General features: G+C 34.5%; 53 protein-coding genes. 10 read left to right on the top strand and 43 right to left on the bottom strand.

The window, feature by feature from the left end; translation table 11 throughout:
- Positions 1 to 529: 529 nt before the first annotated feature.
- The 3 genes from SPD53_RS11030 (at position 530) to SPD53_RS11020 (ending at position 2,743) form a co-directional block, all read left to right on the top strand.
- Complete coding sequence (locus SPD53_RS11030; RefSeq protein ID WP_336252577.1) at positions 530 to 784, top strand: helix-turn-helix domain-containing protein; 255 nt, start codon at positions 530 to 532, stop codon at positions 782 to 784.
- Positions 785 to 1,301: 517 nt separating this feature from the next.
- Complete coding sequence (locus SPD53_RS11025) at positions 1,302 to 1,487, top strand: DUF3173 domain-containing protein (RefSeq protein WP_017795842.1); 186 nt, start codon at positions 1,302 to 1,304, stop codon at positions 1,485 to 1,487.
- A 38-nt stretch (positions 1,488 to 1,525) separates the two neighbouring features.
- Positions 1,526 to 2,743, top strand: a complete 1,218-nt coding sequence (locus tag SPD53_RS11020) for a tyrosine-type recombinase/integrase (RefSeq protein ID WP_336252576.1) — start codon at positions 1,526 to 1,528, stop codon at positions 2,741 to 2,743.
- Positions 2,744 to 2,888: 145 nt separating this feature from the next.
- Here SPD53_RS11020 and SPD53_RS11015 read toward each other — a convergent pair whose 3' ends face one another.
- From SPD53_RS11015 to SPD53_RS10995, 5 genes are all read right to left on the bottom strand, one after another.
- Positions 2,889 to 4,097, bottom strand: a complete 1,209-nt coding sequence (locus SPD53_RS11015; RefSeq protein ID WP_336252575.1) for a tyrosine-type recombinase/integrase — start codon at positions 4,095 to 4,097, stop codon at positions 2,889 to 2,891.
- On the bottom strand, positions 4,090 to 4,296 hold the full coding sequence (locus SPD53_RS11010; RefSeq protein WP_336252574.1) for a DUF3173 domain-containing protein: 207 nt from the start codon (positions 4,294 to 4,296) through the stop codon (positions 4,090 to 4,092). The genes SPD53_RS11015 and SPD53_RS11010 overlap by 8 nt, the downstream gene beginning before the upstream one ends.
- A 422-nt stretch (positions 4,297 to 4,718) precedes the next feature.
- A complete protein-coding gene (locus SPD53_RS11005; protein ID WP_336252573.1) occupies positions 4,719 to 4,973 on the bottom strand; it encodes a helix-turn-helix domain-containing protein in 255 nt (84 codons plus the stop codon).
- Positions 4,957 to 5,394, bottom strand: coding sequence for an RNA polymerase sigma factor (locus tag SPD53_RS11000; protein ID WP_336252572.1), 438 nt, complete (start codon positions 5,392 to 5,394; stop codon positions 4,957 to 4,959). Before SPD53_RS11000 ends, SPD53_RS11005 begins: the two co-directional genes overlap by 17 nt.
- A 388-nt stretch (positions 5,395 to 5,782) precedes the next feature.
- Entirely contained in the window at positions 5,783 to 6,358 is a 576-nt protein-coding gene (locus SPD53_RS10995) for a sensor domain-containing protein (RefSeq protein WP_336252571.1), read from the bottom strand.
- A gap of 190 nt (positions 6,359 to 6,548) precedes the next feature.
- On the opposite strand from SPD53_RS10995, the gene SPD53_RS10990 reads away from it, so the two are divergent.
- On the top strand, positions 6,549 to 8,357 hold the full coding sequence (locus tag SPD53_RS10990; RefSeq protein WP_336252570.1) for a hybrid sensor histidine kinase/response regulator transcription factor: 1,809 nt from the start codon (positions 6,549 to 6,551) through the stop codon (positions 8,355 to 8,357).
- Between the two features lie 541 nt (positions 8,358 to 8,898).
- On the opposite strand, the gene SPD53_RS10985 is transcribed toward SPD53_RS10990, so the two are convergent.
- The 17 genes from SPD53_RS10985 to SPD53_RS10905 form a co-directional block, all read right to left on the bottom strand.
- Positions 8,899 to 9,525, bottom strand: a complete 627-nt coding sequence (locus SPD53_RS10985; RefSeq protein WP_077604222.1) for a LysE family translocator — start codon at positions 9,523 to 9,525, stop codon at positions 8,899 to 8,901.
- Between the two features lie 138 nt (positions 9,526 to 9,663).
- A complete protein-coding gene (locus tag SPD53_RS10980; RefSeq protein ID WP_336252569.1) occupies positions 9,664 to 10,149 on the bottom strand; it encodes an anthrone oxygenase family protein in 486 nt (161 codons plus the stop codon).
- The gene (locus SPD53_RS10975; protein WP_336252568.1) at positions 10,146 to 10,538 is read right to left on the bottom strand and encodes a hypothetical protein; all 393 of its coding nucleotides are present in this window, start codon (positions 10,536 to 10,538) and stop codon (positions 10,146 to 10,148) included. Before SPD53_RS10975 ends, SPD53_RS10980 begins: the two co-directional genes overlap by 4 nt.
- 68 nt (positions 10,539 to 10,606) lie before the next feature.
- Entirely contained in the window at positions 10,607 to 11,392 is a 786-nt protein-coding gene (locus SPD53_RS10970; RefSeq protein WP_213020713.1) for an ABC transporter permease, read from the bottom strand.
- A complete protein-coding gene (locus SPD53_RS10965; RefSeq protein ID WP_336252567.1) occupies positions 11,389 to 12,294 on the bottom strand; it encodes an ABC transporter ATP-binding protein in 906 nt (301 codons plus the stop codon). The genes SPD53_RS10970 and SPD53_RS10965 overlap by 4 nt, the downstream gene beginning before the upstream one ends.
- On the bottom strand, positions 12,245 to 12,517 hold the full coding sequence (locus SPD53_RS10960) for a PLD nuclease N-terminal domain-containing protein (protein WP_244707341.1): 273 nt from the start codon (positions 12,515 to 12,517) through the stop codon (positions 12,245 to 12,247). The genes SPD53_RS10965 and SPD53_RS10960 overlap by 50 nt, the downstream gene beginning before the upstream one ends.
- 12 nt (positions 12,518 to 12,529) lie before the next feature.
- On the bottom strand, positions 12,530 to 13,072 hold the full coding sequence (locus tag SPD53_RS10955; RefSeq protein WP_212967448.1) for a helix-turn-helix domain-containing protein: 543 nt from the start codon (positions 13,070 to 13,072) through the stop codon (positions 12,530 to 12,532).
- A 252-nt stretch (positions 13,073 to 13,324) separates the two neighbouring features.
- The gene (locus SPD53_RS10950) at positions 13,325 to 13,852 is read right to left on the bottom strand and encodes an AAA family ATPase (protein WP_442946239.1); all 528 of its coding nucleotides are present in this window, start codon (positions 13,850 to 13,852) and stop codon (positions 13,325 to 13,327) included.
- Between the two features lie 214 nt (positions 13,853 to 14,066).
- Positions 14,067 to 15,266 carry an MFS transporter gene (locus SPD53_RS10945; RefSeq protein WP_336252566.1) on the bottom strand — a complete coding sequence of 400 codons (1,200 nt, stop codon included), beginning with the start codon at positions 15,264 to 15,266 and terminating at the stop codon, positions 14,067 to 14,069.
- Positions 15,267 to 15,377: 111 nt separating this feature from the next.
- The gene (locus SPD53_RS10940; protein ID WP_336252565.1) at positions 15,378 to 15,881 is read right to left on the bottom strand and encodes a GNAT family N-acetyltransferase; all 504 of its coding nucleotides are present in this window, start codon (positions 15,879 to 15,881) and stop codon (positions 15,378 to 15,380) included.
- Between the two features lie 475 nt (positions 15,882 to 16,356).
- Positions 16,357 to 16,932 carry a peptide deformylase gene (def, locus tag SPD53_RS10935; RefSeq protein ID WP_336252564.1) on the bottom strand — a complete coding sequence of 192 codons (576 nt, stop codon included), beginning with the start codon at positions 16,930 to 16,932 and terminating at the stop codon, positions 16,357 to 16,359.
- Positions 16,925 to 17,116 carry a helix-turn-helix transcriptional regulator gene (locus SPD53_RS10930; RefSeq protein WP_216484438.1) on the bottom strand — a complete coding sequence of 64 codons (192 nt, stop codon included), beginning with the start codon at positions 17,114 to 17,116 and terminating at the stop codon, positions 16,925 to 16,927. The genes def and SPD53_RS10930 overlap by 8 nt, the downstream gene beginning before the upstream one ends.
- Before the next feature lie 456 nt (positions 17,117 to 17,572).
- Positions 17,573 to 18,511: a hypothetical protein gene (locus SPD53_RS10925; RefSeq protein ID WP_336252563.1), complete on the bottom strand. Its 939-nt coding sequence runs from the start codon at positions 18,509 to 18,511 to the stop codon at positions 17,573 to 17,575.
- Positions 18,504 to 20,141 (bottom strand): hypothetical protein, encoded by a 1,638-nt coding sequence (locus SPD53_RS10920; protein WP_336252562.1) that lies wholly within the window; start codon positions 20,139 to 20,141, stop codon positions 18,504 to 18,506. Before SPD53_RS10920 ends, SPD53_RS10925 begins: the two co-directional genes overlap by 8 nt.
- A gap of 330 nt (positions 20,142 to 20,471) precedes the next feature.
- A complete protein-coding gene (locus tag SPD53_RS10915; RefSeq protein ID WP_336252561.1) occupies positions 20,472 to 26,195 on the bottom strand; it encodes an ATP-binding protein in 5,724 nt (1,907 codons plus the stop codon).
- A gap of 36 nt (positions 26,196 to 26,231) precedes the next feature.
- Complete coding sequence (locus tag SPD53_RS10910; protein ID WP_336252560.1) at positions 26,232 to 26,366, bottom strand: hypothetical protein; 135 nt, start codon at positions 26,364 to 26,366, stop codon at positions 26,232 to 26,234.
- Positions 26,367 to 26,786: 420 nt separating this feature from the next.
- On the bottom strand, positions 26,787 to 27,698 hold the full coding sequence (locus SPD53_RS10905; RefSeq protein ID WP_336252559.1) for a conjugal transfer protein: 912 nt from the start codon (positions 27,696 to 27,698) through the stop codon (positions 26,787 to 26,789).
- 612 nt (positions 27,699 to 28,310) lie between these two features.
- On the opposite strand from SPD53_RS10905, the gene SPD53_RS10900 reads away from it, so the two are divergent.
- Positions 28,311 to 29,540 carry an IS110 family transposase gene (locus SPD53_RS10900; RefSeq protein WP_123316898.1) on the top strand — a complete coding sequence of 410 codons (1,230 nt, stop codon included), beginning with the start codon at positions 28,311 to 28,313 and terminating at the stop codon, positions 29,538 to 29,540.
- A 148-nt stretch (positions 29,541 to 29,688) separates the two neighbouring features.
- Here SPD53_RS10900 and SPD53_RS10895 read toward each other — a convergent pair whose 3' ends face one another.
- The 17 genes from SPD53_RS10895 to SPD53_RS10815 form a co-directional block, all read right to left on the bottom strand.
- Complete coding sequence (locus SPD53_RS10895) at positions 29,689 to 30,705, bottom strand: bifunctional lytic transglycosylase/C40 family peptidase (protein WP_336252579.1); 1,017 nt, start codon at positions 30,703 to 30,705, stop codon at positions 29,689 to 29,691.
- 5 nt (positions 30,706 to 30,710) lie between these two features.
- Positions 30,711 to 32,855: a CD3337/EF1877 family mobilome membrane protein gene (locus SPD53_RS10890; RefSeq protein ID WP_336252558.1), complete on the bottom strand. Its 2,145-nt coding sequence runs from the start codon at positions 32,853 to 32,855 to the stop codon at positions 30,711 to 30,713.
- Positions 32,836 to 35,145, bottom strand: a complete 2,310-nt coding sequence (locus SPD53_RS10885) for an ATP-binding protein (RefSeq protein ID WP_442946215.1) — start codon at positions 35,143 to 35,145, stop codon at positions 32,836 to 32,838. The genes SPD53_RS10890 and SPD53_RS10885 overlap by 20 nt, the downstream gene beginning before the upstream one ends.
- 170 nt (positions 35,146 to 35,315) lie before the next feature.
- On the bottom strand, positions 35,316 to 37,136 hold the full coding sequence (ltrA, locus tag SPD53_RS10880; protein ID WP_336252557.1) for a group II intron reverse transcriptase/maturase: 1,821 nt from the start codon (positions 37,134 to 37,136) through the stop codon (positions 35,316 to 35,318).
- Positions 37,137 to 37,934: 798 nt separating this feature from the next.
- Complete coding sequence (locus SPD53_RS10875) at positions 37,935 to 38,327, bottom strand: conjugal transfer protein (RefSeq protein ID WP_336252556.1); 393 nt, start codon at positions 38,325 to 38,327, stop codon at positions 37,935 to 37,937.
- 71 nt (positions 38,328 to 38,398) lie between these two features.
- On the bottom strand, positions 38,399 to 38,899 hold the full coding sequence (locus tag SPD53_RS10870; RefSeq protein WP_336252555.1) for an antirestriction protein ArdA: 501 nt from the start codon (positions 38,897 to 38,899) through the stop codon (positions 38,399 to 38,401).
- Positions 38,859 to 39,056, bottom strand: a complete 198-nt coding sequence (locus tag SPD53_RS10865; protein ID WP_336252554.1) for a hypothetical protein — start codon at positions 39,054 to 39,056, stop codon at positions 38,859 to 38,861. The genes SPD53_RS10870 and SPD53_RS10865 overlap by 41 nt, the downstream gene beginning before the upstream one ends.
- A gap of 9 nt (positions 39,057 to 39,065) precedes the next feature.
- Positions 39,066 to 39,287: a hypothetical protein gene (locus SPD53_RS10860; protein ID WP_010097509.1), complete on the bottom strand. Its 222-nt coding sequence runs from the start codon at positions 39,285 to 39,287 to the stop codon at positions 39,066 to 39,068.
- A gap of 25 nt (positions 39,288 to 39,312) precedes the next feature.
- Positions 39,313 to 40,530 carry a MobT family relaxase gene (mobT, locus tag SPD53_RS10855; protein WP_336252578.1) on the bottom strand — a complete coding sequence of 406 codons (1,218 nt, stop codon included), beginning with the start codon at positions 40,528 to 40,530 and terminating at the stop codon, positions 39,313 to 39,315.
- Between the two features lie 211 nt (positions 40,531 to 40,741).
- Positions 40,742 to 42,082, bottom strand: a complete 1,341-nt coding sequence (locus SPD53_RS10850; protein ID WP_336252553.1) for an FtsK/SpoIIIE domain-containing protein — start codon at positions 42,080 to 42,082, stop codon at positions 40,742 to 40,744.
- Entirely contained in the window at positions 42,082 to 42,462 is a 381-nt protein-coding gene (locus SPD53_RS10845) for a YdcP family protein (protein ID WP_336252552.1), read from the bottom strand. Before SPD53_RS10845 ends, SPD53_RS10850 begins: the two co-directional genes overlap by 1 nt.
- Positions 42,463 to 42,473: 11 nt before the next feature.
- Complete coding sequence (locus SPD53_RS10840) at positions 42,474 to 42,788, bottom strand: YdcP family protein (protein WP_336252551.1); 315 nt, start codon at positions 42,786 to 42,788, stop codon at positions 42,474 to 42,476.
- Positions 42,789 to 42,894: 106 nt separating this feature from the next.
- The gene (locus tag SPD53_RS10835; RefSeq protein ID WP_336252550.1) at positions 42,895 to 43,080 is read right to left on the bottom strand and encodes a hypothetical protein; all 186 of its coding nucleotides are present in this window, start codon (positions 43,078 to 43,080) and stop codon (positions 42,895 to 42,897) included.
- 294 nt (positions 43,081 to 43,374) lie between these two features.
- Positions 43,375 to 43,794, bottom strand: coding sequence for an arsenate reductase (thioredoxin) (gene arsC / locus SPD53_RS10830; protein ID WP_336252549.1), 420 nt, complete (start codon positions 43,792 to 43,794; stop codon positions 43,375 to 43,377).
- Positions 43,795 to 43,809: 15 nt separating this feature from the next.
- Positions 43,810 to 45,108 (bottom strand): arsenic transporter, encoded by a 1,299-nt coding sequence (locus tag SPD53_RS10825; RefSeq protein ID WP_336252548.1) that lies wholly within the window; start codon positions 45,106 to 45,108, stop codon positions 43,810 to 43,812.
- A gap of 16 nt (positions 45,109 to 45,124) precedes the next feature.
- The gene (locus tag SPD53_RS10820; RefSeq protein ID WP_442946217.1) at positions 45,125 to 45,448 is read right to left on the bottom strand and encodes an ArsR/SmtB family transcription factor; all 324 of its coding nucleotides are present in this window, start codon (positions 45,446 to 45,448) and stop codon (positions 45,125 to 45,127) included.
- Positions 45,449 to 45,913: 465 nt separating this feature from the next.
- On the bottom strand, positions 45,914 to 47,011 hold the full coding sequence (locus tag SPD53_RS10815) for a DNA cytosine methyltransferase (RefSeq protein ID WP_336252546.1): 1,098 nt from the start codon (positions 47,009 to 47,011) through the stop codon (positions 45,914 to 45,916).
- A gap of 1,019 nt (positions 47,012 to 48,030) precedes the next feature.
- On the opposite strand from SPD53_RS10815, the gene SPD53_RS19830 reads away from it, so the two are divergent.
- A complete protein-coding gene (locus tag SPD53_RS19830) occupies positions 48,031 to 48,186 on the top strand; it encodes a helix-turn-helix domain-containing protein (protein WP_442946270.1) in 156 nt (51 codons plus the stop codon).
- A gap of 175 nt (positions 48,187 to 48,361) precedes the next feature.
- On the opposite strand, the gene SPD53_RS10810 is transcribed toward SPD53_RS19830, so the two are convergent.
- From SPD53_RS10810 to SPD53_RS10800, 4 genes are all read right to left on the bottom strand, one after another.
- Positions 48,362 to 49,518, bottom strand: a protein-coding gene (locus SPD53_RS10810; protein WP_336252545.1) for an IS3 family transposase whose coding sequence is annotated in 2 segments (ribosomal slippage) — positions 48,362 to 49,278 and positions 49,278 to 49,518 — 1,158 coding nt in all. Because the reading frame shifts where the segments join, the coding sequence is not laid out codon by codon here.
- Between the two features lie 533 nt (positions 49,519 to 50,051).
- The gene (locus SPD53_RS10805) at positions 50,052 to 50,597 is read right to left on the bottom strand and encodes a GNAT family N-acetyltransferase (RefSeq protein WP_336252544.1); all 546 of its coding nucleotides are present in this window, start codon (positions 50,595 to 50,597) and stop codon (positions 50,052 to 50,054) included.
- Positions 50,598 to 50,689: 92 nt separating this feature from the next.
- A complete protein-coding gene (locus SPD53_RS19825; protein WP_442946245.1) occupies positions 50,690 to 50,944 on the bottom strand; it encodes a TrmO family methyltransferase domain-containing protein in 255 nt (84 codons plus the stop codon).
- A gap of 279 nt (positions 50,945 to 51,223) precedes the next feature.
- Positions 51,224 to 51,880, bottom strand: a complete 657-nt coding sequence (locus tag SPD53_RS10800; protein WP_336252542.1) for a DUF4097 family beta strand repeat-containing protein — start codon at positions 51,878 to 51,880, stop codon at positions 51,224 to 51,226.
- Positions 51,881 to 53,065: 1,185 nt separating this feature from the next.
- On the opposite strand from SPD53_RS10800, the gene SPD53_RS10795 reads away from it, so the two are divergent.
- The 4 genes from SPD53_RS10795 (at position 53,066) to SPD53_RS10780 (ending at position 55,917) form a co-directional block, all read left to right on the top strand.
- Positions 53,066 to 53,608, top strand: a complete 543-nt coding sequence (locus tag SPD53_RS10795) for a hypothetical protein (protein WP_336252541.1) — start codon at positions 53,066 to 53,068, stop codon at positions 53,606 to 53,608.
- Between the two features lie 26 nt (positions 53,609 to 53,634).
- Entirely contained in the window at positions 53,635 to 54,399 is a 765-nt protein-coding gene (locus tag SPD53_RS10790; RefSeq protein WP_336252540.1) for a MerR family transcriptional regulator, read from the top strand.
- A gap of 842 nt (positions 54,400 to 55,241) precedes the next feature.
- The gene (locus SPD53_RS10785) at positions 55,242 to 55,679 is read left to right on the top strand and encodes an RNA polymerase sigma factor (protein ID WP_336252539.1); all 438 of its coding nucleotides are present in this window, start codon (positions 55,242 to 55,244) and stop codon (positions 55,677 to 55,679) included.
- Positions 55,663 to 55,917 carry a helix-turn-helix domain-containing protein gene (locus SPD53_RS10780; protein WP_336252538.1) on the top strand — a complete coding sequence of 85 codons (255 nt, stop codon included), beginning with the start codon at positions 55,663 to 55,665 and terminating at the stop codon, positions 55,915 to 55,917. The genes SPD53_RS10785 and SPD53_RS10780 overlap by 17 nt, the downstream gene beginning before the upstream one ends.
- Positions 55,918 to 56,347: the final 430 nt, after the last annotated feature.

Here is a 56,347-nt window from a genome sequence, read left to right as displayed (position 1 = left end):
CGGGAAATATACGAAGGTCATCATCCACTTTCCAAAAATCAGAAATTATTATCATTTATAAGTATAATGGTGGGGTTAAAGAAATTGGTTAATCGGAAAATAGTATCAAATTAAAGGTGTTCAAGTAGAATAATGTTTATCGTAAGGCTTAAGAAATATTAAATAATATAGCCAATAGTAAGTGCATTAATTGAAAATAGCTAAAACCAGGTTTTTATTATATTTTGATCGATTTTTTCAAAAATTGTTCTATTAATACCACGATTTAAAAAACTTTATTTTGTATTATTCATTATTATGTTCGATCAGTTTTTATGTGAATTGTAATAAAATAGAGTTTGACATTTAAAGTATTTCTTGTTTTGGTCCTTAATATTAAATATTAAAAATGATTCTACCTAACTGTTAATATTCAGTTGGGTTATTGTTTTTTAAAAACTTTTTCTCTGATTTTTGGCATTTTACAAAAAAACTTGTTGAAGGTAATGAAAGGGGAAATCATCAAGACGTTTTTTGGAGGAGCATGCAGATGAATGGGATGATTAATACTAATACGGAAATCAATGAGCGTGGCTTTTTGCCGTATCCAATCATTTTAGCTGCAAATAAGGGTGAGCTAGAAGCAATGAAAGTAGTTGTTCTACATTATGGAAGCTATATGACAAGCCTATCCATGCGTAAGCTCCGTAATGAACAAGGAAACACTTATTGGGGCATCGACGAAGATACACGCGAACGCTTACGAGCGAAGCTTATGCAATCTGTTTTAACTTTCAAAATTTGAATACAGAATGGTTAGGTTTTCCCTTTCATTCATCATATATTTGTTCTTTGACAAAGAAAGCACGGAAGATTACGCCGTGCAGTATAAGCAAAAAATCAGATACGTTCTACTGATGATGAGCCAATTGATTCATACGCCATGACTTTCGTTAGAAACGAGCGATAATCTATGAATCTAATGTAATCGTGGTGGATTGCTAGCGATAACTCATTAGTTAGGATAATGATACTCCCCTATCGTCATGGTTCGAGCGTTTGAACCGTCGCAAGCTATGAGTAGGGCTGGAAGAAATACTTGCAGGGGTGAAATTCCCGTGGAGCTGCACCAGCAGCCGTCTGATTTTTTATATTCAATTTAGCAAGATAGGTTAAAGTAACTATCAAGTTATGACATTAAATCCTTTTTATTTTAGTGCAAGAGCCAAATTCACGCAACATATTAGAATTAGTTTTATAGAAGCGATATAATAATAGACAGATATCAAATAGCATATCCTAGTCTATGGAAAGGAGTTCATATGGTCACAGTCACTAAAAAAGACTTAATAGCACTAGGTTATGGTCCCTCTTTTTCAGCTGATATCATTAGAGAATGTAAAAAACTAATGATTTCAAAAGGACATGCGTATTATCAATCTAAAAAGTTAGATCGTGTTCCTAAAGAAGCTGTTGAAGAAGTATTAGGGATAACTTTAGATGTGTGATTTGTACTTCTTGCACTAATTGCGTAAGGAGTGAAATCATGACTAAAGATATCGTAAAAAAGGCAAAGAACGGAACTTATTATTTTAGGGCAAATTTAGGATATCACCCCATCACTGGCAAGCAAATTCAGAAGTACCGCAGTGGTTTTAAGACAAAAAAAGAAGCAAGGGAAGAATATTCGAGGTTACTGCTTACAAAGTCAGACGCATTAGAAGAAAAGCAAGATGACGTTTTATTCCAACATTTTATTGAAGATATTTTCTTACCTTGGTATAAAACACAAGTAAAAGGAAGAACGTACGATAATCGATTACCAACTGTAAGAAAACATTTCACTTTTTTTAATAACTTAATCACAACAGAAATTACCCCGATTCATGTTCAAAAATTGCAATTAGCGTTATCTAAAAAGAAGTATCGTTCTTCTTATATTAGAAATGTTCAAGGGTTGTTTTCTATGGCAATGGATCGAGCTGTTGTTTTAGGGTTAGCTGAAAATAATCCATCAAAAATTGTAGGTAATGTGAAGAAAACAAAGACAAAAATAGACTTTTGGACAAAAGAGGAATTTGAAAAAGTCATCTCTCTTTTCTATAAAGAAGATTATTATCAACATTTTTTATTTATTTCATTGTGGTTTTTATTTATGACAGGCATGCGAATTGGAGAAGCCACTGCGGTTCAATGGGAAGATATTGACTTTGACAAAGGTCTGTTATATATCGATAAAACACTTTACTATAAGAATTTGGATAATTATTCTTTTGTAGAACCAAAAACAAAGGCTAGTGTTCGTCATATTGCATTAGATGGAGATACATTAACGTTACTCCGCGAATGGAAGGACGTGCAGCAATCTGTCGTTCAAACCAATTTTGTAATGAGCTATAATGGTATCCCCACACAAAAGCATACGTTAGCGAATGCCATTACACGTTTTTCAAAAAAAGCTGGGGTTCATCGAATTAGATTACATGCTTTAAGACATTCTCACGCTTCTTTGCTTATTAGTATGGGCGAAAACCCATTAATCATTAAAGACCGCCTAGGGCATGAAGATATTGAAACGACACTCGGCACTTACGGACATTTGTATCCAAACAGTAACTTTGAAGTAGCCTATAAATTAGAAGGTATTATGTCTTACCAAACAGCAACAGAAAATGAAGATACTTCACCCAAGAATCAATTCACTGCTCGTTACCTACGTAAAGGTTTAAAAACAAATAATGCAATAACAATGCAACGAAAATAGAGTAAAGAGCCGAAACCCTTATAAACAAAGGGGTTTCAGCTCTCCTTCTACTACTCCCACTCCAAGTTTGCAGGTGACGTCAAAACATTGTTAAATCAACGTTTATCGCACCTTTAAATTGTTTTGGCGGGGATTCTGGCGGAACTTATTTTTTTACTGCTTGATTACCATTAAATGATATACCTGATTTTTCTGCTGTTCGTATATTAATGTTACCTGTCATCTCTTCCGCAATCAGTTCATCTACTCCAGACCACATATGTGAATAATGCTTTAACGTAATTTCTGGACTCGAATGTCCCATACGCTTTGATAAAATCAAAACAGAAACGTTAAATTCATTAATGAGATAAGACGCATGCGAATGTCGGAGCCCTTTAGCTTGAATACGATGAACATTTGCCAGTTTTGCATACCGTTGAATAATTCTAGCAAGCGTCGATTTAATCATTGGCATTCCATCATAACTAAAAACGAAATCGTCAATCCCTATTTTTGACTGTCGCCGTTTCCATTCTTGCAACACTTGTATTGTATCTTCATCCAAAGAGATGATCCGTTTGCCATCCTCTGTTTTAGTATAATTTTTTCGTGTCCAATTACTTTTATTTCGTAAATACAAGGAATGGTGAACGCGAAGCCGTTTATTTTTAAAATCTACATCATCCCACCATAAGGCCGTTCCCTCACTAACTCGTATTCCTGTCATGAAATACGTCCACAACATCACAAAACATAAGTGTTCATAAAAATCATCCAGACAAATAGTAGAAATAACCTTCTCAAATTCCGTTTTTGTCCAATAAGGAACAACTGCTTTTCCTTTAGGAATGGCTTTCACCTTTTTAGATACATTTACTTCTAGATATTGCATATCAACTGCCATATCTAGACTTTTACGAAACATACCAAATACCAAACTTGCATATGCCTGAGAATATCCGGCTCCTTTATCAGAAAGTAACCAGGTTCGATACCGTTGGACATCTTCTACTGCTAAGGAACGAAGCTCAATGTTTGAAAAGCGATCTCTCATACTTTCTAACGTTCGTTTACGAACATAAAAAGTACTTTCTTCCACTTCTGTTTCATAAGCTGGAATGTACACAGTGTCCATGAATTGACCATACGTCATATGATAATTTCCATAACCATTTGCTTGATGGTATTCGTTTTTCACCCGTACCAATTCTTTATAAGCTTGTAAAGCAGAAGTAAACTTTCTTCCTTGTTGATTTGTACGTCCCTTTTTACGAAGTCGCTTTCCAGTAATGCGATCTGTTCCTAATTCCGTTTCATAGAAGTATTGTCCATTGTTATCAATATAGACCCCTGCATATTTGGTTTTAGCCATGACCGTCTTCCTCCAATTCTAGTTCACACCCTAGAATCGATTCGACTGTCATTTTTGGTACACGCCCTAAGCGCTTATTATTATAAAATGGATACCCTTTTTGTACCATGATTTGTTTGGCTTGTCTAATAATTCGTATCGAAGTATATTTAGGATACCCAAGTTGAATTAAATCATCTTTTGTAATCAGTTCCTTCATTAACATATACCTCCCTTTTCTCTAACAGAGGAATACATACTAGAAACAACGATTCTCTAATTTACTTCACTATTTTTAAAAAATCAGACGACTGTTGGTACAGCTCCACGGGAATTTCACCCCTGCAAGTATTTCTTCCAGCCCTACTCATAGCTTGCGACGCTTCAAACGCTCGAACCATGACGATAGGGGAGTATCATTATCCATACTGATGAGTTATCGCCAGCAATCCACCACGATTGCGTTAGATTCATGGATTATCGCTCGTCCCTATTGGGAGTCATGGCGTGTGAATCAAGTGGCTCGTCATCAGTAAAACGTATCTGATTTTTTTGTTTATACTGCACAGCGTTATCTTCCGTGCTTTCTTTGTCAAAGAACAAATTATGATTATTGAAAGGGAAAACCTAACCATTCTGTACTCAAATTTTGAAAGCTAAAACAGATTGCATAAGCTTCGCTCGTAAGCTTTCGCGTGTATCTTCATCGATGCCCCAATAAGTATTTCCTTGCTCATCATGAAGCTTACGCATGGATAGGCTTGTCATATAGCTTCCATAATGCAAAACAACTACTTTCATTGCTTCTGGCTCACCCTTATTTGCAGCTATAATAATTGGATATGGTAATAAGCCACGTTCGTTATTTTTAGTATTAGAATTAATCATCCCATTCATCTGCATGTTCCTCCAAAAACCGTTTTAACCGTTCAAAAGAGCTTGTCCGTCTATACTGAACTGTACTGCGTGGAATATCGAGCAGTTGACCAATTTCCACATCAGACAGTTGAAAAAAATAGTATAATAGGACAGTGATACGCTTTTCATTTGGCAAGGTACGCATTGCTTCAGAAAGTAACTTCGGAGTGATTTTCTTTCCAACCACTTGAAAACTTTGCTCATCTTCTCCTTCATATTGCTTATCTAAGGTAAAGAGTTGGTTTTCTTCTTGTGGTGTGAGGTCAGAAAATGTCATCTCCTTTGCTTGTTGTTGTCGTCTCTCGTTGTAAATATTGATTGCTTCATTCTTCAACACACGTTTACAAAAAGCGTTAAATGCACAGCAAACCTGCCACTCGGTTCGATTTGGTTCTATCATGCATTTCCTCTCCCTTCGCAACTGCAAAGGTGGGTGATGATTTCCCCTTTCATAACCTTCAACAAAATTTTTTATAAAATGCCAAAAATATCAGTAACTTTATTTTTTAAAAAACATATAAGGCCCAACTGATAATCAACCAGTTGGGCATAAAAATTGATATTTTGCTAGATGCTGTTTGTTGTGACATTACTGCTATAATGATTTCATAATTATCCAAGATGTTTTTGATATATCGTAGCTTAAAAAAAAGCAAAATTAATGTCCCCTTATAAAATCCTTTTTTAAAGGGAGAAACGGAGGTTTAGATTTTTTTAATCTCCATTTGATAAATTCACTACCTATAGTAAAGCCTTGTCCTCCTTTATTACATACGATCATAAAACGCTTATCGCCAGCTTCGAATCGTTTCCAATATATTCTCTGTATAACTCCCTGCCCACTTTACAATTCTTTCCGCCAAACGGGGTAACAATAACAATAAAATGATTCCTGCTATGCAAGCTACTATAGCACGTGGTAATGTATTAATCGCAATCATCATCACGGTCATATCAAATAATCTATACAAATAAGGAGATAAAATCATAGCGATTGGCAGTAAATAACAGACAAAAGCAGCAATAAAAGTGAAGAAACCTAGAATAAATCTTGGAAAAATCATGATCCCCACAGCAAACCATTTTCTTTTGTCTGAAATTTCCTTTGTCACTTTATCTTGTGGATCCCATTTTAAGCTAGGGATATTTATATGCGCATATTTTTCTGCTATTTTTCGATCCAAATCCAGAAAAAAAGGAATCGTCCGAAAAACTCCTGCTAAAATCGGAATACCAACAACTGTAAAACTTACTCCAACGGAAAATGTTACGCTTATTAAATAAAAAGCAAAATATAAGAAGCCAATGAAAAACCAAAGGAGCAAATACACAAAATTTTTAAAATTTGAGATAAGCATTTTCATACAGAAAACCACCTTTTCTTTTAATAATGAAGTAGCATTAGATTCCTCACTGTCCAATACTTATTTCATTATCCGTATTTCACGTCATAAGGCATAGTGACATTTTGTCATTTGTTTTTCATGACTGATATTCATAATACCTTGTAGTAAAATAGTGATAGTCACATCATTAAATAAGCGGGGTTCTATTATGTATGACATCATCAAAAAGTGGTACTGGTATGACTGGATGGTATTTGCTGTTCGCTCCATTTGGTTACTCTCTGTCCTAATCGGCTTGTGGGAATTTCATAGTATTTTATCATTTCCGTTTTGGATTCTGTTTGGATTGCCTTTCATTGTCTTTTCAATTCCATTTTTAATTCAGCAATTTTTTAGAAAATACTTCATACTTACGGAGATCATCATTTCTGGAAGCTATTGCATTTTTTTGACATTCCTTCTTCATGATGCATTATGGCAGTTTATCCCGATTGCTTTTGTGATAGGGTTTTACAGTATCCTAAGAGTCTATATTTGGTCCGGACCTTTAACTATTGTGGTCATTCCTTTTATCATCGGAATGGTAACCGATCAATCTTTGACTGACACTTTTCTTCGTTTAATATCGAATTATGGTGTAGCATTTGGACTTGGTTATGCTTTTCAATTACTTGTGACCAACCATAAGCAAAGCTTGATCATCCATAAGCAAAACAGTGTGCTTGAACAATATGTATACGAGGTGGAACAACTTACTCTGCAGGAGGAGCGTAATCGTTTATCGCGGGAGTTGCATGATACGGTCGGTCATACGTTTACCACGATGATCATGGGTATGGAGACAATCCATTCTTCGTTGGCGGATGAAAAGGTTGGACATAAACTGAACGTTTTACTGAACACGGCACGTGACGGTTTACAAGACATGCGAAAGCTTGTACATCAGTTGGAACCATCCGCAATGAATTTATCACTTGTTCAATATGTAAAACAGTTAATTGACAAATTTATGGAAAGTACGGATACGTCTGTTAAATTTCGATATTTTGGAGATGAATACAACTTATCAAAGGAAGTTAAATTAACGATTATTCGTTGCATTCAGGAAACATTAACGAACGCTGTTAGACATGGGCAAGCAAGTGAAATTAAAGTATCTTTATACTTCGACAGCTTGGAGCTACGCTTGCAAGTTGAAGACAATGGTGTATTGGAACAAGCGAAAAAAATTGAACTCGGCTTTGGCTTACGTGCGATGAAAGAAAGATTGCAGGCTTTGCAAGGAAATTTATCCATACATACAGACAATATGGAAGAAACGGTGATTATCTGTACTATTCCAAGAAACAGCGAAGCTAATACCGAGACGCTCAAGGTAATCTTAGTAGATGATCAACCTGGCATTTTGGATGGGTTGAAGACAACTTTGGAGAGTCACAATCAACTGCAAATTGTCGGTATTGCTGAATCTGGAGAAGATGCCTTATCATTAAGTAGCCTAAACCAGCCCGATATCGTGCTTATGGATGTAAATATGCCAAATATGAATGGAATAGAAGCCATGGAAGCGATAAAGGAGAAGAATCCCATGATCAAGATTGTGATTCTTTCATCTTTTGAGAATATCGATCAAGCGGTAGAGGCTCTGCAAAAAGGAGCAAATGGCTATTTACTTAAGTCTATTCAAGCAAAAGAGCTCATTGATACCCTTCGTTTCATTCACCGTGGAGATACCATTATCTACCATGAAATTGCTAATCAGGTGTTTGAAAAATTGAAGGAGCAAAATATTTCAGCTGGTAAACATGACAAAAATGATTATGGACTGACATCTCGAGAAATTGAAATTATTCACTATTTAGCCAAAGGTATGCGTTACAAGACCATTGCCGCTAGACTTTTTCTATCTGAAGGTACAGTTAGGAATTATGCTTCCGAAATGTACGCCAAACTTGGTGTAAACAATCGTGACCAAGCTGTAGAAAAGTGTATAGAAAATGGATTGATATCTCATTGATCTCTTTCAGGAATTTGGGTTCAGGCCGGGAGGAATATGGGAGTTATGTTCATGATCAATACGGTGGTAAATTTCCCCGAAAAGCATTAGCGCTAAACATAATGAAAGAAGATACTCAATTCACAGTATATGCACCAGTGAGAAACGGAGCACGTAATGGAAAATGGACGGACCCAAGCACTAGCCAGAACAACCGGCAAGACAATTGATAGGCTGTAGGTGCAGACTACAAGCTTCCTTACTCTAAGATAGATGAGCAAAGCTACGTACAAAGTGAGTCGTACTTTAGAACACCGTGGCGTCAAGACTTCGATCGCTTGAAAATAACGAACTATTCGTCGGTTATCGATCAGTGGTTTGAGTACCTCCCAATCATGCCACATTTGAATCACATGAAGTCAAGCAAGTTCCTTTATGATTAAAGTAGTGCTTTTGATCATTCATACTTCTGCAGATTGATTTCTAGAAAAAGTGAAAAAATTATTATAACATTTAAAAATCCGTATGCGAAATGCAGTTTGCATTATCACATACGGATTTTTTATCGCTGTTGAAAAGCTACTTTTACACCAAGCCAAATATAAATCAAACCTGCAAATTTTCCACTCCATTGTCCAAGTTTGGCAGTTCTCTTCATCAAACGGCCAATGAGTCGAACACTGATAGCAATCAAGGTAGTGTAAAGACAACTCATAATCACAAATATCAAACCTAGCAATAAGAATTGAACTATCGCAGTGCCCTTTTCAGGATGGACAAATTGAGGCAGAAAAGCTAAAAAGAAAATAGCCGTTTTTGGATTCAATACCTCTGCCAAAACGGCTTGTCTGTATGATTGAAGGTTTGATGACTTTGAGACGGAAGGAAGGTCTTGTTTATTGGGCTTTTCTGCAATAGCTTTAAGCCCCATATAAATCAAATAAACTGCCCCAGCATATTTGACAAGATTAAATGCAGCAGCTGAAGTCATCAAAATAGCAGACAGCCCCAAAACAGCAAACATTGTATGTATGAAATCACCTGTTGCAATGCCTAGCCCTGTTAGAATCCCTGTTTTTCTGCCTCCTCGTATGGTGCTGGACAAAGTTAAAAGCACCGCAGGACCGGGTACCAAAAATAAACCTAAAACCACTACAAAAAATGTTCCTAATGTTGAAAACTCTATCATTTAAATATCGCTCCTTTTACTAGAATACTCATCACTTTAGTTATATCGCTAATATTTTCCCTGTATAGAGTTAGTGGGAAACAATCATCAGAATTGACGATAACTCATATGAAACCTCATCCCCCATTCCATTTTGGTCTAAATTCGCCAAAGAACGAAGACGAAGAGTGCTGATGAGGCTAAACTTGAAATAGTCCGAACATGGTTCCATGATGTCCATTTTAAATAATACTCTTTCCATAGCTCCAAACTTTCTGCATCTGTAGCTATTACATTGGCTAATGCATTATTTAGTGGAACATTATATACCGCCGTAACCAGCAAGCTTCCCAGTAGATAAAACAAACTACCAACAAATATATAAATGGCATTCGGTTCTTTCCAATTTAATAATGAAATAATCACAAGTAGGATACAAACAAGAGATGTCCCCATAAATACTGTAAAGAATAGCCGATTTAGCACAACGCTATTTATGGACTGCATAGCCGAAATTCCCTGCTCTGGAGGGAGCCGATAGAGAGCCTTCATGACAAATGCCGAAAATGCAAAGAATAATCCTGCAATCAGCCCAGATCCTAATGATGCAGTAAAAATTAGAATAGGAAAGAGGTTTTCGATCATATTTCATCTTCCATATGTGCGTTTTCTATAAGATTGATTGAAGGGCAATTCCTCATCATTTCGTGAACCAATTGTCTAGGGTTTTCATTTTCAAATACAACATGATCAAACTCACAACCCTTCAATTGAAGCATGACGACTTCATTTTGGTTATGATAGGCTAAAAAGTATTTTTTATCTTCAATCATAAATATTCCAGCTTTATAGCCAAATGTTGTGATACCTGTTCTCTTTATAGCCGCTGACCATGGAAAATGAAATTTCCCCACCCGAATTTCTTTAATGGAGGTGTAAGGGATTTTGATCTCCTTCCTCAAAGTTAAAGCCGCTGTCCATCCCGAAATATTCAGTCGTAATTCACGATCACCCGCCACAACTTGAAAACTCATCTTAATCTCCTCCAATTTATATAACCAATCATCCAAGGATTATTTAACCGGTAACCCGATTAAGGAAATCACATCGAAGGCAATTCCTTTCGGGATAAATACGATGTTGCAAATAATAAGCAGAAAACAATAAGTAATACGGATACCGTCATTGTGATGAAAAAGTGAGGCAGCACATTCCCTGACGTTATGATGCTAACAGCTTGATTGGATAAATGCGCTGGATTTAAGACTTGGAAGCCTCCCCCCAACATAGTAACAGTCTTCAAAAAGATGAGAACAAAAACAGACAACAATGCAATAGCCGGTGTTCTAGACAATAAAGCACCTATAGTGATTACAAAGGCCAACATAAATAAGCACCAAATGTAATAAACTCCCAAACCTGCTGCAATCCTAACCACGGAAACAGCTTGATATAAATAAAAAGTATAAAATACTGCTGACAGAAATCCGATGAATATGGAACCTGCAATCATGACTGCATGCCCCAATAATTTACTTAGCAAATATTCAACAATTGTCGTATTGCGCGTTAGAATAAACGCTAACATGCCATTATTTTTATCTGATGCGATGATGCCCATCGTCGCCATTACAATCACGATTAAGCCCATTTGGTCAAATTGATCGGTTAAGGCACTTGCTAATACTTCACTAGCCGTTAACTCTGGTAATGTGATCGTCATTCCATCAGGCAGTCCACCAGCCATTTTTAAAATTTCTGGCAAATAAAAAGATGATAAAGGTTGCAGGATGCCCAAAAACATAAAAACAATGGGCAACCATAATAGTTTGTAACTTCTCCTTGCATCCAACCACTCTCTCTTTAACAGAACAGTGAAGTGTTTCATGATGACTTCACCATCCTTAAAAAGATTTCTTCCAAGCTTTCCTGTACCAATTCAAACTTTTGAATCGGAAGATGTAAATTTAAAATATTGCTCAACAGCCAGTCTCTTCCTTGCTCGATATTTTTCACTCGCACTTTGGCAGCATTTCCTGTTAGCTCAATGGATTCAACAATGTCCTCATTCACAAGCTGGTGTGTCCACTCGCTTAATCGAGGCGCCTGAATGATAAAGATTGGTTTTTGAGTCTGTTCCATAATTTGATGAATGGATCCGTTAACAAGTAATTGCCCTTTATTTATGATCAGCATCTTATCGCAAAGTTCTTCAGCATCATGCAAAATATGCGTTGAAAAAAGAATTGTCGATTTCTGTTTAATCACTTTAAGCAATTCCAATATATCCCTGCGTCCCAATGGATCCAATGCAGAAACCGGTTCATCCATAATCAGTAATTTTGGTTGATGGATAAGCGCTTGTGCAATCCCTAACCTCTGTTTCATTCCTCCCGAATAGGTGCCAATAAGCTGATTTTCTACCTCACTCAGTCCAACCAACTTCAGCAATTCGTTGATCCTTTCTTCCAAAATATCCCTTTCTATATTTGAAAGTCCGCCCATAAATATAAGCAATTCTCTTCCCGTCATCCATGGATAAAAAGTAGGGTGTTGTGGTAAATACCCAATAAATTTACGCATTTGGTCATGGCGTTTTCCGTTAAGCAAGATTTTTCCGCCTGTAAGTTTGTTTATATCTAGTATCATTTTAATGATCGTTGTTTTACCTGCTCCGTTCGGACCGAGAAGAGCCACACATTCTCCTTGATTAATATGAAAATCAACATTTTGAACGACTTCATGATTTCCGTACTTTTTTTGGAGTTGACTGACTTGAAGTAGGTGCATCTGAGCGTTGCCTCCTTCCTAAAACAAAATATAAAATGGGGCCGATGATGTTAACCAATATAATCACCGCACCCCAAAACCATTTATAATCCGCACTTTGATCTCTTTTTAATAAATCCCATAATGCCACAGAAAATAAGATCAGATGTAAGATTAAGATCGGCAAAAGTAATGGTAACCAAGCTCCAATTTCATCCATTCCAATGTGATAACCATAATGCATGTCAAAACCTCCCTACAATTCTTGTGAGTCTTGCGGAATAAACATGCTTGCAAAAATCCGAGTGGTTCGTTCAGGTGTTATCTCGTTGTGGACCACTTTCTCAATCGCCTGATGAATGGACTGGATAAGCTCCTTAAATTCTTCATCTGACAGATGCAAAGGTACATACGCATAGCTAAATCCTTCTTGTTCATACTGTTTAGGGGACGTATTCGCCAAATAAGACGTTGCTAATTGAAGTAAATTACCGTGGAATACGGAAAAATGACGGATATGATCCTCCTGTGAGATCGTTTCAATTTCGCTTTCAGGAATTTGCAAGTTATCTATTTTGACTGAGAATTTGCGTTCTTCTGTTCCTTTCACCTTTTTTGTTTCAATCACTTCAATTAAATTTGCTTCGAGTAAAAGATTGATATGACGATATAACGTAGCTTGAGGAACATCACCAAGTATCTCGACAAGTTGAGCAATCGTCAGCGGTTTGTTTAGCAACAATTGCTGTACAATTCGCATTCGCACAGGATGAAGAAGTAAATCGGCATTTCCTTTCATTAAATTCTTCTCCAATCATTATCATTTTATAAAATGATAATATAATATTATAACAAAATTATCAACTGTAGGTTTAAAGGTTTGACCACTACGTCCACTCAATTTTTAAACAAAAGTCATATAGAGAAATAAATTTCATAATAAAGATTTTCGCTTATAAACATGAATGAATCATCTTTGAAAATCATAATAGTATATTTTTACCTATATTTATATTTATAAATTTGTCCTATTAAAGATTACTTTTTATATTTACTTTATAACTACTTCTCCTTCGCATGAAGGTACTTCGAATCCGTTTAGGTAAGATGTCAGAATATCATCAGTGATTGGAAAAGCTGCATTTGCATCAAATCTTTTACTCCGTACATTCAGACGTTTACGAATAATTTCAGGACTAACTTTCAAATAAACAAGTTTCCACTCACCACCAGCTTCTTCAATTAACTGTTTGTATTCATCTCGTTTGGCTTTTTGCCAAAAGCTAAAATCAATAACAACCTTTCGTTTATCCTGAATTAGACGTATTAATTGATTACGAAGCCTTCTTTCAGCTTCGAATTGATAATCGCCATATTTCTCAACAGGATAGTCTATTCCATAGCATCCATTAACCTTCCAAATCTCTTCATCAATCGAAAGACGTACAAACCCTTCTGTTTCCAGGCGTTGTGCGAATGTAGTCTTCCCCGAACCCGCTACACCACACATCATAATAATTAATGGATTTGAAGTTATTTGTCTTAATATGCCCTTTACATTTTCTTCAAAATTCGACAATACTATCACTCCTAATAATTTCACCTTTTCTTCTATATAATCGGGTTCTTATTCCTCTAAAGGATCAAAATCAATATCTGGATGATCGTTTGCTTTCACAAGTCCGTCATCTTTTAATCTATAAAAGGTTGTTTCTTTTTTTATCTTCTTTATCTTGAACATTACTGAAATCCCCCATTAGTTATTATTAAATAGTTTGTTCTCATGATTTAGATCATGTTGATATAAGGGATCTATGTTTCCATGTTAAAAGCATTGTACCAGACAAAAAGGCTAATACTCCTACTATATAAGGGAAATAAGTGTTAATATCAAATAAAATCCCCCCTAATATAGGTCCAACTACACTCCCTAGGCTTACATATGCATTATTCATACCCGCAATAAATCCTTGCTCATTTACTGCCAATTTGGATAACACTGTATTGATAACTGGACGCAGGATGGAAGTAGATGTATAAAGCAAACAAGTCAGCAGCAAGATACTCCAAATGCGTGTGGTGAACAAGAGAAATAAAAAACTAACCCCACCAGCTATCATTGTTCCGTTCATAACCTTCGATTCACCAAAGAGGGAAACCAGTTTATTCGTTAATAACAGTTGCACCATAACACTTACAAATGCTGCAATTGTAATTACCATTGCAATATCCTTTGCCGTATAGCCGAATTGTTTGTCAACAAACAGTCCAAAAATTGCTTCAAAAATGTATAAAGATACACTATAGAGAAATACCAAAAGCAACGGAACAACGTAAGGTACCCGAATGGAGCGCAATATTTGCTGTACCATTGGTTGGGGTGAAACGGTGTCCGCTTTCGACATCTCCGTCTTTTTTTCTAACGTTTCAGGAAGTAAAAAAAAGGACAGTAAAAAGGAAACAAAAGATAAAACAGTTGCAAAATAAAAAGGTACATATAAACCATACGTTGTTAGAAAACCTCCAATTCCAGGCCCTATAACAAAACCAAATGATATGGAAGCATTAAGGAAACTTAGCCCCTTAGCACGTTCTTCCTCTGTCGTTATATCAATAATACATGCCATAGCACCGGGAATTAAAAGTGATACTGCAATACCTGTTAAAAACCTCCCTAAAAAAAGCAACCAAAAATGAACTGAAAAAGCAAAGACTAATTGAGATAAAGTAAGACAAATTAAACCAATCTCTATAATTCTTTTTCGACCATAGCGATCAGCAAAACGTCCGGCAATTGGAGATAAAAAAAGCTGAATAATACCGTATGTAGCTACTAGTAATCCCATCATTTGTCCGTTTGTATTAAATTTCCCCATAAAATCGGGCAATATCGGGATAATTAACCCAAATGCAGCCGTAGCGATAAATACACAAACCATTAAAAGAAAAAGTGTTTTTATTTTACTAGGTTTAGATATCAAATCATCATTCACCTCTTTTTCTAGATGTTAAACTGTAGTGTTAATAAAGTGTAAGATTCAAAGAAAATTTTCATAATAAGTGCTTCCATTCTTGTCAAAATAATACCCTTCGCTAGATTAAAATTAAACTTTTAAAACCATTAAATCTTCGTCAAAATACTTCCCGTTATCTTTTAATGCATTCTTTTCTACTCCGTAAATCTGGAATCCAATGGATCTATATAGATTCTTTGCAGGATTATTACTGGATATCACTGTTAAATTTATTTGTTCCAAACCGATACAATCTTTCGACTTTTTTATCAGTTCAAGCAGGAGCAACTTCCCCAATCCTTGTCCTCGCATTTCTGGCTTCACAAACATTCCAAACACATTCCCTTTATGAGCAATTTTAAGACTACTTTCACGCACAAAAGTCACAATTCCCACTAATAAATTTTTATCCTCAAAAGCACCCAAGACAAATTTGTTATCGTTTGGTTTTAATCGTTCTGCTACAGTTTCGAGAGTGAATTTAGCTTCTCTCTCATAAGTTGAGCCAAATGCTTCAGGATTGATTTTTAATGCACTTAAACGTAATTCTTGGTACAATTGAGCATCAGACTCATTTAAAATTCGTATAGACATTAACTTCCCCTCATTTCCTTTTCTCTACTTAATAATCATAGTTCTTCTTAAACTGGCATAGATGCCATTTCAAATACAAATACGAGATTTTCGTTCAATGACACATGATCTTTTCAGAACGGAGAGAATAGTTTCGTCAATCTCAAAAAGTACCTTCAACTTGGTCAAAATTTATTTATTCTATCTAGTAGTGCAATATAATTATGTCTTACCGTCAACAACAATTAGGCAAAACATGTTTCTAAAGTTTGCAACAGTACCACACCTTAGACAGTGTGTGGCATAGTTGTTTTAACAAGAAATCTGTCATCACCCCACTTTCTATTTTTTCCAGAATAGCACATTTGTTGTCATTCATTATGCCCTTGTACAATGTTTCAAAATTGGATTTTGACTTTTTTAATGATTAAACTAAAACAGTCGAAACAAAAGCTCATTACTCGTACAACTTTGAATACGAGTTAATGTGCGAACTTTAGTACAAACTTTTGCAGTTTTCTGGTATTTCAAAAGGATTTTCTTTATTAATACGCTCATAAAACATAATTCCATTTAGATGATCTATTTCATGTTGAATGACAATAGAGGAATAACCTTTCAGTTTCAACACGATTTCTTCTCCCTCTAAATTAAACCCTTTCACTTTTATCCGCTCATATCTTGGGACAAATCCTTTTATATCCCGATCAACAGAGAGACAGCCTTCACTAGGTGATAAATAAATCATCGAAACTGAATGACTGATTATTTTTGGATTAATAAGCGTATATTCATGTTTCTTCCCCTTCTCATCGGTTAAATAAGCTACGAACATACGCTTATTCAAGCCAATCTGATTCGCTGATAAGCCAACTCCTGCACGCAATTTATATTTTTTAGATAAATCGGGATCTTGACTATTTTTCAAAAAGTTCATCATACAAGTTAATATTTCCTTATCTTCCTCAGATGAAGGCATTGTCACATCTTGTGTTGATTGATTGAGGATTTCATTTCCTTCCCTTACAATATCTTTCATGGTGATCATATAATTAGAATGAAATTTACTCATAAATAAATAATTCATCTACCTTTACTTTTAACGTTTTTGATAACTTGAATGCCAACTCTAGTGTGGGATCATATTTATCATTCTCTATACAATTTATTGTTTGTCTAACAACACCACACTCCTTGGCGAGTTGCTCTTGTGTTATCCCCAGTTTCTTCCTTATTGCTTTAATTTTATTTTTCAATGGCTTCACCTATGTCTAAAGTATTTGACATTGTTCATTATAACAAATTAGATAAATATGTCAATAACTTTGGACATTACAAGATATCTATCGGGTGGTTTTCCAGAAGAACAATTAGGACGTGGCATGCTAAAGATTATCATCAATGGACCAGCAAATAAAGCAGGGGAACCTTCTTTAAAGTTCTCCTGCTTATCAAATCGTACAACTTTTTAACTACAATCCTTCAAAAGATATTATGTGATAATAACCTATACATCTCAAATGCTTAACAACTATCAAAGACAGTTTACCATTCTTCAAATCTAGGAAGAACTATATTCTCAGTTCGATTAACTAGACACAATTTAGATTACCGTTTCTATTATGAAACCCTTCTCAGATAATAATTTCTAAAATTGGGATTAATCTATTTTCTCCTCGCGTATTTCTTTCATAAGAGAATTATTCAAAATACTAATCAAATTTTAAATTCCACAATTCAATGATGTTGGTAAATTTGTTCAGATTATATAAACTTTGAACTTTTTCAACATAGTCTTGTAAGATTTTCTTACTTTCTTCATCATCACAAGGTATCGACTGTAAAGTGTGAAGATATCTTTCTACTTTTTTGATTTTCTCAAAATACTCTATATGATCAAATAGCTCTTCTTTTAGAACATTTCTATTTTCATCAATCTGTGCTTTTAATTTTTCTTGTTCTTTAGCAAGTTTCTCAGTTTCATGACGGGCTCTTATTAATTCTTGTTCTACTTCTCTTTTTCTTCTTTCTTCACGCTTTTTATCTCGAACCGGCAAGTATTCTTTCCTTAAATCTAAAAAAATTGCTTCAAGCTGGTTAAGTAGACTTTCCAATTCATCAGTATAGATTAACTTCTTCTTATTTTCTAAATTAATTAATTCAAGCTGTATGGTTCCCGAATACTTTTTTCTATATACTGGTTGCATCGCCCCTATTGTATCACCCCTTACTTTTGTTTCAAAAAGCGTCACTTTCCAACTTACATAAGACAATCGTAATTCTGTATAATACTCTCCTTCATGTTCGGTGTAAACTTGTCCTCCTAACAATTCAATACCTTTTAGCAACTTATTAACAACCGTATATGCTACTTTTCTTTTTAAAGGAGAAACATGTATGTCTAAAATTGTTTTATCTGGACTGTCTTCATAATTAACTTTTTGCTTTTCTTCAAATTGTAAACTAAATGGAAGTTCCTCAATATAGCTATACTTCTTATTTTCTTCTCTCTTTTTTTCAATCCGGTCATATTCAAGAATTAATGAATGTAAATTTGTAGCCTTAATTGATTTTAGCGACCTTACCCACTTAGTAAACTTCTTTTCATCATCTATATTATCGAGATTATATTTCTGGGGATTATCAGCCATTGTTTACACCACTTTCAAATTCACATCCACATTTATATAAAGTATCTACAAGTTTTTCCAAATCTACATCCGATTTTACTTTTTCAGGAATTAAAAGTTTAGGTGTAGTACCTTGTAATATTGTAGACAGACCTAGCATAAAATCCGAAAATGATGGACAGGAATTTCGATCAATCTTATAGCCTCGTTCAGTAAAACCATATATTTTTCCCCATTCATCAATCTTATTTATATGAAATCCTATAAAACTATTAGGTTTTGAAGCAAGAGAATTAATTAAATCTTCCATTCCTTTTTTTAAAACATTACGATTATTTTTGTCTACAAGGTCAATGATTATTTTTAATTTTAATTTCATTTTTTCAACGACATGATGTAGTTCCATGATATCATCCATATCATGAACCACTGGTTCTTTACTTGTTCGAATAGAATTGGTTTTGATAGCAATGGATATTTTTCCTAGTGTTTTTAAGTCCTTTTCAATCTCTAAATACTTATCTATTAATTCTTTCATACCAAAAACCGGAGATTTAAGTGGAGATCTAAATTCAATTAGTTTTGGTTTCCCATAATTTTCAACTGTTTTCTTTATATTATTTACTACTTGAGCTTTTACAGAATTATTTGTCCAAATATTATCCGTTGTTTTTCCATTTAAAATAGAGATTATATATTGATCCTTTTGTTTATTTTTTATTAATCCATTTTTTGATTCTATATACTCTATTCCACTTTGTATTTCTTCCGGATATTTTTGGCTTCCATTACTTATTGGTACCAAAACTCTACGTTGTGTTTTCAAATCCACATTTCGAGTCTTCACACATAATTTTTCGTATTCTGGCCAATAAGACGTATCCTCCAGAACATCAAAAAGCCAAGAATACATCACCAACATCTCAAAATAATCTCTCTTCCCCTGTATAAAAGGTTTACCTTGATGTTTTTCGTACTCTTCTTCTATATCAAAAGGGTTGTCTTGATAACGATAATCATAACTATTAATATAATAATGTTCATCATACTGCCTAGAATATTTATGCTCTACATACTTATCCGACCATTTCCAGGCAATATTAAAAGCATAACTTGCTATGTTAACCCCGAATTCTCTATAAGAATCCATTACCCATTTTACAATATTATTATCTAATCCTTTCATTTCCGAACGATTTGGTTTTGAAATATTATATTTCCAATAATCTTTAACTGCTAGTACTACTTTGGAAAAGTCATCATCAGAAAGTTCACAGTCCGATAATCTATAAGATACTTCTTTTGCAATCTCTAAAAATTCATTTTCCTTATAGAAAATATCAATGTCTTTTTGAGCATCACAAACTTTCTTTATAAAAGTATCTATTCTTTTTTTCTTATTTAAATAATATTCCTCAATGAAACCATGTGTATTTGGGTATTGGTTTATTAGCGTTTTTTTCGATTTTTCAATTGTCTGTTGAAGCTTAATTAATTCATAATTATAATCTTCTGGATTCAGGTAGTCATTGAAATATTCAGAGACGAACTGAATAATCTTACCCATGTTATCCGAGTGTTTGGTAAAATCGAATTCATTTATTTTCTCTTTTCTTTTTCGCATGGAAATATATTCTTCAATTTTAAGCATATTTATCCATCCTTTTTAGTAACTGCTTACATCATAATATCACAAAACTGATTGCATCTATTGTAGTCAACTGGTATTGAAATATTTTTAGTATATTTTTGATTTACAACTTCACTGTGTTATCTTTCGTAAATTCTTTCTGAAAAACAACTACATAATAAGCTAATAGAACGCCTTACTCTAATTTTTCAATCAAACTTCGAAAATTAAGACATCTTTCACAAGCTAAGAATATAAACAATCAAGTGGATTTTCAGAAATACCCCAATAAGTATTTCTTTGCTCATCTCAGAGATTATGCATAGAAATACCTATCATGTAGTACTCAACTTAAAGATTACCAATCTCATTAGCTTCCACTAATAAAATTCCTAATTCTTTTTGCAGTTCTTCTACATCAGCTTTCTTCATGATCCACCTTTGCATCGTTGGCTGCCTAAATGTCGCCATATCCATATAAAATTCTTCACCTTTTCCATATGATAATTCAAAACGAATTTCATACTTTTTCCCTAACCATTCTTGAATCGAAACAAACAGATTGGATGGCGACATTTTGTAATACTCATTAACAAAATAACAATAACCATATGTTAAGTTAAATAATGTACAATTTTCGTTTGAATCTGATTCAGTAACAGCTAAATTTTTTAGAAATTGTCTTCCTCCAAACATTTTCCCAATTTCTTCGTCAGAATTATAATATGGACTAACTATTTTCTTTGAAAAAGCCATAATTTTACTTTCTTTTGATGGATAGAAAGAAATTGTACCAGCCACTAATACTTCATTCTCTGGAATATTTGCATTTAATATTTTATTTCCGCTTTGAATAATTAATTGCTCCTCCAACTGGTTATTACAGAAATTATCAAGTTCCTCATAGTAAGCTGGATTAAATAAAATAATATCTGGTTCATCAATAGGTAAACATAGCTGACACAGTGTACTGATGGAAGTATTTAAATGCTCAAATTTATTATTTAAAAATCTTTGAACGATAAAATCTTCCTTATCAGAACCCATAAACTTTAATATTCGGTCTTCCCTTAAATCAATTTCCTTTATCTTTAAATACTCCCTCTCAAGTGATAGATAGGATTCCAAATATGCACTTACCAATTCCATACCTAATAATTTTTCATTTCTCTGAATTAAAAATGGAATTTCAATAGATTCTGATTTAGGCTGTGTTAAAATTTTCTCGACAGATTTTCTGTTTAGAGGATTTTCAAGTTTGTTCATATCTTGATTTTTATAAGCTAAAACCAAAGAACTTTGAAGACGCAAATTCAATAATTTACTATCGTTTATACAATAATTTAAAAAGGGCTCTGCTACAGTAATATCCTGTTTTTCCCTAGCCAATTTCTCTAATAAAAGTAGAATAAAATACTTTTGTTTAACTGACCCTTGGGAAGGTAGTCTTACAAAATCAAATCGATGAATTAAATTTTTCATAAAATAATACATTCCATTAAGGGAATTCATAGTTCTTTCGATATTCTCGGTTGAAAATAATAACCATAACAACTGTTCAAATATATCTAACCAACAAATTTTTTCTTTTTTTATAGATGGCAAAGTCACTTTCCTAAAATTACTATTATGCCATGAAGACAACATAGAAATTTGCTGTTCAAAAAAAGGGATCAATTTATTTGGATAGTAGGCTTTTATCATATAAAGTACATAGTTATTCACATCATCGGTAAAGCTACTTAACCAATATGAAGGTTCCCTCGACACAAGTGTGCTATCAATTATATCAGCATACATTTCCTTTATTTGATGGGGGGACAGTAAAGGGATTAAACTCTCTGCTGCAACATTTGCATTATCTGATTCCCAACTGTAATGATTTTCTCTATTAATAAAGAATGAAAAAAGTGCATCTCTATAACTAGTAAAATCTTTTGTTCTATAGTTACCTATTCTACTTGCAATAATTTCAAATCTTTCCCATGCATGAGATTTATATTCCAACTGTTCTACGTCATTTAAAAATTCACTTACTAGTTTATCAATTGGTAATTCATAATATTTAAGAACACCTTTTGGAGGATCATCTTTAGTATATAAATTTTCAATATATACCTTTTTCAATACATCCGTTCTTTCCTTTAAAAATCTCTCATTATCATTCGATAACTTCTCTATAATTTGATTACTAAATTCAATTTTTCGGGCATTATCATTATTAGATATTTTGCTAGATGTTGCTTCTATTAAACACCACAAACCAAGTAAATCTTCTTCTTCAAAGTCTAAAGTTTTCCAATTCTCTTTGAAAAAATAAATAATGTGATTTATTTTTGTAATGAGTTTTTTCTCGAAAAAATCATTATTTAATAATCTATAAAATTCTTGAGAACCCGATAATATTGCTGATTCAAAAAATAGATCCTCGATAGAGGACGCAAGTAAATTATCTCCCTTCTCACTAGCTAACAAAGACAAATTATATAAATCCAAGCCCTTACTGCTCCAATATGATAAATCATCTTCAACAACACGTTTGAAAACTTCATACGGATAGTGAAGTACGCCATCTTTATGTTCGATAAAACCAAGCAAATTTTCGTATAATCTTTTTCTTGCTTTGTCGACCATCCCTTTATTGACCTCATATTTCAACATAAGTTCAGAAAAAAGATTATATGTTGAAATACTATCTTGAAGAGATGAGTTCCAGGCTCTTCCTTTCACTCCTAACCAATACTCGAACCAGTTTTCTAATTCATTATAATACCCTCGTGTGGCTAAATATTCCCATGTTAATGTCACTGAATAGTTAGAACGATAATCATAGCCTTTTGTTCTATTCAAAAGATAACTTGTAAGTTTTGACTCCAACACCCCATCATTTGAATTCTCAATAAGATAAAATATAAACTTACTTAGTTGATTAGCTACTCCATAAATTCCATTTAAAAAAGGGGTCATACATTCATCAAACAAATAATCTAGATATATTCTAAAATCAGAGAAAGCGATATATTTTTTTGTCTCGAAAATATTTCCGAGTTCAAAAGATATCCTGATTAATCTTTTTAAATAAGGTCGTCCCCGATCATCACCATATTTTAAATAGTATTCATGGATACCCTCATTAATTTGTAACTCTTTAGATCCAAAATCCCCAAGATACCCCAAAATAAAAGAGTAGGCGGAGTACATATTAAGTTTATTATTATAATGATAGTCTTGATTACTAAGAGCTTTAAAACCTTTCAATTTAACATCATTATAAATTGGATCTGTACTTTTTTTTCTCACTATAAGTGTGTTTAAAAAAAGGATTTTTATATCTAACGAATTATACGACCAATCCTTATTCTTTTTAATTTTCGAAAGCACATATGACAGTTTAAGCCATTCCTGATTCTGAAACAATTTATCTAAAAGATCTTCAAGCTGATTAATGCTTAGTTTACGTATGTTTTTATTAAAAAATCTAGCAAATTGAAGTATTGTGGTGTTAGTATTATTCGCTAATCCTTCTAATTGTCCATATATAATTAGACTTTTAATTTGGTTTTTTATTTCAATAGAGTCAATATAGATATTGCTATTCAGGATCTTAGATAAGTAGCCAATTTGAGTTAAGGTATCAGAAGTACCTCGTGATAGCCCTTGATCTTGATGCCATAATTCATTAACGCTAACATGAGTAATTACTGATTGAAAATCTCCGAACCACCTATCAAAAAGTGCCTTTGCTCTGTAAGATTGGTTATCATTCACAAGAGTATTAATATCATCCACTACAATTTTTATATCCTTGATTTTAACTGAATTTAGGTTGATTCTTTCATATTCGGAATACAGTAAATTCGGTATTTTTATTGTTGGCTTCAGGTCTTCATAATAATCCATAATCCTTATATATTGGTTTAGGTATATAGCAGTTAAAGAAATGTTCTGTATCTTTTCAAAATCATAATCTATCTTACTTTGTTGAACTACTTCTTTAAATTGATATAGTAAACCATCTATTTCTTGCCCAAGTGTTATAGCTTCATTAACATAATCCATTGAAAATACATCAAGTTTTTCGGAAGACCTATTCGCCAAATCTAGTAACCGGAAAATATCTCGATGTTTTATTTCTATTTTCTTAGAGAAATTGAGGTAATAAGTTGCTATCTTTCCCGCAACATATGTAATAATATTTGAGTTTTTCCGAAGTTTATTCTTTAAATATACCCTAATATCATTATGATAAAGTGCGTATTTACCTTCATTTTCTATCACTAGTGGTGAATAAAAGTTTAATATTTGTTGCCATTCCACTTTACTTATTTCATTACTTTTAAAAATCTCTAAAATATCATCAATTGAAACTTTTTCAATTGTAATAGAAAAAAGAGTTGCTAATAAATCTTTAATTTGGTAACCATTTTTAAATACTTTTTCATCAAGAGAATTCCAAATAGAATCGTAGTATTCGATTATGTTAGAGCTTAAATTCTTTTCATTCAAATAAGTAAATAGTGCTGTACTTTCTTTAATATTCTTTGATTCGTATGCGGCAAATGTTGCCGAAAGTGTGTTACCTTTCGAAATCTCATATATAATTTTCGCTGCAGAATTAAAATCATCTATATTAGGATTTATTTTTCTCAAAAGAACTTTTATATCGTCTAAAGTTATTCCTGTTAGCTCGACTTTGTCTAAACTTTCAGAAGCTGAATTCAGCCAAATTGGATAATCTTCATAATCCTCCGCTGGTTGACCACAAAGAATAAAAAATATATTATCAGGTACTATTTCAGGACTAATTAATGATCTTAAAAAAGTTTCTTTTGAACCAGATCTTGCGGCATGGTCAATACCATCAATTACAATTACTGTATTTTTGTTATGGATTTTCCCAAACTCTGATGCCAAACGCAGAACTGTCTCTCTAAGTTCCTCTTTTGACAGAAACTGATTTCTAATAGGTACTTTATACTTATACAATTTACCCCGAAAAAGTTCGCGTAGTTGATTTAATAACGAACCCCACATCATTTCTTCTGTAATAGACTTATCAAAATCCAAATTAACATATTTGTATTCTGGAGTTACTGGGATATAAGCATGGTACCGTAAATCTACAATTGTATCAGGCTTATTAGCCAAAAAATTAACTAAGCTCGTTTTCCCAATTCCTGGTTTACCGTACAAAAATAGCATTTTCTGTGACTTATTTTTAGAGCGCTCTTCAATATATGAAATCAAATTTTTTCTACTCTCAAAAAAAGGACTTGGTGGTAATAAAAGATGCTGTGGATACCGTTCTTCTTTTATAGCTAAACTAGAGTACACTTCTTCTACAGTAATTTTTTCCTTTTCCCTAGTTGAAGATGCCCATTTTTTCAAAGAATAAAAGAGTGACTTATATAACTCTAAACCGGTCTCTTGGCTAACTGAAAAAATATTTATGATTTTTTCCAATATCTTTTTATCTAGTTCTAGAGTATTAGGGTGTTCTATCTCTATTTTGAATTTCTGAATAAATTCAACTGTTTCATTTTCATCCTCGAATACATCGATTTCCTCAAGCCAAGCTTCAAGTACATTAGCCCATTCCTTATTCGGAAGACGCTCCCTAAGGGTATTTATCGACTGGATTGAACTGCTAGTTTGTTGGAACCAAGTAAAGAATTCTTTAAATGAAGGAACCCCTATTTTTACATCCCCTCTAATTATAGAAGTAGCACTTGTAACAGGTTCTCTATTGGTAAGCAAAGTGGCATAGCAATCTTTATCGCTTTCGCTTTTTTCTTTCATCCAGCTTTTAGCAATTTTCATAAGGAGGGAATCAGATTTTTTGTCCCTGGTTAGTAAAAAAGAAAATCCTATTTTTTCATCAACCCTCGTATGTTTCACTTGTATATATTCAATTTTTTCACAATATTCACAGACCACATCATCTAGCGTATCAATACTAGCTTGAAGAGTAACCGACTTTATCTCTTCTTCGGGTATAAGCATTGAAGTGATTTTGTCTAATCCAACAGTCCATTCATAAAAATATGGATCTCCAATTCCTGAACTTATATTCATATATATTTCTCCTTGTTTTTATTTAGTTAAACAGGGTTAGCAAGTAATTAAACGTAATAAGAATTGGTTTAATAGTAATTTTGGCTCCATGCTCGAATCCATTACTGCTATTTTCAGCTTTGCAATTTTAATTCCTTTTGCATAAAAGAAAAAGCCCTTCTGCATATCCAACCTTTTGTTCGTCTGGAATAATATTTTACTTCTTTAGATTTCCCTTGTTTTGTATCTCTAGATGTGAAACCAAAATATATTTATAAGATATGTTGATTTTTCACATGAACAATTCGTAAGATTTTTATTATTGTACTTTTACACAGGTATTTACAGTGATTTGTTGTGTAAAAGTACAATTAAACTACAATGACTTTATCTGTACCTTATGAATGCAAAATTATCCATTTACGAAAATACTATCTTAAAGGATTATTTTTATCAAACTTTTTTCAAAGTAACAAATAAAGTAGGGCTACCTTAAAAAGGGTTACCCTACTAATCAAACGTTATTATGTCTAGGACATAATATTTGAGACAGTCTGCAATAGTATAAAACTTACTTCTCGTCAAAACACTGTATCGATAAAACTTATTTATTTATTCTACAATCATCCAATTTGTATCCTTTTCTAACGTGAGTATATATTGTGAAAACTGTACAGATTTCGTTACTTCGTCAATATATTTAACAGCAACCCATACTTTTATTTGATGATCTACTGTCTGAAATACTGGATTACTAAGTTCTGAAAATGTATAATCCTTTCCGATTACTGGTAATGCATTGTTTTTCACATAATAAGCAAGCTCTTTCTCTGTCGCAGTCGGGTAAAACATAAAGAATGTCTCCAAAAACTCTGTCACTTCTTGCGCTGTATCAGAGTCGACTGTGCCATTACTCTCAGGTTGTTGTGGTTCATAATCTGATTTATTCGGTATACTCCATAAAGTAGGATTTTGTGTAATAACTAAATTTCCTACTTTATCCTGATGAAGCAAAATCCGATATGTGGAGCGAACCTTATCGCCATTCTTATCTTCTGCAATTTTTTGCTCTACTGAATAAACTACCGAATAGGTATCATCTTTCTCTTGTGACACCGACCAAATATCAATATCACTCACACTCGAACTGGTGGGAATATCTAATCGTATGGTCTCACTATTTAAAGCTTGTAATTCCTCTGTTAGATAATGGCTTAACTTTTCCTCACGTTGTTCAATCGATTCTTTATTATTTTGCCACGTATAGTAATTCTTCACGAAGCTTTTCGTAAAGCTTTCAATTGCACTAGTGTCCACAAGTTTTTTTTCAATTACTTCTTTTTCATGAACTGTATGTTGATCAATAGCTGTAAAGTTCTTATATATCCCAAAGACAAGGCTACTGATTAATACAATCCACAAAACAGTCACTGATTTCTTACGCGTTCCAACACTTTTTACTTTTGTTTTCGATGACTTTGTTTCCACTGTTTGTTTTTTAATTTTTCTAAAAACGTTTTTCATCTATTCCAACCCTCGTATATTATATTTAGGCATTATTTTTTCCACCTATTTTTTCTCACTGTTTCTAAAAATTATTACATCTGTTAGACCCGTTACTTTGCACTACAGGACGCTTTCCGCGGGCATGGCTTGAGCCTCTTCGGAAGAAAACCACTTCCTGTGGGGTCTCAAGACTCATGGGATTGCACTATCGTTCATCCCACCGAAACCATTTGCTTTTCCCGCAGGAGTCGCCGCCTTTCGTTCCAAGTAACTAAATAAGTGCAATTATTTTTATAAATGATTGCGTACCTATCTGAATAATATGGCAAACGCCTTGGACGTTCCGTGATATTCCTAGATAATGGTCATAGGATCATTTGGGACAATTCTTTCAACCCCTGCGGGCATAACCGCATAAGAAAGACTGTTTCCCAGTGTGCGTTTTGATCTTCATACACGCAGGCTGTACACCTTGATATTCGAACTTGGATGTTAGTAGCTCCAAGGCGGCTTTCGATACAAGGATAGTACTCATAGACGAGGCTGCTGATCAACGTTCACACTAGGGATATCTCAGAGCGTCCAAGAGCTAAGTTCCAATGATTCTAAATCGAAAGGAGTGTTAATCCCATGAAATTATTTGTTGGTTTAGATGTTAGTTCTTTTGATATCAAGGTTTGTTTTTTAAATGGTGAAGGAGATAAGTTAAGTTCCTTCACAGTAGACAATGACTTGCCTGGTGCTACTCAGTTAAGAGACGAAATCCTACATGCCGTTCAAGGGAAATCTGTCAGTGAATTACGCATCGGTCTTGAATCAACTAGTGTGTATAGTTTTCATCCGTCCATGTTTTTACACAATGATAAGTTCATTCAAGCACTTGGTGGACAAGTGTTTGTGATGAACCCTAAACAAATAGCTAATTTCAAAAAGAGCTATAGTGACATGGATAAAACAGATGAAATCGATGCCTTCGTCATCGCGGATTATATGCGCTTTGGACGTCTGCCCATGTCTATTGTGAAAGAAGAACAGTATGTTGCTCTTCAACAGTTAACACGAGCGCGCTACCAATTAGTCCGGCAGGTCACACAAGAGAAACAACGCTTTCTGCAATATTTAAGCTATAAATGCAATACGTTTACAGAGGATGTGGAGTCATCTGTATTCGGTAAAGCAATGATGGATTTCTTTTTAGAAAGTTATAGCTTAGAAGAATTATCTTGTATGGACTTAGAAGACTTGGCCGATTACTTAAGGGTAAAGGGAAGGAATCGCTTCCCAGACGCCAACCAAGTAGCTAAATCCATTCAAAAAGCAGCACGATCCTCTTATCGCTTAGACAAGGTTGTTGAAGATTCCATAGATGCGATTCTTTCAACGTCTATCACATTAATTCGGACGTTTGAAAAACAGATTAAAGAACTGGATAAATCTATTGAGCGAATTATGAAAGGTATTCCTCAAGTATTGCAATCAATACCTGGTATTGGTCCTGTTTTCACAGCGGGAATTATCGCTGAAATTGGCCAAGTTGAACGGTTTGATAATGAAGAGAAAATCGCCAAGTACGCTGGTCTGTATTGGCGAAAACACCAATCTGGTCGCTTTACTGCAGATCACACTTCCTTGTCGCGTAATGGTAATCAGTATCTACGATATTACTTAGTTGAAGCCGCCAACTCGGTAAGAAGGCAGATCCCTGAATACAGTGAGTATTACGCAAAGAAATATCAAGAAGTACCGAAACATCAACATAAAAGAGCCCTCGTCTTAACCGCAAGAAAATTTGTGCGTTTGGTTGATGCGCTACTACGCAAAAACCAAATTTACACGCCCAAAAGGAGCGTAGATATATGAAGCATAAATAGCTTCTGAATCCTTTAGCTTTACCAGTAATTTACATAATTTTACTGGTATCGGTTTTGTGTTGCCTTTTTTAAGATAATTGTACCTTGATAAATAAATAACTAACTATTTTTATCTTGACATATTACCGCAGGTCTTTCTATTGTTTGATGCGCCCTGCTCCAATTAAATGTCTTTGCCAATAAGCAGTCGTTAAATCTGCATAGCCAATCGGATCACCTGCGTTATACATTTGATTGTCTCCAAGATAAATACCGACATGGGTAACATACGTTCCAGCATTATACGTTGAATGGAAAAACACTAAATCACCGGGCTTTGCTTCAGATAAAGGAATATGTTCGGTGACGTCATATTGTTGTTGTGCTGTTCTTGGTAAATTAATTCCAGCCTTTTGATAACTCCACTGCGTCAGTCCACTACAATCAAAAGAAGTGTTCGGGTTATCTCCACCAAATACATAAGGATAGCCTTCATACTTCAACGCTTCATCCATCACTAGTTGTACAATGTCACCATCAAATTGCGGAACATGAAAATACTGGTTGACTAGATCGACATAAAACATATTGCCATACAGATAACGCCAACCCCCGTTCTTTTTTACCGCAATTGGGTTGGTATAAGTCGTTTTACTTCCACCTGAATGTTCTTTCGCAAAACTTTGTGCTAAGTCAAAACTATATTTTTTTCCTCTTTGTGCGACATAATCAATGAAACCACCGCCATAGTTATACGCTTGTATGACCGTATTTCCATCTACCACTTTAGATTCTGCTGATTGAATTAAATCCGCAAAATATTTTACTCCTTGCTCTATAGATGCTTCTTCCGAATCTAAAGTATTAGGTGGTAATCCCATTGACTCACTCGATTGCATCACATCGATTAACCTTCCACCACTTTCCACCTCCATAATTGCGAGTAATGTTGACACATATTCACTAACGCCATATTCTTTTGCATATTTCTCTACCATTGGTCGGTGCTTTAATACATCTGCTGACACAGAAACACTTCCCCCGCCATCAATACCCGAATAATTTTCTCCTGATGAATCATCTTCATTAGAAATAAAGAGTGCCACAAAAACCAACAATCCAAAAAAGAGTAGAAAGCCTACTCCATACGTTATGAGCATTATTTTTAATCTTATGACCTTCATTGACGTTCCCTCCTATTTGGAGGTATAGAACGTTTCTGAAGCTGTCTCTTCATCATTACTTTGATTGGTTTATCTGGATGCTTCATCACTTTTTGTTTACGTTCCACTTCTGGCCGTTCTTTATAAACTGATATTTTTCTATTCAACTTCGACCGTTTGAATTGGTCCTGAATTCCATGGGTTAAATATTCTTGTGCACTTGGTGATGTTTTTAGTTGTTGTATGAATGTGCTCACAATCGGTTCTCTTTGGGTAACAGGTCGTGTATGAGGTCGTGTATGAGTAAACTGATTACGAGAAGATGCACGCTTTTTATCCAATGCTCGTCGTTTATCTGCAATTGTTTGTCGATATTTCACTGTGCGTTCTATTGCTGCTTTTTCTCTTTGTTCTTTCGCTCGCACAACACCTTCTTTAAAATCATGAACAGGCTTTTTCAATTGTTCTTTTCCTTGCATCACTGCATATTTAGTACTTGTTGGTAAATCAACCAATTGTTCTTTTCGGTGTTTGATATTTGCACGAACTTGGCTTTTTGCACCAAGTACTTTCCCAGTTACTTGACCAAATTTCTGACTTAAGGAAGTTAGATTCGCCTGTTCATTCATCTTTTCCTGATTCTTTTTTGGTGAAGATGTGAGTCGTTGTAATGGGCGAAGTGACGATGAACTCCCTTTTGTTTTTTTAGACTGACCAACTAATGCGCCAGCCGTCGCCCCTGCTGTTGCACCTGCAAGTGTACGAGTAATATTACGTTGTAAGCGGCGACCACCACGATTAAACATGCGATAAGGTCTACGCATCACTTTACGGCCAACATTTTGTGAATCATTACTTTGTAAGCTGAACATACTCATGATGTCACCAAGTTTCATGTAAATGCCTGCAAACGTGACAATCTGCAAAAAGGCAATTAAGAAAAAAGGATAACTCGTTGTTAAACTGTAAAGCATGGATGAAATACTGAATGCAACTGTAATAATTAACGTGATACCCGCACGAAGCATAATCACATTAAATAACTTCATAATCGCTTGTTTCCCCATGTTTTCAAAAGTTGGAATCATGGATAATAGAAAACTAATCGGTAAAAACATCGCATAAATAATAAATAGAATTTGCGAGAAAATCATAATGCCCGATAATAGGAACACAAAAATGGAAATCCCAATGTTAAATAGAAATAAAAAGAAGACCATGCCTAAACGTGTTGTGGTCTTCGTAATCGTTAAATTTTTATTGTCATGATCTTCAATTTCTGCTTTAACCGCATCTTCACGATCTTTTCCGTTATTGGCATCTGGACTAATCGAAACCAATGTGTCTACGCGATCTTCACCAATTGTTTCTTTGTCTGAATCATCAAATTGTAACAACATCCATGGCTGTTCTACTTGAATAGAAAAGAGATTATTTCGTATCATATCCACACCATCTTTTCCTTGACTAGTAGAGCTTGGCATTAAGATTTTTGTTCCTAAGTCTAAACTTGCTTGACTAATATCAGCAGAAAAATCATTAATTTTTGTAATGTATGTTGGTGCGTAAGCGATAAAAGAAGCTGATAACAGAAACACGACTAAAAAATTCATAATCGCTCGAATCGCTTTTGTTGTTTCTCGTTTCATTAGACCTGTATAAGCCACGTAGATCCCAATGACTAAAATAAACAGAAGCAAAAAACCGACATAAAATCCTGAACTACTGAAACCACTTGCCGTAATCCCCGCTAATGTTTGCATATTCTTCCCAATCGCATCTGCTGTTTGGGAAATGAAATCAAGAGAGTAAGCTTGTTGGATTAAGTAGCCTGTGGCATTTGACAAATACAAACTGATAATCCAAATGAAATTGGTAATTGTGTAAAGTCCATACATGACCTGTTTACCAATCCCATCATTCCAATTCCACGGCAGCCAATCCCAACCTGTATCAACATAAAAATCCAGTTGGTAATGATCTAATGGATAAATAGAATACAAGTTATCTTCCGATACCGTATCATCGACTAATCCAGCTGCATGTGCAAAAGTGCCAAGTAATAGAAGACATAGAAAAACGGCAGCACCAATTAGTACTACCGTTAAGATCACTTTTTTCAATTGTCGCTTCTTCACATGATCACCTCGTCTCTTTCTCATTTGTAGGTGGCCGAGTATCAAAAGCATCAAATAAATCTTCAAAAACAGGATGGACTTGAATAATCCCAACACATCCATATAAATCTTGGATCAAACATTGGCCGTTTTCTAGCTCCCGAAGTCGCCTTTGATTGCCTTCATCTTCCTTGTCTACTCCAAAAAACTCCAATGTTTTTTTAATTTCATTAATATCCCTAGAACGAAAGGCAAACTTCACACCAATATTATTTTTTAACTTCTCATCGGTTAAATCATCTGCGTTTTGCGTCACAAAATATACACCAGCATTCATCGCACGTCCTGCACGAACCAATTTATTTGAGAGTGTTTTCCCTTGTGCAACTTGCAGGAACGACCAAGCTTCATCCAAATCAACAATTTTAAATATGCTTCGATCAGAATGGATAAAGTCTAATGCAAAGGTAGAAATCACAATCAGCATCGCGACACTTAGTAGTTCCATCGTCGTATATTCCTCAAAACTCGTTTCCGCATCAGGTAATACTAAATCAGCCACTTGAATAATGTTTAACTGTTTCTCTAAACTAATCGAATTTTTTACCGTTCCATCCGAAAACAGAAGGTGAGCGAAGTCATAATCCGTAAAACTTTCAATATGATCTGCAATGGGACGTGCTAATGGATTTGGATCACTTCTAAGTTCCTGGATGACAAGAAGTAACCCTCGTTCCTCTTGTTGACTGACCGCACGAATCGCTCGACGTAACACAGGAAACTTTTCACCATCACGACTAGAGATACCCGTAAGAAAGGTAAGAATATCAATCGCAAGACTTTCCGAATCCTTTTTCTTTTTCATAATGACATAAGGATCAAGTAACCCCTTATTCTTGTCATCACTTGTTAAATTCACCACGTTAATTTCATGTGCCATTTCTGGCAATGTTTCTTTCCAATTACCTCGTTCTGCTTTTGGATCAACGATCAGTGCTTGTCCGCCAAATAGCACGGCATAATAAACGAGCAAATTATTTGAGAATGATTTTCCACCACCAAGTGAACCTAGAAATGCGGAGGCAAGCGCATTCGTAACAGAACCTTTCACCCCTTGACTTGCTAAACTCGGATTCAAATAGACATTACGGCCTGTATCTAAGTTATATCCAATATAGATACCTTCCGTTTCACCAAGCATTTGTGTAGCACCAAATCCAAGCCCCGCTAAAAAGTCGGATGTAACGTACTGAATATAATCATTCATATACCGTTTACTAGCGGGAATAAACTCACTGTGTAAACCAATCATATCTCCAAATGGGCGAACAAGTTTCACGTTTAAATCGTCATAAAAATCTTTCACCTCATTACATCGCTGTTTGAGTTCGTCTAAATTAGAGGCAGAAACTCGAATGACAAAACTTAACTTGTACATCGACTCCTTACTTTGATCGAGTACATCTTCTAGTTCATTCACTTGTTCCAACGCTTCTAGCACATTACTTCCTGTTTCATTGTTGGATTCCCAAGCATGATTATCTAAATCTTTCAGTTCTTTTTTCTTATTCCGCACAGTCGATAATGCTTTTTTATTCGTCACAATTTCCACATTCATGGATGTATCAATGGGGAAAGTGAATTGTTGTTGTTGATAATAAAAGATTTCATCTGATGGAAACTCCAAATCACCAACAATCGAATTGATGGTAAAATAAGCAACATATGTTGTTTGTTCTTCTTGTTCAATTTTTAAATAACGCTGATTTTCTTCAATAAGACAACGTGTGGGTTTGATGATGTCATAACGCTTCACTAAAGTTTCATGCTTTAATTTTTTCAGGCGAAGCACGTAGTCATATTCCTCATAAGCAGTATCTGATTGACCATGAAGATGTTCAATTAAATAACCAAAATCATTTTTATCTAAAGGACGTATTTTGAAACGTCTTGAAATTTTGTTTTGCAGTAAAGACTCCATTTTAGAGAAGCGTCTCATTTCATCATGAGGCATGGAAACAAAATCCCCCATTAAATGATGGTTCACATCACGAACAAAGGAAGATAGTAAATTTTTAATCGATTTTCCCATGGATTTCATACTAACTTCTTCTTCATTCAAGAGCAGTTTAAAACCAATAAAAAAACGATAGTCTACTTGATGTTCCCCAATCATCGAAACAAGCGCTTCGGTTTGATCATCAATTCGTGCATAAGCAACGTCTTTTAATCGACCAGTAACTAATTCTTTACTTCGCTCTTGAACAGAACGAATACTACTAGCGGTACTAATTTGTAGGGCATGAATTTTTCCGTCTTGATTTTGTGCAATCAATTGGCGAAAATGATCGTGTACTTGTATTTTTTCGTCTGGTGATAGAAAGGAATAATTATAGGGAAGTAATTATACTGATAGGTAATCCTTTGATGTTATCTCCAAATTTTCCCCCAGTTCACACCGTACGTGAGACTTTCACCTCATACGGCGTTCCAACAACAGTTATCTTATAGGGTTATCTCTAAATTTTCTGCGAGTAGTCTTAAAGAATTAACTTTTCTCATACCGTTTTTATCAAGGTTAAGCTCGTTTAAATATTTATTAATTGTCTTTGATTGAGTAGCGTGAACCAATTTATGAACATTGGTTTGAAGCCAAACGAGATTGGAATATTCATCTGTCCCTCCTAAATGTATCGGGTGCTTGTGATGACATTCCATATTCCCTATCACCAAAGGTTTATTTGTGACAAAACATTTGCCTCTTTGACCAGCGATAAGGGAGATAGAGTTGTCTTTATACTCAACTGATTTATTATAGGATTTTTGTTTTAATAGATAATAGATTAAATGCCTATAACCGTTCAATTTGTCGTGAATGAGTAATCTTCCACGTTTGGTATAATTATTTATCTCCTGAGAAAATCTAGGAGGGGATAAATACTTACAGCCAAAAATAGGAAACAGGGCAATTCCTTTTATCCCTTTTGCTGGTGTATTGTAACTTCCATAGAGCTTCATATAGGTTTTTGATTTATTTGGTATGACTGTTAATTGCGATTTAAGTCTACATTCAAGGCTCTTATTGACAGAGTAATAAATTTCTTTGAAATCCATATTGCACAGCGTGGCAGTTCTATAATAGTTGTGCATGCCTAGTATCATGGCATTAAGCCGATTGGCTTCTTTTTCACTTGGATTTCGTTGAATAGTTTTAACCTGCTCTTTGAGCGTTTTCTTCATTGTTTGTTTTGCTTTATCTGAGATATTACTTCTTGTGACGTATTTATTGCGTTTCTTTTTAACGTATAATTTGAACCCGAGAAACTCAGTCTTTCCTTTTCTCACATTGGTTATTTTAGATTTTTCAGGACTAATTTCTAGTCCTAATCTTTCTTGTAACCATTGCTTAGTGGCAATAAATATCTTTTGAGCTGTTTGATAGTCTCTACAAAATAATTTAAAATCGTCCGCATATCGGACAAAGAAAAATTCTTTTAGATTTGTCGTTTTTAAAGCTCTTGATTTATTTTCCACGTTGCTATATTGGTGTCTTGGTTTAAAAGTTTCCCACTGATTGCTTAACCACCAATCTAATTCATTCAATACTACATTAGAAAGTAAGGGACTGATAATTCCTCCTTGCGGAGTTCCTTTTTCGGGAACACCTAATCCTTGTATTTCAGATTTTAGAATTTTCCTGATGATACTCAACAAGTTTTTATCTCTAATTCCAATCTGCCATAATTGCTTTAATAGTTTCCCATGGTGGACATTATCAAAGAATCCCTTAATGTCAATATCTACAACATAATGCAGTTGATTTTTCCACATAAGATAATTTGCTCTAGCTATGGCATGACTAGTTGCTCTGTTAGGGCGAAAGCCATAACTATGATTATGGAATTTTGCTTCACATATTGGTTCTAAAACTTGTTTGATACACTGCTGAATAATTCTATCGTCCATACAAGGGATACCAAGGGGTCTTATTTTTCCATTTGGTTTCGGAATTTCGACTCTTCTTACACTTTTTGGGAAATAGTTTGAAAGTTTATTTTGAAAATAGTATATAAACTTTTCTTGCCCCCAATTTTTGTAATAGGTAATATCTCGTCCGTCTGTTCCTGGCGTAGTTGATCCCTTATTAGTTTTGATGGTTCGGTAAGCTAGTAATATGTTTTTCTCAGAAGTAATTATTCGCATTAAATCACGAAAATAGTACTCATTACTGGCTTTTTCATGTAATTCATCAAATACGTCTTGTAAGTGGTAATACTCATTATTTCGCAAAATTTGTTTCTTCTTTAAGTTTCTACTGACAGTCAAGTCAACTAATCGCTTTCCACAGAAGCAACGCCTCTAATCATTAAAAGTTTTCGTTTCTTTTAGTCATACAAGAACCTTGAGTTATTTAGAGATAATTCTATTTAATAACTGTTGTCTAGTGGCTGTTACTCCATTCTCATTACAAGAACTTCATCGCTCGTGCCACCACTTTCACTAGAGTAAATGTAAGTTATAGTACAACTTTTCCTTACAAACACAACATCGGTCTGCTACCACTTTAATATTTGTGTCTCTAGCTTCCGACGTTCCAATAAATCTATCTGTACATATATCCGTAGGTGCTTGCTATGAGCCTGTATACTGGATAGTGCCTTTAACACTATAAGGTGTTTCATAATTACGAGTTTTACTCCACCTCATATACTTCACGAATGTGACCTACGCATTTCTACATAATCGCCTTATAGACCCGTACATTCACAAGTTCGTCAGTTCCGTAAGAACATTCTCACCATAGATATTTTATAGACCTCCGGCATATAGGATACACAGACTACCTCTAGTCCGTTTTCGATTGTTACATAACTTTCGGTACCTCTCTGTCGACTTCACCTAGCTTTACACAATAATTTAGTAGCAGTAATTATTGCATATAGGAGTATCAGGGGGAGCGTTTCAAGACGTTACTCTATCATTCCACTCCTCGATTTATCAGTTCTCACAATAATAATTGTGAGTTTCATTTCCTGCTTTTAGGCAGTTATAGAAAAACATCTCACACCATAATACGCAAAACATTCCCCATCATGGTTAAAAACAAGGTTATTCTCAAGGTATTTAATCGGATAACGCATGGACTTCACTCCTCACGGCAGTAATGGATTCATTTACCTTCACACGTTGCACTTTGATAGGTTTTCCTGCATACGTAACCTTAGATCGAAACCAATAAGTCAATGCAGACTTAAGGAAGCTATACGGCTTTTTGCCATCGAATGTTTTCTGACTCATAAACCATGTCAAACCAACCGGAATTCCGACATATTTTAATAACGCTCCATTGATCAAAGAGAGTGGGGGAAGATTCCCAAGTAACATCACCATCAGTAGAGAGAGAACAAACCATGACATTTGATTGAATGTGACGGGAAAAGGTAATCGAAAATCATTAATGGCATAAATCACTTTTTCGACTGACCAAATACGAGTATAACTTTTTAGTTTTTTCATACGTTCTCCTTTCAAAAAATGAAACAGCCTGCATATAGACAGACTGTTTCACAGTTTTATAACCTATTTATTTACCCAATATACTCAAAGACACCATGTGATGTAACAAGATAATTACCGCTTATTTCTAGGTCACGTCCGAAAGCTTCATAATCAATATAGTTTTGTAGATTGGCAGGAACTTCCCCAAGTGCTCCTGTTTCCTCTACGAAATACCTTGCGACATCTGCCATATCCTCACAATCAGGATAATACATAATATCATCTTGATTCTCAAACAATTCTTCGATACTATTAAACCAATAATTTTGAACTTCAGAAAGAGAATCATAAAGTGGTGTACCTGCAATTTCTTCCACCATGGCACATAAACGGTTTATTTCGGAAATAGGGGTATATTCACCGATTTCAAAGGGGAGGTCATAATCAAAAATGGCATATTCTTCGTATTCTCCATTCAGGCCGATACGTTCTTTCACTTCCTCAAAGTCAATGGGTGGTGTAAACCATGCCCCATTGACTTCTCCTTCATTATATTTCCCAAGATTCGTTATAAACACTTGCATTTCCATTGAAACTCACATCCTTTTTATTAAAAATAGCCATAAAAAAAGCAGCAGTTTGTTTTTTGCTGACACACGAAATATACTTGTTAATCCCTTCCGCACTACCGTTTGGATCAACATTTGTTTGCAGAACATAAGAAAACCACTTATCTTCCACAAACAAACGTTACAATTAAGCCCCTATGATTCGATTAAATAAGTTTAACAACACATCTTTCACTCCAGCCGCATTAAAGACTAATCCTACTGCAACCAAAGCAATAATGAGAAAGCCGATTAGTTTAGAAAACTCTCGTTTAAATCCTAAATAAATGCCAATGACGACAATCGCCATTAAGACTAAAGATTGCGCATTACTTAAAAACCAGTTGTACAGGTTCTGCCCAAAGTTCATTTGAATTTCTCCCTTCATTAGTTAATCATTCATTATCTGATAGTGGTTGAATCACTTTCTCAATAGGAATGGTTTGTTGCATGAGTATTTTTTGATGGCGCTTAGATAACTCTGTTTGTTCCAACATATCCTTGATGACACTCGTTTGATTTAATTCATCTATCTTTGTCGCCAGTTTCCAAGTGGGGGCGACTTGATGAGCTAGCCATCTGAGTGTCTTATCAAAAGTGTAAGGTTCAGGCTTTGTCGTTAAAGAAATTTTTCTATTCACGCCTAAATCCAAAAATCGTTGCCATTCCTTATTGATTTTCCAACTGCTGCGACGTTTCCCCTCGTCTTTATCAACAAAACGAATATACCGATTAATAATTGAAAAGGCAGTCCGTCCAGCATCTTCATACGTCATTAAATCGACAATCGCATGATAAGCACGATCATTCTTTAAACGGATTTCAAAACGGTTTTTCACGTCTGTATCTTCGAATGATGTACCATGTTTTACATATTGTTCATAATCCTTTTCATACGCACAGAAGTACACGTCACTTTTTAAAGAACCAATATATAACGTATTTCCCATGTCAGGTTTTTCTTCACTTTGTACGAGTTCACCAGAACGGTAGCTTTTAAAACTACGAAACACAGAGATACATTCTTCTTGACGGCATTTTTCTGTTAAAAACGGAATATCCAATATCCCTGTCTTATCGTTTATCGCAAGGTCAATTCGTTTAAAAACACCACCAATACGAAACACTTCCATAAAAAAGTCAAACCATGTTCGTTGCTGGGCTAGTAGAAAATTCTCAAATTGACGACAGCCTTTTCCTTTGAGTTCGAGTAAACAACCTTTATCCTCATCGGGTGAAACCATGACGACGATATCACCAAAAACGTATTGTTCCATATAGGAATAAAACGCGTAATCTTCATGTAACATGTACTCCATTTTGAGTTTCAAAATCTCTTCAATGACAGGCTTCGGGTTTGTCGTTAAAAATCGAATCCGCACATAATCAAACAAGATTTCTAGTGGAGCATCTGGATTAAATTGCTCTAAAATATCGAACAAAGCCACTTGTAGTGAATCGGAAGGAGTTACTTTCCCTGTTTCAATTTCACTAATATATTGTCTTGAAATGCCAATATGAACAGCCAGTTTATTTTGTGATACACCGTATTCCAATCGTTTTTCTCTTAATTGTTGATACCAAGGTACTTGATTCATGTGCATTCCTCCCAACACAAAAAAGATGTCAACTAAAGGGTAAAAGCTGACATCTTCTTCATATGCTCCAAACCGTTGTGCCATCAGGTGTTATTGGTCTTTGGAACAGTTTCCTATTGTTTTTCTACCCCCCTGTTAGAAATGGGGGGTTAAGCGTGGCTGTCGCCACGCAGGCTTAGCCCAGCACGTCGGCTTTCGCTTCGCACGCCGCCGTACTGTGCAGCCTTTATTGGGCTAGTTTAGCAATCTCATTTAAAAAATCATGTTCTTTCGGGACAAGTGGTGTATAAAATTCAGAAATGACATTATCCCCTTTATCAACATACCCTCGGCCCTTAATCTGTTTTAAGAAAAATTGTTTTTGTACGTCACTTCCAAACATCATGCCGTACCCGAGCTCACTCATACGACCTAAAGCAACCCGAAAATTAAACTGATCACGAATGCCATCCCCAAGATATTTTGCGTCTGGCCGTTGACAAGCAAGAATAAGAAAGAAGCCTGCTTGACGTCCTAACATGACAATCTGTTTCAGTTTGGTTAAGACTAGGGTATTTTCCTTAGAAGCAAGCATTTCCATAAAAGCAACATATTCATCAAAGACTAAAAAGTGGGGAGATAAACCTAAATAGGCATAGTTTTCACCTGTCTTATAGCCCGCCATCTGTTTCATTTTTTCACTACGAGTCATCATATCCCCATAAAATTGATCAATACACATCATCATATCTTCCTTTTTATAATACACATCAGGCATAACCGTGGCTAAATCCGCTAAATCGGCATTTTTCGGATCTAGGATATACAATTTTGCATCTGTTTTTAATAGGGCTTCAATTAGTGTGAGAATAAAGTACGTCTTTCCGCCGCCAGTTCCACCAGCAATTAACATATGTGGGAGGCTATCATATTCCCAATACATTGAGTCCATAAGCTTTAAACTGCCATTTTGTGCAACCACTTCATCAATGGAAATACGACTATTAATTGTGTCATAGAGCAAGATATATTCCACAAAGGAATCATGTAACTCTTTCGATACCAATTCACAGTACAAACCACTTTCCAGTTTATTTTCGAGGTTTAGTAACTGCTCTTGATATTTTCCCAATGTGATTTCTGTTTGAATATAAAGCAATCCTTTTTCAAGCCGATAGTACATTTTAGGAAAGTGACTAATTTTATCTTTTGCTTTTCCATTTGGTATGTCTTTAAAGAAGCTACTTGATTGTACTTGTTTTATTTCATACCAACCATTTTCCATAATCATTTTAGCAAGCTTCTGACGGTGAATAACCTGTCTGATACGGTCATACCGATAGCGATAATAAATAAAAGCACAGCAAGCTACTATCACTAAACTAATCACCAATGAAATCAATCCATACGTACTCATAAAATGTGTTTGAAATAGATCAAGCTGCCACGTTGTAGAAAGTAAAAATGACAGATGAAAAGGGATAAAAGAAGCGAACCATACACCAACGATTCCAAAGAATACAAATTGAAAAACGAGGGATACATCACTCGCTCGAATTCGTTTCCCTCGTCTTTTAAAAGTTTTCATTATTTGTCTTTATTTGGACTAGATTTTGGAATATTACTTGTCGATGCTGTCGCTTTTCCCTTTAAAACTAAATCATCTGCTTTAATGTACCAATCAACATCTGCGCCACGGAATGTTGCATTTGCGACTGTATCTGCGACGGGGTTAATGATTTCTACTTCCGCATTATAATCAAATTCTTTTAAGGGAACGGAAGCAGGAATACTCACTTGAATCATGCGACCTTGTTCACGAGACTTTAAGTCATACGTGCGTTCCTTTACCTCGGTTGATACCGTACCATCTTCGTTTTGAAGAAACACTTCTCGTCGTAATGCAGAGAATTTTAATAATCCAAATGTTTTTTCTTTATCAATGACAATACCTTGTGCTAATCTCATGTTTTTCCTCCTTAGGCTTTTACCATGTCATCTGCATGTAAAATATAATTTGTGAAACCACGTTCTCCAATTTTATATCCCTCTGCGGTGATTCTTGCATTGACTAATTTTACTTTTTCCTCATGTTCAAAGAACTTTTCTCCTGCTTCTTGGGGGAGAATCACCTCAACATCATCTGCGCGTTGAACATCTGAATACAGGTTATAACTCCTAGAAAGAGTGGTCATACGCCCATTAATCCGTCGCTGTTCGACTTTGCCTTCTCCTGCGTATTCTAAATTTCCAAACGTCTTTTCCATATTTGGAACGACATGTTTTAATTCCATCATATAAACCTCTTTTCTTGTTTTAAGTTTTGGTTATTTATTCATATTGAAAGCAAGGAAGAAGGGAGGAGAACGAGAAAAATACATCTTCATTTATCAATCACTCCTATGCTTCTTGTAGTCGATAATCTACACGCCCATAAATCACACACCAAAATACAACCATTGTTTCTCCATTTTCATCACGTATCAATTTCCCATGAGGAAAAAACGGAAAGTCTTCAATCTCAATTTCATTCATAACAAAATGATCATCAATCCATTCCATCACCTTTTCTTCATTTTTTTCCAAAGAAACTACACTCCTTCATTGATCTGATCAATAAAAAAAGCATGACAGATGGAACTTGTCACACGTTACAATTATTTCTCACTAAATTTTTTCCAAATTAAAAACGCCATCTGTCGATAAATTCCTTTCAGATGGCGCTAAATGTATCTATTGAATTTTTTATTAATAATTTTAAGTTTTAGTCTCACTACATTAAAATAATTTCCTATTTAGATATTTACTGCTATTAGAGTTTTTTTATGAAAATTAACATTATACTGGTCCTTCACATCTTCATAAGGTTAAATTCTGTAATCATTTCCCTTGTTCTGCAAACTGTTTTATTCGTTCTTCTATTTCATCACGAACACGTTGAAATACTTTCCATATTTCTTCTTCTGTTCCTTTCGCTCTAGCGGGATCGTCAAACCCCCAATGTTCACGCTGTACTTGTGGCGGTGTAACGGGGCAACTATCCTTTGCATCTCCGCATAGCGTAACAGCTAATGTTACTTTGTTCAAAAATTCTATGTCAATCGTTTCTGACTTTTGATTCGATATATCAATACCAACTTCCTTCATCACTTTTACCGCATTTGGATTTAAACCATGTGCTTCAATACCAGCACTTCTAACTTCCCATTCTTCTCCGAGATAATACTTAGCCCACCCTTCAGCCATTTGGCTTCGACATGAATTTCCTGTACATAAAAAGTAAATTGATTTTTTCAACATATTTCATTCCTTTCTTTATAATAAGATAAGTGTTAAATATAGACCGATTAACGTAATAAGTAAAATTGGAATCGTTAAAATAATTCCTGTTTTAAAATAAGTACCCCAAGAAATTTTAACTCCTTTTTGGGACAACACATGAAGCCATACTAACGTAGCTAATGAGCCAATCGGTGTAATTTTAGGTCCCAAATCTGAACCAACTACATTTGCATATATAAGTGCTTCCCTTAAAAGACCAGAAGTATTTGTTTCAGCAATTGCTAAGGCATCAATCATGACAGTTGGCATATTGTTCATAATCGATGATAGAAAAGCAGCTACAAATCCCATTCCCACCGTTCCAATAAATAATCCTTGATCTGCCATTGTTTGAATAACACTAGCCAATGTCGAGGTAAGTCCAGCATTACCTAATCCGTAGACTACAACATACATTCCAATGGAAAAAAATACGATATCCCACGGTGCACCTTTTATAACTGCTTTCGTATTAACAGCTTTACTGTTTCTTGCCATAATAATGAAAAATAGTGCTATAAGGCCAGCTACAATACTTACTGGAACCAAGATGAATTCACTTATAAAATAGCCAAAGACTAACATTCCAAGAATAATCCATGATAAACGAAACATTTTTAAATCTTTAATTGCTTTTTGAGGTTCTTTTAACTGGGAAACATCATAAGATTTTGGAATACTTTTTCTAAAATAAAGGAGTAATACCGTGATCGTTGCAACAAGTGAAAATAAGTTAGGAATAAACATTCTTGAAGCATATTCTACAAAACCTATCCCAAAGAAATCAGCTGAAACAATATTAACTAGATTACTAACTATAAAAGGCAAAGAAGTTGTATCCGCTATAAAACCACTTGCCATGATGAAAGGAAAAATCATCTTTTCTTTAAAATTCAAATTACGAACCATCGCAAGAACAATCGGAGTAAGAATTAATGCTGCACCATCATTAGCAAAAAAGGCAGCCACTATTGCACCTAAAATACTTATAAAGACGAACATCTTTATTCCATTTCCTTTAGCAATTCGTGCCATATGAAGAGCTGCCCATTCAAATAAACCTATCTCATCCAAAATCAAGGAAATAAGGATAATGGCAACAAATGCTAAGGTTGCGTTCCAAACAATTTCAGTTACTGATAAAACATCTGTAAAATCTACTACTCCTAATAATAAGGCAATAACAGCTCCACCGATTGCAGACCAGCCGATATTTAATCCTTTTGGTTGCCAAATAACGAATACAAGTGTTGCTATAAAAATTATTATTGCAAGTATAAGTGTTGTTGACAAAATTAAACCTCCTAAATTAACAACAAGAAATTCGTGTACCTTTTTCTTCAAGTTCTTTTAATTTATAATCCTGACTTGGCAATTGATTAAGAATCGGTTTTATAAATGAATAATATTCATTATTCTTATCTACTGAATAAAATATCCATTGTCCTTTTCTTGCTTCCTTCACTAATCCTATATCTTTTAATTTGCGTAAATGTTGACTGATCGACGGTTGAGTCACTTGAAAAATTTCAACAAATTCACAAACACAACACGATTGATTTTGAATTAATTTCATCATTGTTAATCTTGTCTTATCACCAAGTAACTTTAAGATTAATGAGGCTCTCTCCATATTTAAAGTTGTTTGTAACACTTCACTTCCTCCTTCAAAATTATGCTCTTATATAATCATATAACTATTTACTTATATACGCAATATTTATTTAAGGAAAGTGACTAAAATCTTAAATTACTTCTTGAAAAATCGCAGATACTTTGACTAAAAGTTCACTTTGCAATTCTTCTAGTTTTTTATCTGTATCTAATTGTAGTTTTATCTTTGTTTCGTTATTATCCAGTAATATAAACTGATTTAATAAAGACTTTTATAGTTAAATTATCTTCATAATTTCTCTAATCAATAAACATTTAAAATCTATTTGCTAAATAAAAAGAGGTATCACCTTACAATCTATGATACCTCCATACTCTTACAACTCTCCCTTTTCCTCATGTCCGCTAATTAAGTCCAACTCCCTTGATTATATTAACTAATAAAAGAGCGTGACAAACAGGGATTACCAGCATACCAGAACATTTATTTCTTTAAGCTTTCCGCAATACCAGCCATGATATATTCTGCACATGGTACGGCAATCGCATTTCCAATCGCTTTATATCTCGCATAATCACTAATGATTTCATTCCCATTACTTAAAGCTGTCCAGCCCTCAGGTAATCCCATTAACCGTTCACATTCCAATGGTGTAAGTTGTCGGATATAACCTTCTTGTTCTTTCCCTTCATACCAAAAAGAAAAGTTACTGACTGAGCCAGCTAGCAAAGTTGGGAAAGGGTCATTTGTCCGTCCAAAACTTCCAATGAATCCTGATTTGTTTTTGTCTTTTGCGGTACTTCGCATACGTCTTTCTTGAAAGGGACGGACGACGGGTATTTTCCTCCTTGCTTTTTCAAAAGATCTTCGACTGGTGAGGGGGGAGGGCATCCTGTCTTCTCCGCAAGACGCAGGAAATGATTGCAGTTCGCGGGTTTTAAATAATATTTCTCTGGCACGTTTTCCTCCAAAATCTGCCACGAGGAAGATACGTCTTCTTCTTTGAGGAAGTGTGGGTTTTCCCCAATATCGGGCATCCAAGACGCGCCAGCACACATCAACATCATTCCCTCGGACCATTCCTGCTTTTGCCCAGACTCCAGAAGTAGGCATTGGAATTTCGGTATTTGTGAACGACTCCAGGACGGCTTTAAAATCCAACCTGTTATTTGATGAAAAAGCTCCCATGACGTTTTCCCAAACAGCGATAACTGGATATGTTCCATTCGTTGCACACCTCATTTCTTCAATAATTCGTATTGCGTGATAGAATAAACTGGATTGACTTCCAACAAGGCCTTCTCGTTTTCCGATATTTGATAAGTTCTGACAGGGTGAACCAAAGGTAATGATATGGACAGGTGGAATTTTTCCACCATTTATTTTTGTAATATCTCCGAGATGGTGCATGTTAGGGAAATGGCGTTTTGTAATAAATACAGGTGCTTTCTCTATCTCACTTGCCCATGTTGGTGTAATTCCATAACGAGAAGCGGAGAGGGGGAAGACACCGATTCCATCAAAAAGGCTTCCTAATTTTAAATTTATGTTACAGTTATTTTTAGAAATGTTATCTATCAAATATTTCACCTCTAATCTCAAAAACTAAAAAAGTCATCTGTAGGTGAAAACCATACAAATGACGTTAAATATTATTATTGAAATGATAAAAGTGTAAGACGAGATTTTAAGTTTTTATCACTAATTTTTCTCATAAAAAAAGACGCTTCAATATGAAACGTCTCTTGTTTAAGATATCAAATATTTTAGTGATAACCCTGAGCAGTGATTTGCATTTATTGCATTAAAATTGCATTATTTTAATTTTTAATATCATATTATAAGAGTTGACACTTCTTAAAAACCCTTTAAAATCAATGATATTGCTCTATATCTAGCACCGTGAAAGTAGAGTGGGAATAATTCACTAGAGGCATTTGAAGTGAAAACGTTGATTTGACTGCATTTCGATGGTACGTAAAATGGATGAAATGATTAAAAATGAATAGGTTCTCCGCCAAGATTCCGCCAGAGGTATTGGAGAAAAAATGAGGGATATTGTGTAAAAGCAGTATCTCTTTTTTGATTTTTATTTTTTAGAAGTCGCTGTTTATAAGCTATTTTAGCAAATGAGTTATTAGAAAGAGAGATAAGAACTTTACAATCTATTAACACTTATAATCGTTTTTGAAGGATTATCTCCGCCAAAAGGATATTTTTTTAGTTGTGATTAGCGTTGGAGTGGTAGAAAATTATAACATTATTTATGCTGATCTATCATGATTATGATTATGACGATCCTGAAGAAGAAATCTATCAACTGCGGGAATTAAACAAGAAGTCATGTTGAAAAGCGTAGAGCGAGAAGGTCTCAGGAAACGAATAAAAGAAATGACAAAGTTTTTAAAAGGAACAACAGTAGCTACTTGAAAGGTATTATGATTTACTGGTAAGGCGATTAATTGAAAATATCGAGTCATGAAAGAAAGTTAACAATTGAATTTAAGTTGGTATTGAACTTAAAAGGGGAATCTAAAAGTTGCTGTATTTTAAAAAAACTATAGCATATGCTATAGTTAAAGCGAAAGAGGTGTATCTACATGGAATTTGGAAGTTTAGTGTTAGAAATTCGTAAAAAACTAAACATAACACAAGAACAGTTAGCACAAGAACTAAGTATAAGTTTTTCGACAGTTAATAGATGGGAAAATGGACATACTGGATCTACGTCAATATTTAGGACACAAATAAGTTAATTTTATCTGGTGCTTTGAAGTTACTTTCAGTTAATATTTGATGGCTTGACTTAGAGCCTCTGTGTGCGTGGTGATTTGCGAAAGACGAAAGGTTAGTGAAACACATTTCGCCAGGCAAAAGCCTACCACGCCCACCTCTCCAAGTAAAGCCGTGCTCTTATGTTAATTGGTGCAATTATGCTGCTTGATGGAGCGCTAAATCTTCCATCTCTTGTGGCGTTAGATAGTTGATACTGCCGTGTATTCTTTTGCGGTTATACCAGCCCTCAATATATTTAAATAACTCTAGCCTCGCAGCGTTGAAATCTAAGTATTGAACGTGATTTACTTCTTCCTTCTTTAAAATCGCATGAAAAGACTCAATACAAGCATTGTCATAGGGGCTTCCCTTGTGACTGAAGGAATGTGTCATCTTATAGCTCTGAATCTTTTCTGCGAAGGAATCACTTGTATATTGTGAACCCAAATCAGAATGGAAGATGACGCCATCATTAGGTTTCTGTGTGATATAAGCGTTCTCTAAAGCTTTTTCTACTAAATCAGTCGTCATTGAACGTTCAAATGAATACCCAATAACCTTTTTCGAATGCAAGTCTAAAACAGATGCAAGGTAACACCAACCATCACGAAGCGTGTGAATATACGTGATATCGCCAACCCACTTTTGGTTAATCGTAGTCGTAGAAAAGTCTCTTTTAAGAATATTTTCTCGTTCTTCCACCTTTTCTTTACTAGGTGTCGGACGGAACTTTTTAACAGTGATGGACCGGATGCCAGCTTTCTTCATTAAGCGTTGAACTCGGTTAAAGCTGACCTTGTGCCCTTGTTTTACAAGGATTTCATGAATCTTAGGTGCACCATATCGTTTTTTACTCGCTTCATGAATCTCTATAATTTTTTCTGTGAGTTCACGGTTCTCACGGTCACGATTTGATTCTGTTTTATTCAAGGATTGGTAGTAGGTACTTTTTGGTATATCAAGGGTTTCGCACATTGTACGAATCGGGTAATCATCTTTATGTTCTGTAATAAAATCAGTTAGTTCTGTGTCATCTACTTTCGAGCGAATATGGCCATAGCCTTTTTTAAGATTTCAAGCTCCTGTTTCAAGCGAAGGTTCTCTTTTTGAATAGCGTCTACATCTTTTGGGGTAATCTCCTTACCCTCCGTCCCTTCAATCGGGGTTAAGTCTTTAATCCATTTATAAATGGTTACATCAGATACGCCATACTCGCTACTTAAATCTTTTACAGAACTTCCAGAATGATAAAGATCGACAATCATTTTACGAAAATCATCATTATATCGTTTACCGTTATTTCTTGTATTCATCGGACACATCCTCCTTGAAATTCATTGTATAAAATTTAACTTAGATGTGTCCATGAAACTATACTAGCATCAGCTTAATCTATTTTTATTTTATTATATTAACTGATATGATAAAAGAAAGATTTCTTGAAGAGTATCAAATAAGACTATTATAAAATTAATACGTAATATAGCGATAGTGAAAATATATTTAGAAGGTTTAAATAAATTTAACACCCTATTTTGATGATTATTTCTTATAAAAAGTATAAAAATTTGTCTCATAAAAGTTATGGCTGAAAGTTGTTAAACATAAATTGGAACAGTTCTTAGCTTGAACATAAGTAAGAATGATTTGTCACTTTAGATTACCTTGTACCTAGTTAATTAAGCTGACCCTAAATAAAGTGTGCTAAAATACAATACAGTTTTTTTGTTTTCTCCCCCTGCACGGCATCATTTTAATCAATTTATTTTCTATTAAAACACTGATCATTTATCTCTTCGATCAGAGAGTTCAAATTGATAAAATCTTACTTTTTTGAGTGATACGTCTACAAGTTTCCCTTTAACAAATTAACATAGTCCTCTCTTAATATTGCCATGATAATTTCATCTGAATATGTCCCGTTATAAAGTAAAGATTGACGTAAAACTCCCTCCTTTACAAAACCTACTTTTTCATAAGCTCTTATTCCTCTCAAATTATGACTATATACTTCTAATTGCAATCGATTTATTTTCAATTCATCAAAAACGAAAGGTAAAACACTTTTTATAGCTTCAGTTCCATACCCTTTTCCAGTTAAATCAACCGTATTCAGTGCTATTCTAAAACCAGCTTTATTGTCCTCTTTATTAATATCAAGGATAGATATATTACCAATTGTGGTATCATTTCCCTTTAGACAGATAGCAAAATCGTAACGTGAAGAATCATTTTTCACTTTTTCTATATAATTTTTAATTTGGTCTAAAGTAAAGTTATGTTTGGTACCTGTCATATATCGCATCTCTTCATTTTTTGTACTATCTAACATGGTTTGTGCATCTGATTCACGTAGATTCCTTAAATATATTCTTTCATTTTCTAATCTCACTGAATTTTCTCCCTTCATTATTCTTTGTTATTTGAGATACTAACGGGACATAAGCTTTTTTGTCCATTCGGGGAAAATACTTCTGTATAAGGCTAAGTGTCAATCACAGGTATTCCGTCGATTGCATCCAATGCCTTCACTACTATTGTCAAAATTTCCACCTTAATTATTATACACCGCGAGACGCCAATCCGATTGGGGCAAGTTTTAGAGCGCTGAGCAAATATTCCTATTTTGGTGAAATTAGTACGATTACGCGGATGATTTTTTGTATTTCTTTTTGATTTATTAGTTACAGCACTATAATTCTCTTTGTTGATCAGTGTGAGTGAAATCCCTTTAGTCATTAGGCAGAGTTAGGGCACGGAGACATTCAACTATTCTAAGTACATTAGAACACCTATATCCAAAAGACAATCTTCATGTACTAGATAAAGGAAATTGCCTCTTCTATGTAAAAACGAATAAAGATATTCAAATTAAACATTAAGCTAGTAATTAAATTATCCTGACAAAGTATTAAAGTGTACATCAATCCATAAATTTGAAGAACTTTGCTTTGTCAATTTTTTAGGACATTAATTATCTTTAAATATTTTAGCTAGATTTTTCTTGAAATACTCAACTTATTTAATTGTAATATTACCAGAAACGGTTAAAATGTTAACACTTAAAGAACCATCACCTGATCTTCCTTCAAAATTTTTATTGCTTTGATTAATAATTTCATCCAATGCAATTGCAATAACTTGATTACCACTTGTCGTTTGTGCTTTTAAATTTATGTTTGATTGATTGTTATTCAAAATCACTTCAACATTACCACTTACCGTATCAACTTCAATATTGCTATCAATTTTAGTGAAATCAAGTTTTATACTACCACTTTTGGAATTAACTATTAAATCAACTAGTTCTAGCCCCTCGGCTGTAACGTCACCTGAACTACCATCAACAATAACTTGACCGTTATACTCACTCGGAATTTCCACTATTAACTCACTATGTTGATTAAAGCGCGGTCCTATTTGAACAAGTTGTTGTTTCGGTTTTAGTGTTATTTCACTACCATTAGTACTTATCTCAACATCCTTCTTACCACTCGAAACTTTCAATTCATTACTATTAGTACTTATTAAACTTAACTTTTGACTTCCATTTTTTATAAATATTTTCTCAATTTCTTCAAGATTAATTTTTTCTTCATTTCCCTCTGTATTTGAAGAACACGCAGAAACAATCAATATAAGAAAAGAACCCATTAGTATGATAGCCTTTTTCAATATTATACCTCCATTTTTTATCAGAATTGATAACTTTAATTAACAATGCTAAACCACAATTTTTCTAAGTCGATAGGGAGTCAAGACAGTTCAAAATAGAACTAAGTTGGCTTGAACTTTCCGTCGGCCGTTCAACAACTCATCTTTTTTCATCAAAAAATTCTTTCTGTTTTTCATACATTCTTCTTATGTACTCTTATAGAGTCAGTATATTTTCCTAGATTAGACCCCGTTATAACCAGATGCCCGTCTTACTCACTCGGATCATCTATGCAATATGCAACGATACTATAAAATCCAAAACCTCCTTAATTTATTATATTTCCAGTATAAAACATCAAGTAACCTGAGATTCAAGCTTAAATTTTAAATGCAAGCAAGCATAATATCAAAAGTTCATTTTTAGTAGGAAGATATTATATTGCATTACTTCACTCACCGATACATCATAATACCCTTCTTTGAAATCCCAAAAACTTATTGATAGTTAATATACTAAACAGCCCTTAACATATCAGAATTTAAAGCTACCGTTTCCCTGTTTAAATAGGGATTTTCGGAAGGAATAATATATTTGAACTTATTTAAAACTAGACGTATGTAGAGATTTTGAAACTAGTTCGGTGTGATTTATTTCTTCTTGAAATTAGGAAATTAATTGACCTCAGCTAGCTTAACTTTAATTTGCGAATTTGCTAATTTATTAAGGTTAAAATATAGATAAAAAGATTATGAGGATATACTTTTAATATTCTATCAACATAGCAGTCCAATCTAATATCAACTCAGATTTCTTAATTTTAAAACTCAGCATTTAAATTATCCAATCTCATGAATCATTATAAAGGAAGAAATCTTAGAAACTAGGACTTTATGAATGGTTTGTGGAATAAAAACGTTTTAAAAGAATAACTAATTTTACAATAGCTTTATATTCATTGATGGCTATTCGTAGTAGACTTACTTCAAATAAAGTCAGTTGAGCTAAAAAATAACAACTACATTAGTTAGTGAATTTACTGCTGTTATAAAGCTACAATTGAAAATGAAATGAGTAAAACAATTAACGTGCCCTCATTTAGCAAAATTAATTTTTGGTAATATATTTGTAATTATAGATTACACTTGAATCTCAGGTTACTTGATGTTTTATACTAAATTACGATATCAAAGGAGGTTTAGGATTTGAATTTTGTTGCATGGATGATTATAGTGTGTGAAGTAGCCTTCTGGGTTGTAATTGGGGCGGGCCTTCTAACACGTTATGTTTTAAGGTTAGACAAGATTGGATTGTTCTTACTAGCTTTGACTCCAGTTATTGACCTGATACTCCTCGTTATTACAAGTATCGATTTATATTTTGGAGCCATAGCGACCATTCCCCATGCTATTGCAGCGGTTTACATCGGGGTGTCGCTTGCATTTGGGAGAAGTATGATTAAATGGGCAGATGAGCATTTCCAGTATTATATTATGAAGCAAGGACCACAACCGATAAAACGGTACGGTACGGAGTATGCTATTCATTATCTTAAAAGTTTCCTAAGGCATATATTTGCCTTTGCCATCGGAGCAGGATTATTAACAGCTACTATTTATTGGCTTAACAATCCTGCCCAAACAGAAGCGTTGAGCAAGGTATTAAGGTTATGGTCGATAGTCCTTGTTATCGATTTCATATTTGCCATTACTTATTTTATTTGGCCAAAAAATAAGCCTGCAAATTAATATAAAGGATTGAGGAGGTGCTATATATGTACAGTATTGGATTAGTTGCTAAAAAATCGAATGTTAGTATTAGTACACTTCATTACTATGACGATATTGGGTTACTTCCCCCTTCAACTACGACTGATGGAGGACATCGACTATATACGCAAGAAGACCTTCGCCGATTGCAACAGATTACATTGCTAAAACGTTTGAACTTTCCCTTGAAAGAAATCAAAGGAATCATAGATTGCCAACAAGATTGGGGCGAAAGTCTACATGAACAACTTGAAATGATCAGAGAAGAAAAGAGACGGTTAAACAAAATCGAGATTACTTTACTTGAATACATTAGCTCCTTTGAAGTGGAGGGAAAGGTAGATTGGGATGTTCTGTTTTATTTAACCCGATTATCTACTTGGAATTCGCTTGGAGAAGATTACTTAGACAATCTCCAATTGACAGCAGAAGAGAAAGAATCCTTTGCCCAGTTACCTTCCCTGGCAGGAAATGATGTCGAATCACAAGAATGGCTGGAATTGCTAAAACAGATAAAAGACAACTGTCACGAAGATGTATCTTCTGAAAAGATACAGGAAATCATTCAACAAATCATGGTGAAGACGGATAGGATGTTCCAAGGAGATGAACAACTGGCTGAACGGTTTTGGGAACTACGAAAAAGTCAAGACCCCGCTCTCCGTCTTTACCCGATAGATTCTGAATTACTGAAATTCATCGAAGAGGCAATCGTAATCTGGGAGCAACGTCAACAGAAAGGAAAACAAAAAGTCGCTCCAAAGAAATGATGTTCAACTGTAAAAAATAAAGGATCATGCTTCTATTGAAGCTTGCAACGTTCCTTGTACAAACTTACGGAGAAAGCAATTCAAAATGGAATGTGACCTTCTAAAAGTAAACTGTCGCATTTGTAGAAAAAGAATTAGACAGGACAGTATCCCTAGGATCTCAATTGTCATAGTGAAGGATGGAAAATCGTATAGCCAGAAGGGTTTGGGTGGGGTGACTAAACATAAAATAACTCCATGCCCCTGTAGAAACACTTTTTCTAGTCGATTCTATCAGTAAAATTATTTATAGCAATCGTTACAATGCAACAGGTGGAGCATGGGAATCTGAAATTATATTAAATACGGGGAAAATGGAAACTATTTTTTAAACATACAATAAATTCCTCACACCATAATAAACATAAAACCTTTGTTTGTTTAGATGGGAAAAATATATACAACTAGGGATACAAACGGTGGTTTTGAAAATAAAACAATTCAAAACCACCGTTTTCCTTTTTAATAATATTATTTCGAAGGGTATTAAGTTCACTCTTTTTTAAACATACGGTGGTATGAAGGAGATTATCGCCGTGTTTATTTATGCTTATCTTGGATATCGCAAGCCATATCAAGAAACACCTTAGAGTGTTATCGGATTATTATGGCTATATGTAAACACATAATTTCATCAACTTTTATGCCTAGCTAGCTTATGTTCAGTTGGGCTTTTTTGTGCATTTCACAATCTTTTTTAAGAAAATTTCTCTTATTTTTGGCATTTCATAAAAAATCTTGTTGAAGGTTATGAAAGGGAAAATCATCACCCACCTTTGCAGTTGCGAAGGGAGAAGAAATGCATGATAGAACCAGATCGTACCGAGTGGCAAGTTCGCTGTGCCTTTAATGCTTTTTGTAAACGTGTATTAAAGAATGAAACAATTAATATTTTCAACGAAAGACAACAGCGACAAGCAAGGGAAATGACATTTTCTGATCTCACTCCACAAGAAGAAAATCAACTCTTTACCTTAGATAAGCAATATGAAGGAGAAGAAGGACAAAGTTTTCAAGTGGCTGGAAAGAAAATCACTCCGAAATTACTTGCTGAAGCAATACGTATCTTGCCAAAAGAAAAGCGTATTACTGTCCCACTATACTATTTTTTTCAACTGTCTGATGTGGAAATTGGTCAATTACTCGATATTCCACGAAGTACAGTTCAGTATAGACGGACAAGTTCTTTTGAACGGTTAAAGCGATTTTTGGAGGAACATGCAGATGAATGGGATGATTAATTCTAATTTTGAAAACAACGAGCGTGGATTATTGCCGTACCCAATTATTTTAGCTGCAAATAAGGGTGATCCAGAAGCAATGAAGATGGTTGTTCTACATTATGGAAGCTACATGACAAGCTTATCTATGCGTAAGCTTCGTGATGAACAAGGAAATACTTATTGGGGCATCGACGAAGATACGCGTAATCGTTTACGTTCAAAGCTTATGCAATCTGTTATAACTTTCAAGATCTGATGAAATAATAGTTAGGTTTTCCCTTTCATTAATCATATATTTGTTCTTTGACAAAGAAAGCACGGAAGATAACGCCGTGCAGTATAGACAAAAAATCAGATACGTTCTGCTGATGATGAGCCACTTGATTCATACGCCATGACTTTCGATAGAAACGAGCGATTATCTATGTATCTAATGTAATCGTGGTGGATTGCTGGCGATAACTCATCAGTTAGGATAATGATACTCCCCTACCGTCATGGTTCGAGCGTTCAAAGCGTCGCAAGCTATGAGTAGGGCTGGAAGAAATACTTGCAGGGGTGAAATTCCCGTGGAGCTGCACCAACAGCCGTCTGATTTTTGATATTAATTTTAACAAGATAAGTTACAGTAACCTCAAGTTATGACAATAAGCTTTTTTATTTTAGTGCAAGAACCAAATTCACGC

It is taken from the genome of Oceanobacillus sp. MO10714A (assembly GCF_037072045.1).
Classification (GTDB): domain Bacteria; phylum Bacillota; class Bacilli; order Bacillales; family Amphibacillaceae; genus Oceanobacillus; species Oceanobacillus indicireducens.
This window is presented reverse-complemented; position numbering and strand designations above follow the sequence as displayed.

What these genes read in the sequence shown, in the direction of transcription:
- SPD53_RS11030 (WP_336252577.1), top strand. Translation starts at nt 530, where the DNA reads ATGAATGGGATGATTAATACTAATACGGAAATCAATGAGCGTGGCTTT.
- SPD53_RS11025 (WP_017795842.1), top strand. Translation starts at nt 1,302, where the DNA reads ATGGTCACAGTCACTAAAAAAGACTTAATAGCACTAGGTTATGGTCCC.
- SPD53_RS11020 (WP_336252576.1), top strand. Translation starts at nt 1,526, where the DNA reads ATGACTAAAGATATCGTAAAAAAGGCAAAGAACGGAACTTATTATTTT.
- SPD53_RS11015 (WP_336252575.1), bottom strand. Translation starts at nt 4,097, where the DNA reads ATGGCTAAAACCAAATATGCAGGGGTCTATATTGATAACAATGGACAA.
- SPD53_RS11010 (WP_336252574.1), bottom strand. Translation starts at nt 4,296, where the DNA reads ATGAAGGAACTGATTACAAAAGATGATTTAATTCAACTTGGGTATCCT.
- SPD53_RS11005 (WP_336252573.1), bottom strand. Translation starts at nt 4,973, where the DNA reads ATGAATGGGATGATTAATTCTAATACTAAAAATAACGAACGTGGCTTA.
- SPD53_RS11000 (WP_336252572.1), bottom strand. Translation starts at nt 5,394, where the DNA reads ATGATAGAACCAAATCGAACCGAGTGGCAGGTTTGCTGTGCATTTAAC.
- SPD53_RS10995 (WP_336252571.1), bottom strand. Translation starts at nt 6,358, where the DNA reads ATGAAAATGCTTATCTCAAATTTTAAAAATTTTGTGTATTTGCTCCTT.
- SPD53_RS10990 (WP_336252570.1), top strand. Translation starts at nt 6,549, where the DNA reads ATGTATGACATCATCAAAAAGTGGTACTGGTATGACTGGATGGTATTT.
- SPD53_RS10985 (WP_077604222.1), bottom strand. Translation starts at nt 9,525, where the DNA reads ATGATAGAGTTTTCAACATTAGGAACATTTTTTGTAGTGGTTTTAGGT.
- SPD53_RS10980 (WP_336252569.1), bottom strand. Translation starts at nt 10,149, where the DNA reads ATGATCGAAAACCTCTTTCCTATTCTAATTTTTACTGCATCATTAGGA.
- SPD53_RS10975 (WP_336252568.1), bottom strand. Translation starts at nt 10,538, where the DNA reads ATGAGTTTTCAAGTTGTGGCGGGTGATCGTGAATTACGACTGAATATT.
- SPD53_RS10970 (WP_213020713.1), bottom strand. Translation starts at nt 11,392, where the DNA reads ATGAAACACTTCACTGTTCTGTTAAAGAGAGAGTGGTTGGATGCAAGG.
- SPD53_RS10965 (WP_336252567.1), bottom strand. Translation starts at nt 12,294, where the DNA reads ATGCACCTACTTCAAGTCAGTCAACTCCAAAAAAAGTACGGAAATCAT.
- SPD53_RS10960 (WP_244707341.1), bottom strand. Translation starts at nt 12,517, where the DNA reads ATGCATTATGGTTATCACATTGGAATGGATGAAATTGGAGCTTGGTTA.
- SPD53_RS10955 (WP_212967448.1), bottom strand. Translation starts at nt 13,072, where the DNA reads ATGAAAGGAAATGCCGATTTACTTCTTCATCCTGTGCGAATGCGAATT.
- SPD53_RS10940 (WP_336252565.1), bottom strand. Translation starts at nt 15,881, where the DNA reads ATGTCTATACGAATTTTAAATGAGTCTGATGCTCAATTGTACCAAGAA.
- def (WP_336252564.1), bottom strand. Translation starts at nt 16,932, where the DNA reads ATGAGTAAATTTCATTCTAATTATATGATCACCATGAAAGATATTGTA.
- SPD53_RS10925 (WP_336252563.1), bottom strand. Translation starts at nt 18,511, where the DNA reads ATGGCTGATAATCCCCAGAAATATAATCTCGATAATATAGATGATGAA.
- SPD53_RS10920 (WP_336252562.1), bottom strand. Translation starts at nt 20,141, where the DNA reads ATGCTTAAAATTGAAGAATATATTTCCATGCGAAAAAGAAAAGAGAAA.
- SPD53_RS10915 (WP_336252561.1), bottom strand. Translation starts at nt 26,195, where the DNA reads ATGAATATAAGTTCAGGAATTGGAGATCCATATTTTTATGAATGGACT.
- SPD53_RS10905 (WP_336252559.1), bottom strand. Translation starts at nt 27,698, where the DNA reads ATGAAAAACGTTTTTAGAAAAATTAAAAAACAAACAGTGGAAACAAAG.
- SPD53_RS10900 (WP_123316898.1), top strand. Translation starts at nt 28,311, where the DNA reads ATGAAATTATTTGTTGGTTTAGATGTTAGTTCTTTTGATATCAAGGTT.
- SPD53_RS10890 (WP_336252558.1), bottom strand. Translation starts at nt 32,855, where the DNA reads ATGAGAAAGAGACGAGGTGATCATGTGAAGAAGCGACAATTGAAAAAA.
- SPD53_RS10875 (WP_336252556.1), bottom strand. Translation starts at nt 38,327, where the DNA reads ATGAAAAAACTAAAAAGTTATACTCGTATTTGGTCAGTCGAAAAAGTG.
- SPD53_RS10870 (WP_336252555.1), bottom strand. Translation starts at nt 38,899, where the DNA reads ATGGAAATGCAAGTGTTTATAACGAATCTTGGGAAATATAATGAAGGA.
- SPD53_RS10860 (WP_010097509.1), bottom strand. Translation starts at nt 39,287, where the DNA reads ATGAACTTTGGGCAGAACCTGTACAACTGGTTTTTAAGTAATGCGCAA.
- SPD53_RS10850 (WP_336252553.1), bottom strand. Translation starts at nt 42,082, where the DNA reads ATGAAAACTTTTAAAAGACGAGGGAAACGAATTCGAGCGAGTGATGTA.
- SPD53_RS10845 (WP_336252552.1), bottom strand. Translation starts at nt 42,462, where the DNA reads ATGAGATTAGCACAAGGTATTGTCATTGATAAAGAAAAAACATTTGGA.
- SPD53_RS10840 (WP_336252551.1), bottom strand. Translation starts at nt 42,788, where the DNA reads ATGGAATTAAAACATGTCGTTCCAAATATGGAAAAGACGTTTGGAAAT.
- arsC (WP_336252549.1), bottom strand. Translation starts at nt 43,794, where the DNA reads ATGTTGAAAAAATCAATTTACTTTTTATGTACAGGAAATTCATGTCGA.
- SPD53_RS10820 (WP_442946217.1), bottom strand. Translation starts at nt 45,448, where the DNA reads ATGGAGAGAGCCTCATTAATCTTAAAGTTACTTGGTGATAAGACAAGA.
- SPD53_RS19830 (WP_442946270.1), top strand. Translation starts at nt 48,031, where the DNA reads ATGGAATTTGGAAGTTTAGTGTTAGAAATTCGTAAAAAACTAAACATA.
- SPD53_RS19825 (WP_442946245.1), bottom strand. Translation starts at nt 50,944, where the DNA reads ATGACTAAAGGGATTTCACTCACACTGATCAACAAAGAGAATTATAGT.
- SPD53_RS10790 (WP_336252540.1), top strand. Translation starts at nt 53,635, where the DNA reads ATGTACAGTATTGGATTAGTTGCTAAAAAATCGAATGTTAGTATTAGT.
- SPD53_RS10785 (WP_336252539.1), top strand. Translation starts at nt 55,242, where the DNA reads ATGATAGAACCAGATCGTACCGAGTGGCAAGTTCGCTGTGCCTTTAAT.
- SPD53_RS10780 (WP_336252538.1), top strand. Translation starts at nt 55,663, where the DNA reads ATGAATGGGATGATTAATTCTAATTTTGAAAACAACGAGCGTGGATTA.